The 56,251-nt window shown below is 71.4% G+C and carries 51 protein-coding genes and 1 tRNA gene (1 of these 52 only partly in view); 37 read left to right on the top strand and 15 right to left on the bottom strand.

The window, feature by feature from the left end; all coding sequences use genetic code 11:
- The 14 genes from QSK39_RS05630 to QSK39_RS05565 form a co-directional block, all read left to right on the top strand.
- Positions 1 to 155: the 3' portion of an FtsB family cell division protein gene (locus QSK39_RS05630; protein ID WP_285477938.1), read on the top strand. The gene continues 208 nt to the left of window position 1, outside the view; the window shows 155 of its 363 coding nt (coding positions 209-363); its start codon lies off the left edge, out of view; it ends in the stop codon at positions 153 to 155.
- Positions 156 to 182: 27 nt separating this feature from the next.
- Entirely contained in the window at positions 183 to 692 is a 510-nt protein-coding gene (locus QSK39_RS05625) for a DUF501 domain-containing protein (protein WP_155540935.1), read from the top strand.
- Positions 693 to 842: 150 nt separating this feature from the next.
- Positions 843 to 2,009, top strand: a complete 1,167-nt coding sequence (locus tag QSK39_RS05620) for a lytic transglycosylase domain-containing protein (RefSeq protein ID WP_285476578.1) — start codon at positions 843 to 845, stop codon at positions 2,007 to 2,009.
- Between the two features lie 27 nt (positions 2,010 to 2,036).
- On the top strand, positions 2,037 to 2,990 hold the full coding sequence (locus tag QSK39_RS05615; RefSeq protein WP_285476577.1) for a Ppx/GppA phosphatase family protein: 954 nt from the start codon (positions 2,037 to 2,039) through the stop codon (positions 2,988 to 2,990).
- A gap of 287 nt (positions 2,991 to 3,277) precedes the next feature.
- A complete protein-coding gene (locus QSK39_RS05610) occupies positions 3,278 to 4,903 on the top strand; it encodes a peptide ABC transporter substrate-binding protein (protein WP_285476576.1) in 1,626 nt (541 codons plus the stop codon).
- Positions 4,904 to 4,992: 89 nt separating this feature from the next.
- Positions 4,993 to 5,922 (top strand): ABC transporter permease, encoded by a 930-nt coding sequence (locus tag QSK39_RS05605; protein ID WP_285476575.1) that lies wholly within the window; start codon positions 4,993 to 4,995, stop codon positions 5,920 to 5,922.
- On the top strand, positions 5,915 to 6,868 hold the full coding sequence (locus QSK39_RS05600) for an ABC transporter permease (RefSeq protein ID WP_285476574.1): 954 nt from the start codon (positions 5,915 to 5,917) through the stop codon (positions 6,866 to 6,868). The genes QSK39_RS05605 and QSK39_RS05600 overlap by 8 nt, the downstream gene beginning before the upstream one ends.
- A gap of 6 nt (positions 6,869 to 6,874) precedes the next feature.
- On the top strand, positions 6,875 to 7,870 hold the full coding sequence (locus QSK39_RS05595) for an ABC transporter ATP-binding protein (RefSeq protein ID WP_285476573.1): 996 nt from the start codon (positions 6,875 to 6,877) through the stop codon (positions 7,868 to 7,870).
- Positions 7,863 to 8,861 carry an ABC transporter ATP-binding protein gene (locus QSK39_RS05590; RefSeq protein ID WP_285476572.1) on the top strand — a complete coding sequence of 333 codons (999 nt, stop codon included), beginning with the start codon at positions 7,863 to 7,865 and terminating at the stop codon, positions 8,859 to 8,861. Before QSK39_RS05595 ends, QSK39_RS05590 begins: the two co-directional genes overlap by 8 nt.
- A gap of 103 nt (positions 8,862 to 8,964) precedes the next feature.
- The gene (locus QSK39_RS05585; RefSeq protein WP_285477937.1) at positions 8,965 to 10,656 is read left to right on the top strand and encodes a S8 family serine peptidase; all 1,692 of its coding nucleotides are present in this window, start codon (positions 8,965 to 8,967) and stop codon (positions 10,654 to 10,656) included.
- 178 nt (positions 10,657 to 10,834) lie between these two features.
- A complete protein-coding gene (locus QSK39_RS05580; RefSeq protein WP_285476571.1) occupies positions 10,835 to 11,626 on the top strand; it encodes a hypothetical protein in 792 nt (263 codons plus the stop codon).
- A gap of 46 nt (positions 11,627 to 11,672) precedes the next feature.
- Positions 11,673 to 12,464, top strand: coding sequence for a hypothetical protein (locus tag QSK39_RS05575; RefSeq protein WP_285476570.1), 792 nt, complete (start codon positions 11,673 to 11,675; stop codon positions 12,462 to 12,464).
- The gene (locus tag QSK39_RS05570; RefSeq protein ID WP_285476569.1) at positions 12,461 to 13,240 is read left to right on the top strand and encodes a hypothetical protein; all 780 of its coding nucleotides are present in this window, start codon (positions 12,461 to 12,463) and stop codon (positions 13,238 to 13,240) included. The genes QSK39_RS05575 and QSK39_RS05570 overlap by 4 nt, the downstream gene beginning before the upstream one ends.
- Positions 13,241 to 13,257: 17 nt before the next feature.
- On the top strand, positions 13,258 to 13,512 hold the full coding sequence (locus tag QSK39_RS05565; RefSeq protein ID WP_285476568.1) for a hypothetical protein: 255 nt from the start codon (positions 13,258 to 13,260) through the stop codon (positions 13,510 to 13,512).
- A gap of 3 nt (positions 13,513 to 13,515) precedes the next feature.
- On the opposite strand, the gene QSK39_RS05560 is transcribed toward QSK39_RS05565, so the two are convergent.
- On the bottom strand, positions 13,516 to 15,009 hold the full coding sequence (locus QSK39_RS05560) for a S10 family peptidase (protein WP_285476567.1): 1,494 nt from the start codon (positions 15,007 to 15,009) through the stop codon (positions 13,516 to 13,518).
- Between the two features lie 31 nt (positions 15,010 to 15,040).
- Here QSK39_RS05560 and nfi point away from each other — a divergent pair, with 31 nt between their 5' ends.
- The 7 genes from nfi (at position 15,041) to QSK39_RS05525 (ending at position 22,228) form a co-directional block, all read left to right on the top strand.
- A complete protein-coding gene (gene nfi, locus QSK39_RS05555; RefSeq protein WP_285476566.1) occupies positions 15,041 to 15,700 on the top strand; it encodes a deoxyribonuclease V in 660 nt (219 codons plus the stop codon).
- Positions 15,697 to 16,380 (top strand): uracil-DNA glycosylase, encoded by a 684-nt coding sequence (locus tag QSK39_RS05550; RefSeq protein WP_285476565.1) that lies wholly within the window; start codon positions 15,697 to 15,699, stop codon positions 16,378 to 16,380. The genes nfi and QSK39_RS05550 overlap by 4 nt, the downstream gene beginning before the upstream one ends.
- A gap of 84 nt (positions 16,381 to 16,464) precedes the next feature.
- A complete protein-coding gene (locus tag QSK39_RS05545) occupies positions 16,465 to 17,799 on the top strand; it encodes an NAD(P)/FAD-dependent oxidoreductase (RefSeq protein WP_285476564.1) in 1,335 nt (444 codons plus the stop codon).
- A 203-nt stretch (positions 17,800 to 18,002) separates the two neighbouring features.
- Positions 18,003 to 19,337 (top strand): ricin-type beta-trefoil lectin domain protein, encoded by a 1,335-nt coding sequence (locus tag QSK39_RS05540; protein ID WP_285476563.1) that lies wholly within the window; start codon positions 18,003 to 18,005, stop codon positions 19,335 to 19,337.
- A 24-nt stretch (positions 19,338 to 19,361) separates the two neighbouring features.
- Positions 19,362 to 19,438, top strand: a tRNA-Leu gene (locus QSK39_RS05535).
- Between the two features lie 176 nt (positions 19,439 to 19,614).
- Positions 19,615 to 20,883: a hypothetical protein gene (locus tag QSK39_RS05530; protein ID WP_285476562.1), complete on the top strand. Its 1,269-nt coding sequence runs from the start codon at positions 19,615 to 19,617 to the stop codon at positions 20,881 to 20,883.
- A gap of 25 nt (positions 20,884 to 20,908) precedes the next feature.
- On the top strand, positions 20,909 to 22,228 hold the full coding sequence (locus tag QSK39_RS05525; RefSeq protein ID WP_285476561.1) for an SNIPE associated domain-containing protein: 1,320 nt from the start codon (positions 20,909 to 20,911) through the stop codon (positions 22,226 to 22,228).
- A 3-nt stretch (positions 22,229 to 22,231) separates the two neighbouring features.
- On the opposite strand, the gene QSK39_RS05520 is transcribed toward QSK39_RS05525, so the two are convergent.
- Positions 22,232 to 23,443: a cytochrome P450 gene (locus QSK39_RS05520; protein ID WP_285476560.1), complete on the bottom strand. Its 1,212-nt coding sequence runs from the start codon at positions 23,441 to 23,443 to the stop codon at positions 22,232 to 22,234.
- A 59-nt stretch (positions 23,444 to 23,502) separates the two neighbouring features.
- Here QSK39_RS05520 and QSK39_RS05515 point away from each other — a divergent pair, with 59 nt between their 5' ends.
- The 5 genes from QSK39_RS05515 (at position 23,503) to QSK39_RS05495 (ending at position 28,228) form a co-directional block, all read left to right on the top strand.
- Positions 23,503 to 24,123: a TetR/AcrR family transcriptional regulator gene (locus QSK39_RS05515; RefSeq protein ID WP_285476559.1), complete on the top strand. Its 621-nt coding sequence runs from the start codon at positions 23,503 to 23,505 to the stop codon at positions 24,121 to 24,123.
- Between the two features lie 213 nt (positions 24,124 to 24,336).
- Complete coding sequence (locus tag QSK39_RS05510; protein WP_285476558.1) at positions 24,337 to 25,479, top strand: thioester domain-containing protein; 1,143 nt, start codon at positions 24,337 to 24,339, stop codon at positions 25,477 to 25,479.
- A gap of 214 nt (positions 25,480 to 25,693) precedes the next feature.
- Positions 25,694 to 26,512, top strand: coding sequence for a helix-turn-helix transcriptional regulator (locus tag QSK39_RS05505; protein WP_285476557.1), 819 nt, complete (start codon positions 25,694 to 25,696; stop codon positions 26,510 to 26,512).
- A 78-nt stretch (positions 26,513 to 26,590) separates the two neighbouring features.
- Positions 26,591 to 27,415 carry a dioxygenase family protein gene (locus QSK39_RS05500; RefSeq protein WP_285476556.1) on the top strand — a complete coding sequence of 275 codons (825 nt, stop codon included), beginning with the start codon at positions 26,591 to 26,593 and terminating at the stop codon, positions 27,413 to 27,415.
- 54 nt (positions 27,416 to 27,469) lie between these two features.
- A complete protein-coding gene (locus QSK39_RS05495) occupies positions 27,470 to 28,228 on the top strand; it encodes a thioesterase II family protein (RefSeq protein ID WP_285476555.1) in 759 nt (252 codons plus the stop codon).
- Here QSK39_RS05495 and QSK39_RS05490 read toward each other — a convergent pair.
- From QSK39_RS05490 to QSK39_RS05480, 3 genes are all read right to left on the bottom strand, one after another.
- A complete protein-coding gene (locus tag QSK39_RS05490) occupies positions 28,219 to 29,238 on the bottom strand; it encodes a chitinase (RefSeq protein WP_285477936.1) in 1,020 nt (339 codons plus the stop codon). The genes QSK39_RS05495 and QSK39_RS05490 overlap by 10 nt on opposite strands.
- 301 nt (positions 29,239 to 29,539) lie before the next feature.
- On the bottom strand, positions 29,540 to 30,193 hold the full coding sequence (locus QSK39_RS05485) for a class I SAM-dependent methyltransferase (protein WP_285476554.1): 654 nt from the start codon (positions 30,191 to 30,193) through the stop codon (positions 29,540 to 29,542).
- A gap of 45 nt (positions 30,194 to 30,238) precedes the next feature.
- The gene (locus tag QSK39_RS05480; protein ID WP_285476553.1) at positions 30,239 to 30,415 is read right to left on the bottom strand and encodes a zf-HC2 domain-containing protein; all 177 of its coding nucleotides are present in this window, start codon (positions 30,413 to 30,415) and stop codon (positions 30,239 to 30,241) included.
- Between the two features lie 319 nt (positions 30,416 to 30,734).
- Here QSK39_RS05480 and QSK39_RS05475 point away from each other — a divergent pair, with 319 nt between their 5' ends.
- The gene (locus tag QSK39_RS05475; RefSeq protein WP_285476552.1) at positions 30,735 to 30,983 is read left to right on the top strand and encodes a hypothetical protein; all 249 of its coding nucleotides are present in this window, start codon (positions 30,735 to 30,737) and stop codon (positions 30,981 to 30,983) included.
- 50 nt (positions 30,984 to 31,033) lie between these two features.
- On the opposite strand, the gene QSK39_RS05470 is transcribed toward QSK39_RS05475, so the two are convergent.
- On the bottom strand, positions 31,034 to 31,981 hold the full coding sequence (locus tag QSK39_RS05470) for an Lrp/AsnC family transcriptional regulator (RefSeq protein WP_285476551.1): 948 nt from the start codon (positions 31,979 to 31,981) through the stop codon (positions 31,034 to 31,036).
- 110 nt (positions 31,982 to 32,091) lie between these two features.
- Between QSK39_RS05470 and QSK39_RS05465 the strand changes: the two genes are divergently transcribed.
- Complete coding sequence (locus tag QSK39_RS05465; protein ID WP_285476550.1) at positions 32,092 to 33,396, top strand: MFS transporter; 1,305 nt, start codon at positions 32,092 to 32,094, stop codon at positions 33,394 to 33,396.
- Here QSK39_RS05465 and QSK39_RS05460 read toward each other — a convergent pair.
- The 3 genes from QSK39_RS05460 to QSK39_RS05450 are packed head-to-tail and all read right to left on the bottom strand — an operon-like array spanning position 33,374 to position 35,881.
- Positions 33,374 to 33,781: a hypothetical protein gene (locus tag QSK39_RS05460; RefSeq protein WP_285476549.1), complete on the bottom strand. Its 408-nt coding sequence runs from the start codon at positions 33,779 to 33,781 to the stop codon at positions 33,374 to 33,376. The genes QSK39_RS05465 and QSK39_RS05460 overlap by 23 nt on opposite strands.
- Positions 33,781 to 34,650: an oxidoreductase gene (locus tag QSK39_RS05455; protein WP_285476548.1), complete on the bottom strand. Its 870-nt coding sequence runs from the start codon at positions 34,648 to 34,650 to the stop codon at positions 33,781 to 33,783. Before QSK39_RS05455 ends, QSK39_RS05460 begins: the two co-directional genes overlap by 1 nt.
- A 46-nt stretch (positions 34,651 to 34,696) precedes the next feature.
- The gene (locus tag QSK39_RS05450) at positions 34,697 to 35,881 is read right to left on the bottom strand and encodes a glycoside hydrolase family 3 N-terminal domain-containing protein (RefSeq protein WP_285476547.1); all 1,185 of its coding nucleotides are present in this window, start codon (positions 35,879 to 35,881) and stop codon (positions 34,697 to 34,699) included.
- A 149-nt stretch (positions 35,882 to 36,030) separates the two neighbouring features.
- Here QSK39_RS05450 and QSK39_RS05445 point away from each other — a divergent pair, with 149 nt between their 5' ends.
- Genes QSK39_RS05445 through QSK39_RS05425 form a run of 5 tightly spaced genes read left to right on the top strand, consistent with a single transcriptional unit; the run spans position 36,031 to position 40,971 of the window.
- Positions 36,031 to 36,609: a helix-turn-helix transcriptional regulator gene (locus QSK39_RS05445; RefSeq protein ID WP_285476546.1), complete on the top strand. Its 579-nt coding sequence runs from the start codon at positions 36,031 to 36,033 to the stop codon at positions 36,607 to 36,609.
- A 9-nt stretch (positions 36,610 to 36,618) separates the two neighbouring features.
- Positions 36,619 to 37,875: an ABC transporter substrate-binding protein gene (locus QSK39_RS05440; protein WP_285476545.1), complete on the top strand. Its 1,257-nt coding sequence runs from the start codon at positions 36,619 to 36,621 to the stop codon at positions 37,873 to 37,875.
- A 5-nt stretch (positions 37,876 to 37,880) separates the two neighbouring features.
- A complete protein-coding gene (locus tag QSK39_RS05435; protein ID WP_285476544.1) occupies positions 37,881 to 38,786 on the top strand; it encodes a carbohydrate ABC transporter permease in 906 nt (301 codons plus the stop codon).
- Entirely contained in the window at positions 38,783 to 39,598 is an 816-nt protein-coding gene (locus tag QSK39_RS05430) for a carbohydrate ABC transporter permease (protein WP_284749054.1), read from the top strand. Before QSK39_RS05435 ends, QSK39_RS05430 begins: the two co-directional genes overlap by 4 nt.
- On the top strand, positions 39,595 to 40,971 hold the full coding sequence (locus tag QSK39_RS05425; protein ID WP_285476543.1) for a GH1 family beta-glucosidase: 1,377 nt from the start codon (positions 39,595 to 39,597) through the stop codon (positions 40,969 to 40,971). Before QSK39_RS05430 ends, QSK39_RS05425 begins: the two co-directional genes overlap by 4 nt.
- Before the next feature lie 157 nt (positions 40,972 to 41,128).
- Here QSK39_RS05425 and QSK39_RS05420 read toward each other — a convergent pair whose 3' ends face one another.
- Together QSK39_RS05420 and QSK39_RS05415 are read right to left on the bottom strand one after the other, a co-directional pair.
- On the bottom strand, positions 41,129 to 44,752 hold the full coding sequence (locus tag QSK39_RS05420; RefSeq protein WP_285476542.1) for an ATP-binding protein: 3,624 nt from the start codon (positions 44,750 to 44,752) through the stop codon (positions 41,129 to 41,131).
- A gap of 530 nt (positions 44,753 to 45,282) precedes the next feature.
- Positions 45,283 to 48,531 (bottom strand): ATP-binding protein, encoded by a 3,249-nt coding sequence (locus QSK39_RS05415; protein ID WP_285476541.1) that lies wholly within the window; start codon positions 48,529 to 48,531, stop codon positions 45,283 to 45,285.
- A gap of 180 nt (positions 48,532 to 48,711) precedes the next feature.
- Here QSK39_RS05415 and QSK39_RS05410 point away from each other — a divergent pair, with 180 nt between their 5' ends.
- From QSK39_RS05410 to QSK39_RS05395, 4 genes are all read left to right on the top strand, one after another.
- Positions 48,712 to 48,969 carry a WXG100 family type VII secretion target gene (locus tag QSK39_RS05410; RefSeq protein ID WP_284749058.1) on the top strand — a complete coding sequence of 86 codons (258 nt, stop codon included), beginning with the start codon at positions 48,712 to 48,714 and terminating at the stop codon, positions 48,967 to 48,969.
- Positions 48,966 to 49,220: a WXG100 family type VII secretion target gene (locus tag QSK39_RS05405; RefSeq protein ID WP_285476540.1), complete on the top strand. Its 255-nt coding sequence runs from the start codon at positions 48,966 to 48,968 to the stop codon at positions 49,218 to 49,220. The genes QSK39_RS05410 and QSK39_RS05405 overlap by 4 nt, the downstream gene beginning before the upstream one ends.
- Positions 49,221 to 49,283: 63 nt before the next feature.
- Complete coding sequence (locus QSK39_RS05400; RefSeq protein ID WP_285476539.1) at positions 49,284 to 49,886, top strand: helix-turn-helix transcriptional regulator; 603 nt, start codon at positions 49,284 to 49,286, stop codon at positions 49,884 to 49,886.
- Positions 49,887 to 49,925: 39 nt separating this feature from the next.
- Positions 49,926 to 51,251 (top strand): amidase, encoded by a 1,326-nt coding sequence (locus tag QSK39_RS05395; RefSeq protein ID WP_285476538.1) that lies wholly within the window; start codon positions 49,926 to 49,928, stop codon positions 51,249 to 51,251.
- Between the two features lie 83 nt (positions 51,252 to 51,334).
- On the opposite strand, the gene QSK39_RS05390 is transcribed toward QSK39_RS05395, so the two are convergent.
- From QSK39_RS05390 to QSK39_RS05375, 4 genes are all read right to left on the bottom strand, one after another.
- On the bottom strand, positions 51,335 to 51,730 hold the full coding sequence (locus QSK39_RS05390) for a hypothetical protein (protein ID WP_285476537.1): 396 nt from the start codon (positions 51,728 to 51,730) through the stop codon (positions 51,335 to 51,337).
- Between the two features lie 278 nt (positions 51,731 to 52,008).
- Positions 52,009 to 53,139, bottom strand: coding sequence for a coiled-coil domain-containing protein (locus tag QSK39_RS05385; RefSeq protein ID WP_285476536.1), 1,131 nt, complete (start codon positions 53,137 to 53,139; stop codon positions 52,009 to 52,011).
- Between the two features lie 116 nt (positions 53,140 to 53,255).
- Positions 53,256 to 55,250 (bottom strand): SDR family oxidoreductase, encoded by a 1,995-nt coding sequence (locus QSK39_RS05380; protein WP_285476535.1) that lies wholly within the window; start codon positions 55,248 to 55,250, stop codon positions 53,256 to 53,258.
- Between the two features lie 100 nt (positions 55,251 to 55,350).
- Positions 55,351 to 56,016 (bottom strand): class F sortase, encoded by a 666-nt coding sequence (locus QSK39_RS05375; protein ID WP_285477935.1) that lies wholly within the window; start codon positions 56,014 to 56,016, stop codon positions 55,351 to 55,353.
- Positions 56,017 to 56,251 lie beyond the last annotated feature (235 nt).

Here is a 56,251-nt window from a genome sequence, read left to right as displayed (position 1 = left end):
GGCGCCGGCTGCGGTACGTCAAGCCGGGCGAGACGCCGTACATCGTCCAGCTGCCCGAGGACAAGGCCCCGGACGCGGCCCCGCAGCAGGGACAGCAGCAGATCCCGGACGGCTCCTGGTACGAGAACCTCTGGAACCAGGTCTCTGCGGGTTAGCCGGGCCGACGCTCTAACCTGGACCGCGTGAACAGCACGCAGCAGCACCGGTTCGAGCCCGTCACCGACGCCGACCGCGAGATCATCGCGGAGCAGCTCGGACGGCCGCCGCGGGCACTGCGGGCCGTGGCCGCGCGGTGCCCGAGCGGCCACCCGTCGGTGGTGCAGACCAGCCCGCGGCTGGAGAACGGCACGCCGTTCCCGACGCTCTACTACCTGACCTGCCCGAAGCTGAACTCGATGATCGGCACGATCGAGGCGTCCGGGATCATGAAGGAGATGACCGAGCGGCTCTCCACCGATCCCGAGCTGGCCGCGCACTACCAGCGCACCCACGAGACCTACCTCGCCGAGCGCGACGCGATCGAGCCGCTCGGCCACCAGGTCACCGCCGGCGGCATGCCCGGGCGCGTCAAGTGCCTGCACGTGCACGTCGCGCACTCGCTCGCGGTCGGTCCGGGTGTGAATCCGTTCGGTGACGAGACCCTGGAGCTGCTTAAGGCGAACGGGTGGCCCACGGGAGACTGTGCCGAGTAACGCTCGCGCGTCGTAAACAGATAACTGGGCTGGGTGAGCGAAAACCCCCGTCCGGCGAGATCCAGACTCCCGAAGGGGTGAAACCGCGCCCCGGGTACGGCAGGCTGTCACCCGAGGGTGGGACCGAACCGGCCAGGAGGGCTCAGAGCAATGCGCGTGCGGCGACTGCCTGACGCAGTCGGGAGCCACACCCGAAGATTCGGGCTCCGCCACCGCACGGCCTACCCCCTGATCACCGGCATCTTCGCGGTGATCCCGGCGTTGCTCGCCGGCGGCATCACCCTCGGCTGGCTCGGCGGGACCGGTGACCACACCCGCGACGCCGCACTCGGCCAGGGCTACGACCCCGGGCACGCCGCCATCCAGCAGATCGCCGTCGACGGCACCCTCCCCGGCGCACCCACCCCGCTGCCGCTCCCGGCGTACGAACTCCCCGACGGCCCCCTCGGCATCCCCGCCACCGCGCTCGCCGCGTACAAGAACGCCGCCGACATCCTCGGCCGCGAGCAGGCCGCGTGCCACATCGACTGGGCCCTGATCGCCAGCATCGGCCGGATCGAGTCCAACCATGCCCGCGGCGGGTACGTCGACGCGAACGGCACCACCCGCGAGCCGATCCTCGGCCCGGAGCTCAACGGCCAGGGCGCGTTCGCCGCGATCCCGGACACCGACCACGGCGAGCTCGACACGGACCCGGTGTGGGACCGCGCGGTCGGCCCGACCCAGTTCATCCCGGCGACCTGGCGCGGGTACGCCTCCGACGGCAACGGCGACGGCAAGTCCGACCCCAACAACATCTTCGACGCGGCACTGGCCACCGGCCGCTACCTCTGCTCCGGCGGCTTCGACCTGGCGAACCCGGACCAGCTGCGCGGCGCGATCTACCGCTACAACAACTCCGACACGTACGTGAACACCGTGATCCTGTGGGCCGAGGCCTACCGCAACGGGATCATGCAGGTGCCGGACAGCACGGTCCCGGTCGGCGCCCCGAACGCGGCGGCCGGTCCGCCCCCGCCGGCGATCCCGCCGCCCCCGGTCCCGACCACGACACCGAGCGCGCCGCCGACGACGGGCACGTCCCTGCCGCCGACGACGACGAAGTCGCCGGTGTGCGCCCCGCCGAAGACGATCGTGATCTCGACGACGATCACGAGCATGACCACGGTGACGAGCCCGTCGCCGACGACGACCCCGACGACGACCACCACCGATCCGACCACTACGCCGACGCCGACGCCGACGTGCGGGCAGACGGTCACCTCGGTCAGCACCTCGGCCGTCCCGTCCACGACCACCGTGCCGCCGCCGACCTGAGGAGTTCGCGCCGGTTAGGGTGATCGCATGCCTCGTGTTGCCGCGATCGACTGTGGGACCAACTCCATCCGCCTGCTCGTCGCCGAGCTGACGCCGCGCCACGACGGCACGGTCGACCTGCGCGACCTGCACCGCGAGATGCGGATCGTGCGGCTCGGCCAAGGCGTCGACGCCACCGGCGAGCTGGCTCCCGAGGCACTCGAACGCACCCGCGCCGCGCTCGCCGACTACACGGTCGCCGCGCGGCGCAAGGGCGTCGAGAAGGTGCGGATGGTCGCCACCTCCGCCACCCGCGACGCGAAGAACCGCGACGACTTCTTCCGCATGACGCGCGAGACCCTCGGCGTCGAGGCCGAGGTGATCACCGGCGACGAAGAGGCGCGGCTGTCCTTCACCGGCGCGGTCGGCGAGCAGGACCCGGACGACGGCCCGTTCGTCGTGGCCGACGTCGGCGGCGGCTCGACCGAGCTCGTCCTCGGCACCTGGGACGGCCGGCAGGCCGAGGTGAGCGCGGCGAAGTCGGTCGACATCGGCTGCGTCCGGATCACCGAGCGCGCGCTGAAGAGCGACCCGCCGACGGCAGAGGAGATCGCGGCCGCCCGCGACCTGGCGGGCAAGGTCCTGACCGAGGCGTTCGACGTCGTCGACGTCGCCCGCGCCCGCACGTGGATGGGTGTCGCGGGCACGGTGACCACGCTCTCGGCGATCGCGCTCGGGCTGACGGAGTACGACAGCGACCGCGTCCACCTGTCGAAGCTCGGCCCCGCGGACATCGACCGGCTCGCGACGAAGCTGCTGGCCGAGAACCACGCGACGCGAGCGGCGAACCCGGTGATCCACCCGGGCCGCGTCGACGTGATCGCCGGGGGCGCGGTGGTGGTCCAGACCCTCGCCGAGCAGCTCGCGGCCCGCGGCGGCCCGACCGGGCTGGTGGTCAGCGAGCACGACATCCTGGACGGCATCGCCCTCTCGCTCGCCTGAGTCCGGTTCCGGCCACAAAGGCCTCTTGACAAGCACTCCACCGACCCTTTCGGACATCCGAAAGAGCTTGCGCCGCAACGAGAATCCAAAACGAACCGAACGTGAGCGCGCGATGACCACGTGTCCGCGCTACTCCGTCCGGAGTACCCGAATTCCTACGTTGGTTGTGCTCCAACCAGGTGGTCCTGACGACCGTCACTGATTTGCAACACCGCAGTCCTGTGATCACCTTCACCGCCCCCGCTAGCGTGCGTCTCACCTTTCGGACAGACGGAGATGGAGGGGACATGCGTCGTTCGCGCAGGCTCTGGGGACCCACGGTGGTGATGACCTCGCTGGCGCTCGCGCTCGCCGCGTGCGGCGGCGGTTCGGGCAGCTCCGCGGGAGCCGGCGAGACGGACCCGGACGGCACCGTCAGCGTCTACGGCACCGAACCGCAGAACGCGCTGGTCCCGACCAACATCAACGACCTCGGCGGCACCAAGGCGATCCAGGTCATGTTCGCGACGCTGGTCGGCTTCAAGGGTGCGGACGCCAAGCCGTTCAACCTGGTGGCCGACTCGATCACGACGACCGACTCCAAGGTCTACGACATCAAGATCAAGCAGGGCTGGAAGTTCCACGACGGCACCGAGGTGAAGGCGCACAACTTCATCGACGCCTGGAACTACGGCGCCTACGCCCCGAACGGGCAGCTCAACACCGACTTCTACTCGAACATCCAGGGGTACAAGGACGTCCACCCCGCGGACGAGAACGCCAAGCCGACCACCGACAAGATGTCCGGCCTGGTGCAGAAGAGTGACTACGAGTTCCAGGTGACGCTGGACGCGCCGTTCTCGGTGTTCGACATCAAGGTCGGCTACCAGGCGTTCGCGCCGCTGCCCGACTCGTTCTTCAAGGACCCCAAGGCCTTCGAGCAGCACCCGATCGGCAACGGCCCGATGAAGTTCGTCTCGCGGACGCCGAACCAGGACATCAAGCTCACCCGCAACGACGACTACAAGGGTGACGACAAGGTCCACTTCAAGGACCTGGACATCAAGATCTACTCCAGCCAGGAGACCGCCTACCAGGACCTGCTGAGCGGGCGGCTCGACTTCATGGAGGCGCTGCCGCCGTCGGCGGTCGCGGGCGGCAAGTACAAAGCCGACCTCGGTGACCGGCTCGTCACCGGCTCGCTGCTCGGCGTCAGCACCATCGCCGTGCCGTACTACGTGCCGGGCTACGACAACCTCGAACTGCGCAAGGCCATCTCGATGGCGATCGACCGCGCGCAGATCACCAAGACCGTCATGAACGACACCTACGTCCCGCTGGACGGGTACGTCGCCCAGGGCATCACCGGTGCCCGCTCCGGCGTCTGCCAGTTCTGCAAGTTCGACCCGGCGGCGGCCAAGGAGGCCTTCGCGAAGTCCGGCTTCAAGGGCAAGCTGACCATCGCGTCCAACGCGGACGGCGGCCGCAAGGAACCGCTGACCGCGGCGTGCAACAGCATCAAGAACACCCTCGGCGTCGAGTGCGACTTCGTGCCGGCCACCGACTTCGGCCAGTGGCGCAGCATCGTGACCGGCAAGAAGCTGACCGGCATGGGCCGGTCCGACTGGTCGGCGGACTACCCGTCCATCGAGGACTTCCTCAACCCGATCTACAAGACCGGCGGGTCCTCGAACGACTCCAGCTACTCGAACCCGCAGGTCGACGCGATCCTCGCGCAGGCCGACGCCACCGCCGACAAGGACGCGGCGGTCAAGCTGTACCAGCAGGCCGAGGACCTGGTCGCGAAGGACCTGCCGTCGATCCCGGTGTGGGACGAGAAGGGCGTCGCGGCGAAGTCGAAGAACCTCAAGTCGGCGGCCCTGGACTTCCGGCGCATGCCGGACTACCCGTCCATCGAGGTCCTGAAGAAGTAGTGCCGCGCTGATCCGCCGCAACCACCACCACGCCGTCGTGAGCGGGAGCCTTCTCCCGCTCACGACGGCCGGCGCGCACTAGGAACGTCATGACCCGTTATGTCCTGCGACGGCTGCTCCAGCTGATCCCGGTGTTCTTCGGCACCACCTTCCTCATCTACGTCCTGGTCTGGGCGGTGCCCGGCGACCCGTTCTCCGGCAAGTGCGGCCAGGCCGCCTGCCCGTCGGCCTACATCGCCCAGATGACCGAGAAGTTCCACCTGGACGACAACATCTTCGTGCAGTACTTCAAGTACCTCGGGAGCCTGTTCACCGGCGACTGGGGCGAGACCTTCAACGGCACCTCGGTCGGCGAGCTGATCGCCACGTCGTACCCGATCACGCTGCGCCTGGCCGTGATCGCCGTGGTCATCGAGGCCCTCATCGGGCTCACCGCCGGCGTGCTGACCGGCCTGCGCGGCAAGGGTTTCCTCGACAACCTCGTGCTGGTTTCGACGACGTTCCTGATCTCGCTGCCGGTGTTCGTCACGGCGATCGTGCTGCAGCTGGCGCTGGGCAGCAACGGCCTCGGCCTGATCGAGGCCAGTGTGTCCGACAACCCCAGCGTGGGCGAGCTGATCGTGCCCGGCATCGCGCTCGGCAGCCTGTCCATGGCCTACGTGGCCCGGCTGGCGAGAACGAGCATCGCCGAAAACCGCCGCGCCGACTACGTGCGGACGGCGATCGCGAAGGGCCAGCCGAACAGCCGCGTCGTCGGCGTCCACCTGCTGCGCAACTCGGTGATCCCGGTGCTCACCTTCCTCGGCACCGACCTGGGCGCCCTGATGGGCGGCGCGATCGTCACCGAAGGCGTGTTCAACATCAACGGCCTGGGCGGGCTCATCTTCCGCGGCATCCAGAACCGGGAGAGCGCGACCGTCGTCGGCGTGGTCGTCCTGCTGGTGCTGGTCTACCTGCTGATGAGCCTCATCGTCGACCTGCTGTACGCCGTTCTCGACCCGAGGATCCGCTATGACTGACCCGAACCTGGTGGGCGGCGGCGGTGCCGACGCGGCCGAGCTGTCCCGCATCGACGACTCCGGCACCGGGCCGCAGAAGCCCCGCAGCCTGTGGAGCGACGCGTGGCGCCAGCTGCGGCGCAAGCCGGCGTTCGTCATCTCGGCCGTGATCATCCTGCTGATCGTGCTGATCGCCATCGCACCCGGCCTGTTCAGCTCGCGGGAAGCGGGCTTCAGCGACCTGACGCACGCCAACGAAGGCCCGTCCGCGGACGCCTGGTTCGGCTACGACAACCAGGGCTACGACGTCTACGCCCGCACCATCTACGGCGCCCGCGCGTCCCTGCTGGTCGGGGTGTTCTCGACCCTGCTGACCGTCCTCTTCGGATCACTCGTCGGCATCTTCGCCGGCTACTACGGGCGGTTCGTCGACAGCGTCCTGTCGCGCTTCGGCGACATCTTCGCGGGCCTGCCGTTCGTGCTCGGCGCGATCGTCATCCTCACGACGTTCAACGCGCCCGGCTCGAACCCCGGCGCGGTCACGATCATCGTCCAGGTGGTCTGCTCCATCGCCGTGCTGAGCTGGCCGGTGGCGATGCGCATCATGCGCTCGGCGACGCTGGTGGCCAAGCAGCTCGACTACGTCAAGGCCGCGCGCGGCCTCGGCGCGAGCACCCCGCGGATCATCTTCCGGCACCTGCTGCCGAACACGCTCGCGCCGGTGCTGGTGTACGCCACCATCGCGCTCGGCGCGTTCATCGGCGCCGAGGCGACGCTGGCCTACCTCGGCATCGGCGTGCGCCCGCCGGTGATCTCGTGGGGCGTGATGATCAGCGACTCGCGGGACTACTTCCGGGTGGACCCGCACATGCTGCTGTTCCCCGGTGCCTTCGTCACCCTGACCGTGCTGGCCTTCGTGATGCTGGGTGACGGCATCCGCGACGCGCTCGATCCGAAGTCGAGGTAGATCCCCTTGTCCGACAACGAACTCCTGCTCGAAGTAGAGGATCTGCACGTCGAGTTCCGGACCTCCGACGGCGTGGCGAACGTGCTCAACGGCGTCGGGTACTCCGTGCACTCCGGGGAGACGCTGGCGGTGCTCGGCGAGTCCGGCTCCGGCAAGAGCGTCACGGCGCAGACGGTGATGGGCATCCTCGACATGCCACCCGGCGTGATCACCGGCGGCGCGGTGCGCTGGCGCGGCGAGGACCTGCTGACCGCGTCCGAGGACCGCCGCCGCGAGGTGCGCGGCAGCGAGATCGCGATGATCTTCCAGGACGCGCTTTCCGCGTTGAACCCCGTGTTCACCGTGGGCTTCCAGATCGAGGAACAGCTGACGGTCCGGCTCGGGATGTCCAAGAAGGACGCCCGCAAGCGCGCGATCGAGCTGCTCGACACCGTCCGCATCCCGGCCGCGGAGCGGCGGATCAAGGACTACCCGCACCAGTTCTCCGGCGGCATGCGCCAGCGCGCGATGATCGCGATGTCCCTGGCGCTCGACCCGGACCTGCTCATCGCCGACGAGCCGACCACCGCGCTCGACGTCACCGTCCAGGCCCAGATCATGGACCTCCTGGGGGAGATCCAGGCCGAACGCAAGATGGGCCTGGTGCTGATCACCCACGACCTCGGGGTGGTCGCGGAGGTCGCCGACCGGATCGCGGTGATGTACGCGGGCCGGATCGTCGAGCAGGCCGACGTCGTCGAGCTGTTCCGCGCGCCGGCCCACCCGTACACCGCCGCGCTGATGGACTCCCTGCCCCGGCTCGACCTCAAAGGACAGACGCTGGAAACCATCAAGGGCCTGCCGCCGAGCCTGCTCGACATCCCGCCGGGCTGCCCGTTCCACCCGCGCTGCAAGCGGGCCGAGGACCGCTGTTCCGCGGAAGTCCCGGCGCCCCGCGGGATCGGCTTCGGCCGGACCAGCGCGTGCCACTTCGCCGAAGAGGTGGTGAACTCCCGTGCCTGAGCCCATTCTCTCGGTCGTCGACCTGAAGAAGTACTTCCCGGTCCGCACCGGCGTCCTGTTCAAGCGCACGATCGGCCAGGTCAAGGCCGTCGACGGCGTCTCGTTCGACCTGATGCCCGGCGAGACGCTCGGCGTCGTCGGCGAGTCCGGTTGCGGCAAGTCCACCCTGGCCCAGGTGCTGATGCGGCTGGAGGAACCGACGGGCGGCACCGCGAAGTTCGAAGGCCGTGACATGTTCTCGTTGCGCGGCAACGAACTGCGCAAGCTGCGGCGTGAGATCCAGATCGTGCTGCAGGACCCGTACACCTCGCTCAACCCGCGGATGACCGTCGGCGACATCGTCGGCGAGCCGTTCGAGATCCACTCCGACGTCGCGCCCAAGGGCTCGCGTGCGAAGAAGGTGCAGGAGCTGCTGGAGGTCGTCGGGCTCAACCCCGAGCACCTCAACCGCTACCCGCACCAGTTCTCCGGCGGGCAGCGCCAGCGCATCGGCATCGCGCGGGCGCTCGCGCTGCGGCCCAAGGTGATCATCTGCGACGAGCCGGTGTCCGCCTTGGACGTCTCGATCCAGGCGCAGGTGATGAACCTGCTCGGCGACCTGCAGGACGAGTTCGGCCTGTCGTACGTCTTCATCGCCCACGACCTTTCCGTGGTGCGGCACCTGTCCAACCGGGTCGCCGTGATGTACCTCGGCAAGATCGTCGAAATCGGGACGGACGAGGAGATCTACGAGCGACCGTCCCACCCGTACACCCAGGCGCTGCTGTCGGCGGTGCCGGTGGCGGACCCGGCCGTGCGCGGGCAGCGGCAGATCATCCGGCTCGAAGGCGACGTCCCGAGTCCCCTGGATCCCCCGTCCGGCTGCCGGTTCCGCACGCGCTGCTGGAAAGCGCAGGACCGGTGCGCCACCGAGGTGCCGGAGCTCGTCCCGCGCACGGACGGTCACTTGTCAGCATGTCACTTCGCGGAGCAGAAGTCGGTTGTTCCATAACGTACGTTTGGCCGTTGTACGCGCATTGTCCGGTCTATACGGTGCAGGAACCGCTTTCCCGAGGAGGAGAAACGTGAAAAGACCCAGGCTTCTCGCCGCGGCCATGGCCGTCCCGCTGTTCGGGGCGATCTCGGCCGTCGCGGTCCCGGTCGCGTCGGCGCAGCCCGCGCTGGCCGGCCCGGCGACCGAGTTCACCGTGCTCGCCAAGGACACGCAGAGCATCGGCACCGTCCAGCAGGCGATCCGCGCCGCGGGCGGCACCGTGCTGGAGACCAACACCGCCGTCGGCCTCATCAAGGCCAGCGCCCCGGCCACCGGGTTCACCGAGCGCGTCTCGGCGAACCGGGCCGTGTACGGCGCGGCCAAGGCCCAGGTCATCGGCTCGCTGCCGAAGAACGGCAAGAAGGCCAAGAACGACAACGCCGAGAAGGAAGGCCGCGGCGCCGCTTCCAAGAAGGCCGCCGCGACCAAGGCCGTCGGGATGGACCCGCTGGACGACCAGCTCTGGGGCCTCAAGTCCGTCCGCTCGGACCTCTCGCGCACCAAGCAGGCGGGCAGCAAGCAGGTCAAGGTCGGCGTCATCGACACCGGCATCGACGGCACGCACCCGGACATCGCGCCGAACTTCGACGCGGCCGACTCGCGCAACTTCACCAAGGACATCCCGTTCGACGTCAACGGCGTCGAGGTCGACGGCCCGTGTGAGTTCCGCGGCTGCGTCGACCCGGTCAACCACGACGACGGCGGCCACGGCACGCACGTCGCCGGCACCATCGCCGCCGCGGCCAACGGCTTCGGCGTCTCCGGCGTGGCGCCGAACGTGACGTTGGTGAACATCCGCGCCGGCCAGGACTCGGGCTACTTCTTCCTGCAGCCGACCGTCGACGCGCTGACCTACGCCGGCGACGCGGGCATCGACGTCGTCAACATGAGCTTCTACACGGATCCTTGGCTGTACAACTGCCAGGCGAACCCGGCCGACTCCGCCGCGGAGCAGGCCGAGCAGCGCACGATCATCGAGGCGACCCAGCGCGCGCTGAACTACGCGCACAAGAAGGGCGTCACGATGGTGGTCGCGCTGGGCAACCAGCACACCGACCTCGGCGCGCCGCAGCCGGACACGACGAGCCCGGACTACCCGGCCAACTCGACGCACCCGCGTCAGGTCGACAACAGCTCCTGCCTGAACCTCCCGGTCGAGGGCAACCACACGATCGGCGTCGGCGCGTTCGGGCCGTCGCAGGCGAAGGCGGACTACTCGAACTACGGCACCGAGCAGATCTCGGTTTCCGCGCCGGGCGGGTACTTCCGCGACGGTTTCGGCACGCCGTGGTTCCGCACGGTCGAGAACGAGATCCTCTCGACGTACCCGAAGAACGTGGGTGTTGCCGAGGGCAACATCGACGCCGCGGGCAACGTGACCCCGGCCGGCGTGGCCCTGGGCGTCCAGAAGGCGACGGCGGCCGACGGCCGGGTCGGCTACTACCAGTGGCTCCAGGGCACGTCGATGGCGACGCCGCACGCGGCGGGCGTCTCGGCGCTGATCGTGTCGCAGTACGGCAAGAAGTCGGGCGCCGGCTTCGGGCTGGACCCGGACAAGGTCCAGCGCGTCCTCGAGGGCACGGCGTCGAAGATCGCCTGCCCGGTCCCGCGGACGGTGGACTACGTGGACGAGGGCCGCGGCCCCGAGTTCACGGCGACGTGCGCGGGTGACCCGTCGTTCAACGGCTTCTACGGCCACGGCGCCGTCGACGCCTACTCGGCGGTGACCCACGGGTCGCAGTACCTGAAGTAGGGTTCGCGAAAACGGCCCACCTCTCACCGGAGGTGGGCCGTTTTCGTGCGGGGGATCGCCGAGGACCGGCGCCACGGGAAGCCCGGGCGATTACTTCGGGCGGCCGAAGTAATCGCCCCGAAGAGCCAACCTCGCCCCGGTGTCCCGCGTGTACAACGGGACAAGGGGGAGGTTCCGGGTGGACGTGCGTGAACCGGCGTTGCCGGTCGATCCGTGGTTGCCGGGCGAGCCGACGGCCGGGGAGGTGGCGGCCGCCCGGGCGTGGCTGGCCCGGCGGGGCGTCCGCGTGTGGCTGCCGACCCGGCTGCTCTCGCTCCGGCTCGGCTCCCGGGAGTGGGCCGCCCGGACGGTGCCGTGGTACGCCGTCGGCTTCGGCGTGGCGACCGCGGCGAGCCACTCGTTCGCGGACGTGCCCGGCCGGTTCGGGCTGATCTTCGTCGTCCTCGCCGTCTTCGTGGTGGTCCGCTCGCGGGAGATCCGCCGCCGCGACGAGGTCGCCGAGCGCTGGGTGGGCACCGGCTCTCCGCCCGCCCTGCGGGAAGCCGCGCGGCAGGTGGGCCGGTGGTACCTGGCCACCACCACGATCACGTTCGGCGGGGGAGCGGCGCTGTGCGCGGCCACGATCGTGGTCGCGCCGTCCTTCGACGCCTTCGCGCAGACGTTCGCGCTGGCGGTGGGCGCCGGATCCACCGCGGCGGTTCTCGGCCGGATCCTGCGTGCCCCGGTCGTCGCGGAGGATCGCACGTCGCTGGCGGTCGACGGCCTGCTCCGGGCCCAGGACGCCCACCGGTACGCGCCGTCGGCGATGTTCGCCTTCGCGGCGACGCCCGTGGCAGTGCTCAACGAGCTCTCGCCCGGCTGGCTGAGCTGGCTCGCGCTCGCCTACCTGGTCGTCGCGATCGGGACCGAGGTGATCGGCGGGCTGGTGACGCGCCACCGGAAGCTGCCGCCGGGTTTCTACGGCCGCTAAACCCGTCCGGCACTTCGGGCGTGTACGGCCGACAGGGGGAGACGCGATGATCGTGTTGTCGAAGGACGAGCAGGCGGCGGTGAAGTGGCTCGCCGGCCGCGGCGTCCGGGTGGCCGAGCCGACCACGCTGCTGACCACGCGGCTGAGCGTCCGCCGCGGGCGGCCGGCGCCGGAGGCCTTCACGGCCGTCTTCGTCATGGGTGCGGTGGCGTTCACCGGGATGTCCGGTTACCCGCTGCTGCGGCTCCTGCCCGGTGTGGACCGCAGCAGCGACCTGCCGGCCGGCGGGTACTGGTCCTTGTTCGCCGCGTGGGCGTCGCTGCGGACGTGGCTCCACGCCCGCGCCGCCGATCGGCGGGCGGCGGAGCAGCTGGGGGACCGCCGCCTGGACCGGCCGCGGCCGCCGTGGCGGGACGTCGTGACCGGCTGGCACCTGGCGACGCTGCTGATCACCTTCGGCGGGGGCGCCGTGCTCGGGATCGTCCTGGCGGCGGCCGGCTCGGTCTGGGCGCTCTTCTGGCTCGGCACCCTCGTGCTGGGCGCCGTCGTCGACGCGGTGATCCTGACCAGCGTGCTCCGGCGGCCCGTCCTCGCGGAGGACGAAGGTTCACTGGCCGTCGACTTCGTGGCGCGGCTGCAGGACGTCCAGGTCGTCCTGCCGTCGTTCCTCGCGGTGCTGGTGGTGGTTCCGGACCTCGCGTTCGGCGACGCGCCGGCCTGGCCGTGGCTGACCGGCTACGTCGGGCTCGCGGTGGGCGCGCACGTCGTCGCGGCGGTCACCCAGCGGCGCCGGACGCCGGCGCTGGCCGCGGACGGCTGCTACGGGGAGGCGGCATGAGCACGAAGTCCGAGCACGAGTCGGGCCTGCGCTGGCTGGCGAGCCGCGGCCGGCCGGTGTGGACACCCACGCCGTACATCGACGAGCTGCTGGCCACGCGCAACGCCGCCCTCGCCCGCAGCCTGCCCTGGCTCCTGCTGTTCACCGTGCTCGCGTTCGCCGGCGCGCTCGGCCACCTGCTGCTCTTCGGCGAAGCCATGAGCACGCCCGCGTACTTCGTCTGCTTCGTCGTCCAGCTGACTTCGTGGCGGACCATCCGGTCCCGGCAGCGTCAGCTGGCGGCGCGGACCCGCCCGTGGCCCGGCGCGAAGGGCGGGCGGCCCGGCGGCTGGTTCGTCGCGGCCAGTGCGCTGGCCTACGGCGGCGGCGTGGCCCTCGCGCTGTCGATGCTGTCGACGGCGCCGGCCTACGCCGCAGGCTGGCTGACCCTGCTCGGCGTCAGCGCGCTCTGCTCGGCCGTGATCCTGACCAGTTTCCTGCGAAGCCCGGTGCTCGCCGAGGACGAGGCCTCGTTCGCGGTGTACCGGCAGCTGCTGGCGGAGAACCTCCACGCGGCGTCGCCCGCACTGGCGGCGGTGCCGCCGATCCTGGACACCGTCACCGGCCACCGGCTGCCGGCGGGGTACGGGCCGCTGCTGTTCGCGTACGCCGGGCTCGTCGCGGCCGCCGAGCTGACCGCCTACCTCCGGGGCCGCCGTCCGCTGCCGCCAGGCCACTACGGCGCCTCGCTGCCGGCGCGGACCGAGGTCGACTGGTCGCCCCCGGAGGCCCGCTGACGAGGCAAACTGGGGCAGTGATCGACGACAGCGCCCTCGAAGCCGCCAAGCTGCGCCTGGCTGACGGCGTCCCGCTCGACGCCGTGCTCGCCGACCTGCGCGAGGGCGGGGCTTCGCCGGTGGACAGCATCCGCGCGGTCCGCGTCCTGACCGCCGCTTCCCTGGCCGAGGCCAAGGAGATCGTGCACGTCAGCCCGGCCTGGGCGGACACGCGCGAGCGCCACGACGAGCTCCACCGGTCCCTGGAGCAAGACCTCTCCAGGGACCGGTGACGCTCAGCGGTTCGAGGCCTTCTTGACGAACTTCGCGAGGTCCTTCGCCTGCTGCACCCGGGTCGGCTCGTGGACGTACATCATGTGCCCGGCCGGGTAGTACGCCGTGTCGATGTTGTCGCGCAGCTCCTCCGGGATCTGCAGGTGGGCCAGCACGTGCTCGGCCGCGAAGTAGGCCGTCGCGCCGTCGTAGTGCCCGAACGCCACGTGGACCTGCAGGTGCGGGTTCGCGCGCATCGCCGCGCTCACCGAGTCGGCCACCGACACCGAGCGGCCCTCGAAGTCCGCGTACGACCACGCCTTGAACGTGTCCTCGTGGATGAGCTCGTACGGCAGGTCGTTCTCGTACCCGAGCTCGGCCCGCACGTAGTGGTTGAACGCCGCCGCGTACGCGCCGATCACGCGGGAGATCGACGGGTCGTCGCTCATGTGCTCGCGGCCGCCGTCCGGCTCCCACGTCGTGAACCGGCCGTCCATCCGGCCGACCGTCAGGCCGCGGTCGCGCAGCAGCTCGGTGAAGAACCGGACGTGCTCGATCCGCAGGTTCACCCGGTCCACATAGGACTCGGTGAGCCCGGTCAGCGACGCCAGCGTGGCGACCGCCTCCGCGCGGTCCTGCGTGGACAGCCGCGCGCCGCGCGAAAGCACGTACGGCAGGTCCTTCGCCGCGAAGTCCTCGGCGTCGGCCAGGACGTCGTCGAGCGGCCGGTCGCCGTGCAGGCCGTGGTAGTGCGCGATCGCCGCGTACGTCGGCACGTACAGCGAGTACGGCAGGTCGTTGCCCTCGGTGAACCGCAGCGTGCCGAGGTCGAGCACCGACGAGATCAGCAGCAGGCCGTTGAGGTAGAGCCCGTGCCGCTCCTGCAGGTGCGCGGCCAGCCCGGCGGCGCGCAGCGTGCCGTACGACTCGCCGGCCAGGAACTTCGGCGACAGCCAGCGCTGGTGGCGCGACACCCACAGCCGGATGATCTCGCCGACCGACTCGATGTCGCCCTTGAAGCCGTGGAAGTCCTTGGTCTCGCCGCCCTCGGACGCACGCGAGTAGCCGGTCGACACCGGGTCGATGAACACGAGGTCGCTCTGCGCCAGCAGCGTCTCGGGGTTGTCGGCCAGCCCGTACGGCGGCGGCACGAGGTCGTCGACGTCGCCCGAGAGCACCCGGCGCGGGCCCAGCAGGCCCATGTGCAGCCAGATGCTCGACGAGCCGGGGCCGCCGTTGAAGGCGAACGTCACCGGCCGCGAGCCCGGATCGGCGTCGTCGAGGGTGTAGGAGGTGAGGAACACCTCCGCCTTCGCCTTGTGCCCCTCCGACTTGCCGTCCTTGACGATCTCCTTGCGGAGCACGATCCGGCCCGCCTTCGCCGTGTACGAAAGCTTCTTCCGCTTCACGGTGATCGTGTGCTGGGTCGTGACGATGTCGTCGGTCGGCTCGGCCGGGATCTCCGTCGTCTCCGGAGCCTTCTTCTCGGGGGCCTCTTCGGGGGTCGTGTCCGCCATGGACCCAACCTAGTTGTGGCAGGGTGACTTGGTGCACACCGGGGACTGGCCGACGACTGTCGAGGACGCGCTCGCCGTGCAGGAACGGCTGCGCGACCAGGTCGACCGCACCGACGACCTCCCGGAGCTGCCGCCGACGGTGACCGGTCTCGACGTCGCCTACGACGACACCGGCGTGATCGCCGCGGCCGTCGTCACCCTCGAGACGGCCGGGCTGACCGTCGTGGAGGAGCGGACGCACCGCGCGCGGGCCGTCTTCCCGTACGAGCCGGGCCTGTTCGCCTTCCGCGAGCTGCCGCCGCTGCTGGCGGCGCTCGAACAGCTGGACCACGAGCCGGACGTCCTGGTCTGCGACGGCCACGGCCTCGCCCACCCGCGGCGCTTCGGCCTCGCGTGCCACCTCGGCGTGCTGACCGGGCTGCCCGCCTTCGGCGTCGGCAAGACGCGGTTCGTCGGCACGCACACTTCGCCGGCGGCGGCTCGGGGCTCGTCGGAGCCGCTGGTGGACGCCGGGGAGGAGGTCGGCGCGGTGCTGCGGACCCAGGACGGCGTCAAGCCGGTGTACGTCTCGGCTGGGCACCGGATCGACCTGGCGCACGCCTGCCGGCTGACCCTGGCGCTGAGCCCGCGCTACCGGCTGCCCGAGACGACGCGGCGGGCCGACCGGCTGTCCCGGGTGGCGCTGGGATGAGGTCACTGGCCGAGCTGGACGCCGCCGTGGCCGGGTGCCGCGCCTGCCCGCGGCTGGTGACCTGGCGCGAAGGCGTCGCGGGCACCAAGGCGGCGTTCCGCGGCGAGGAGTACTGGGCTCGGCCGGTGCCGGGCTTCGGGCCGCCGGACGCGTCGATCGCCGTGGTCGGGCTCGCGCCCTCGGCGCATGGAGCGAACCGCACCGGCCGGATGTTCACCGGCGACCCTTCGGGTGACTTCCTCTTCCGGGTGCTGCACGAGGTGGGGCTCGCGTCGCAGCCGACGTCGGAACGCCTGGGCGACGGCCTGGAGCTGTACCGCACGCGGCTCGTCTCGCCGGTGCGCTGTGCCCCGCCGGACAACAAGCCGACGCCGGCGGAGCGCGACACGTGCCGTCCGTGGCTCGCGGAGGAACTGGCGCTGTTACGTCCGACACTGCGCGCGATCGTCGTGCTCGGCGCGTTCGGGTGGCAGGCGTTACTGCCCGTGCTCGCCGACGCCGGCTGGCCGGTGCCGCGGCCGCGTCCGGCCTTCGCGCACGGATCGGTCGTGGAACTGGACGACCTGCGTCTTTTCGGCTGTTATCACGTGTCGCCGCGGAATGTCCAGACCCGGCTCGTGACCCACGCCATGGTGGCCGGCGTGTTCCGCGCCGCGGCCTCGGTGACAGGGCCGGACTGAATCGTTACGGAAACCGCAGCGACGCTGGTCACAGCCGGATGGGGTCCCCGAGCGAGGCGCCCGCGAAGGTGTCACCATGAGGACATGGCTGCTGCGAAGTCGAAGTCGGAACCGACTCGGATCCTCGTCCTCGGTGGTGGGTACGTCGGGCTCTACACGGCGTACGGCCTCCAGAAGATGCTCCGGGCCAACGAGGCCTCCGTGACCGTCGTTGACCCGCAGCCCCACATGACCTACGCGCCGTTCCTCCCGGAGGCCGCGGCCGGCGCGATCGAGCCCCGGCACGTGGTCGTGCCGCTGCGCCGCGTGCTCAAGCGCTGCCACGTGCTGACCGCGCGCGTCACCAAGATCGAGAACGAGAAGAAGTCCGTCACGGTCGAGGCGGCCGACGGCCACATCGAGCAGCTCGGCTACGACATCCTGGTCGTCGCGCTCGGCGCCGTCGCCCGGATCCTGCCGATCCCGGGCCTGGTCGAGCAGGGCATCGCCTTCAAGACCATCGGCGAGGCGATCTACCTCCGCAACCACATCATGACCAAGCTCGACGAGGCCGCCAGCACGCTGGACCCCGAGCTGCGCAAGCGCCTGCTGACGTTCACCGTCGTCGGCGGCGGGTTCGCCGGCATCGAGGCGCTGGCCGAGCTCGAGGACATGACCCGGTTCGCGGTCGAGAACTACTACCCGAACATCCAGCAGGCCGACGTCCGCTGGGTGCTCGTCGAGGCCGCCGGGCGCATCCTGCCCGAGGTCCGCGAGACCCTGGGCGTGTACACGGTCGAGCAGCTGGAGAAGCGCGGCATCGAGGTGTACCTGTCGACGGCGGCGAAGTCGTTCGAGAACGGCCACGTCGTGCTCTCGGACGGCACGGAGTTCGACACCGACACGCTCATCTGGACGGCCGGCGTGAAGGCCAACCCGGTGCTGGCGAACTCGGACCTCCCGCTCGACAAGCGCGGCCGCCTCGAGGCAACGGCCGCCATGCAGGTCGTCGGTCACCCGGACGTGTGGACCGCGGGCGACAACGCGGCGATCCCGGACCTCTCGCGCACCGAAGAGGACCCGACGGCGACGTGCCCGCCGAACGCGCAGCACGCGGTCCGCCAGGCGACGCTGCTGGCGAAGAACATCATCAAGGTGATCCGCGGCGGCAAGCCGAAGGACTACTTCCACAAGAACCTCGGCGCGGTGGCGAGCCTCGGCCTGCACAAGGGCGTGGCGGACGCGCTGAACCTGAAGATCAAGGGCTTCCCGGCGTGGCTCTTCCACCGCGCGTACCACCTCAAGGCGATGCCGACGTGGAACCGCAAGATCCGCATCCTGTTCGACTGGATCCTCGGCGGCCTGTTCCGGCGTGAGGTGATCTCGCTCGGGCAGATCAACAACCCGAAGGACGAGTTCGCGCGCGTCTCGAAGTCCTGACTGTCGGTTTCCCGAAGGCCTCCCGCACTCGTGCGGGAGGCCTTTTTGGTGTTTTTCGCCGTTTTGGCAGGGAAAATCCGGCTGTGTGCCGGTGAGCGACATGGTCTGGACAACTGGGCCGCTGAGCGGGTAAACCCTTTCTTCACAACGCGGAATAAGTCCGCTCCGGCTCCTCTCCCCACGGTCCCCCTTGGAGCTCTGCCATGCCCTTTTCCCGTACCAAAGCGGCACTCGTCGCGGCCTTGCCGGTCGTCGCCGCGCTCGCTCTGACCCCGTCCACCGCCGAGGCGGCCGGTGGCGCCTTCCCCGCCCACTACGCGGCGCCGTACCTGCAGATCAGCGACGGCGACGCCGGTCAGATGGCCGCCGACATGAACGCGACCGGTACGAAGTTCTTCACGCTGGCGTTCCTGACCCCGCAGTCCGGCTGCACGCCGGTGTGGGAGGCGAACGGCACCGGCGTCGGCTCGTTCAAGTCGCAGATCAGCGCCCTGCAGGCGGCCGGCGGCAACGTGATCCCGTCGTTCGGCGGCGCGGAAGGCGGTGAGCTGGCCCAGACCTGCACGAACACCGCGAGCCTGACGTCGGCGTACGCGAACGTCGTCAACACGTACGGCACCCCGCGCCTGGACTTCGACATCGAGGGCGGCGTCCTGAACGACACCGCGTCGAACCAGCGCCGCAACTCGGCGCTGGCCGCGCTGCAGCAGCAGAACGGCGCGGTCCAGGTCGACTACACGCTGGCGGTCGACCCGACGGGCATCCCGGGCAACGAGCTCGACCTCCTGCGCGACGCGAAGAACAAGGGCGTCAAGGTCAGCGTGGTCAACCTGATGGTGATGGACTTCTACGACGGCCAGCCGGTCCTGGGTGACGCCCTCTCGGCGGCCCGGGCATCGGCGTCCCAGCTGGCGAGCCTGTACGGGATTTCGACGTCGGCGGCGTACGCGATGATGGGCTTGACACCGATCGCGGGCCGCAACGACGACGGCGCGCAGTTCAGCCAGTCGGACGCCCAGCAACTGGAGACGTTCGCGGCCCAGAACGGCGTCGCGGAGCTGTCGTTCTGGGAGCTCCAGGACTACGACCGCGCGACGGGCTACGCGTACTCGCGCATCTTCAACGCGATCACGGGCGGCGGCACGACGACCCCACCGCCCGCCGGCGGTGGCACGATCACCGGCTACGGCGGCAAGTGCGTGGACGTGGCGGGCGCGTCGTCGGCCAACGGAACGGTGGTCGACCTGTACACGTGCAACGGAACGAACGCCCAGCAGTGGACGTCGACCGCGGGCACGTTGCGGGCGTTGGGCAAGTGCCTGGACGTCAACGCGGCGGGAACGGCGAACGGGTCGAAGGTCCAGCTGTACGACTGCAACGGGACAGGAGCCCAGCAGTGGACGGCCTCGGGCACCCAGCTGGTGAACCCGGCCTCGGGCAAGTGCCTGGACGCGACAGGCCCGAGCTCAGCGGACGGAACGCCGTTGCAGATCTGGACGTGCACGGGAGCGGCGAACCAGTCGTGGACGCTGCACTGACGGCCATCACCTAGAGTGTGCGGTGCCCCCGTAGCCCAACTGGCAGAGGCAGTCGACTTAAAATCGACAAAGTGCGGGTTCGAACCCCGTCGGGGGCACCACTCACCTTGGTCGGCCGCGCACGCCTCGAGGTGCGACAAACTGGACTCGGCTTCGGTGGAAAACCAACGATCACGGTTGGGTTTCCGATTGTCCGGATGATCGCCCGGGTGTGAAACATCCAGTCCGGCACAGCGATATCTACAGAACTGGGATCGCTGAGGTCGGAGGCATATCGATGGGGCGTCGGCGCGGGTTCTTCGCCGAGATGCAGTACCAAGCGGCGAAGGCACAGAAAGAGCGGGCACGGCAGGCCGCCGCGGCGGAGCGCGAACGGGTGCGCCTCGAGCGGGAAATGCACCGTGCCCAAGCCGCTGCCGCGGTGGCGCGCGAACGCATGACGCGTGCCTCCGCGCAAGCGGCGGCGCAGGCGGAGCGGGAAGCGAAACGGCTTCACGTCGAGGCCCAGCAAACCAAGGTGGAATCGCTCAACGCCGACCTGCGCGAAGAGCTCGCCGCGATCGACACCGTGCTCGAGTCGACTTTGGCCGTCGACGACTATGTCGACTTGGAAAAGCTCCGCCGCGTGGCCCAGCATCCGCCGTTCCAGTCCGCGCACCTCGCCCCGACACCGCCGCCGCCACCGATTGTCGTCCCTCCGGAGCCCTTTTTCCGGCCGCCGGCGGCTCCGGAAGGCTTCTCGGCCGTCTTCGCCAAGAAGAAGCACGCCGCGGCGGTGGCCGCGGCCCAAACCCAGTTCCAGCAAGCTCACGCGGCTTGGCGCACCGTCGCGTCGCAGATTGCCCAGCAGCAGCAGTTCGCCGCCGCGCAGCACCAAGCGGCGGAGGGTGAACGGCTGCGAAAGCTGGCCGGTGACCGAAAGCAGTATGACGCCGAGTGTGACGAACGCCAGCGAGTCGTGGACGAAGAGAACCAGCGGCTCGACGACCTGATCGCGCACCTTGCCGCCGGGGAGTCCGAGGCGGTCGACGAATACATCGGCATCGTCTTCGGCAACTCCATCTACCCGGAGGTGATCGCCGCCCACAGCGACGTCGACTTCTCCTACGACGCCGAGCTCCGGGAGCTGTCCATCACGCTGGTGTTCCCTCCGCCCGACGTCATCCCGGCGACCAAGGCCTTCCGTTACGTGCGCGCCGGCGACGAGATCGCGGAAACCAAGCTGCCGCAGCGGGATACCAGTGTCCGGTACGCCGAGCTGGTCAACAACATGACACTGCGGACCGTGCACGAGGTGTGGGAGTCGGACCGAGCCGGCCACATCGACAGCATCTCCCTGGTCGGCGGGGTCAACCACGTCGACCCGGCGGTCGGCAAGGACGTGTTCGTCCGGCTCATCGCGTTGGCGGTCAGCCGCGAGGACTTCGCGGAGATCGACCTCGCCAGGATCACTCCGTCGGAGACGTTGAAGCATCTTCGTGCCGTGGTGTCGAAGGCGCCGCACCGCATGACGCCGATCGACGACAAGAAGGGCGTTCGCGGATGATCGCCGTCACCAGGAGGAGTTTCCGGTGAACGGCTTGCGATTCGCTCCGCCGCCGGGATGGCCGTTGCCCGAACCGGGGTGGGTGCCGCCGCAAGGTTGGCAGCCTCCTCCGGCGTGGCCGCCCGCCCCCTTCGGCTGGCAGTTCTGGGTGCTCGACGAACCGGCGGCGGCGGTCACTGAAGAGCGCGCGGCACCGGCAGGCCTTTCCGAGGATGAGGCGCTCCGAGCATCGGCTCAGCAGGAGTTGCAGGAACTCCGTCAGCGAATAGCGCGGGCGCGGAGCGAGCTGGTCGAGCTCGATGACGCAGTTCTGCTGCAGCAGGTCGGGATCTACGAGTACCACCACCCCCTCGAGAGCGCCCTCCAGTACAAGGAAGCCCTTGCCTCGATCCGTCAGGACGTCAGGGACTTCGTGAAGGATGGCAACGCCATCCTCGCGGCCGAACGATTCGCCTACAACAACTCGTTGGCCCAAGGGCGGAAGATGACCGCGGATTTCTCGAAGCTGATGCTCCGCACGTACAACGCCGAGGCCGACAACTGTGTCCGATCGGTGCGCGCCGGAACCGTCGCTTCGGCGAAACAGCGTCTCGACAGATCGGTCGAGGCGATCGCGAAGCTCGGCAAGATGATGGAGATGCGAGTCTCGCCCGAGTACCACGACCTCCGTCTGCGTGAGATCGAGCTGACTGGTGATTACCAGTTCAAAGTGCAGGAGGAACGAGAAGCGGCGAGGGCCGAACGCGAGCGTCTGCGCGAGGAGAAACGAGCCGAAGCGGAGTTGCAGGCCGAACGCGATCGGCTCGAGAAGGAACGTGATCACTACGCCAACGCCCTGGCGAAACTCGCGGAACAGGGCAAAGACGAGGAAGCCGGAGACCTTCGAGACCGGCTGTCGGCGATCGACCGTGCGATCGCTCAGAACGACTACCGGATCGCGAACATCCGCGCGGGGTACGTGTACGTCATCAGCAACATCGGTGCATTCGGTGACAAGGTGGTCAAGATCGGGATGACCCGGCGGCTCGAACCGAGGGACCGCATCCTCGAACTCGGCGACGCTTCGGTGCCGTTCCCCTTCGACACCCACCTCCTGCACTTCTCGGAGGACGCGGTGGCTCTCGAGAACGAGCTGCACGACATCTTCGCCGACCGACGGCTGAACCGGGTGAACCTGCGGCGTGAATTCTTCTTCATCACGCCGCAGGAGGTCCGCGCCGTCCTGGCGGAGAAGCTCGGGACCATCCTCGAGTTCAACGACAGCCCCGAAGCTTCCCAGTACTTCCAAAGCCGGTCGGGGTGGCCCGCGCCGGACCAGGTCACCGCGGCGCCGACAGCGGGCTGAAGGTCAGCCGGCGTTCACCGTGACCGGGAACTTCGCCGGTCCGCGCAGGTTGATCCGGCCGTTCCACTCCAGCTCGCCCGCGAAACCCAGCTCCGGGAACCGCTGCACCAGCCGGCTGACGGCTACCTGGCCTTCGAGGCGGGCCAGTGCCGCCCCCAGACAATGGTGGGGGCCCGCGCCGAACGACACCTGGTTGCGGGCGTTCGGGCGGTCCAGGCGCAGCTCGGCAGCGTCCGGGCCGAAGAAACGCTCGTCGCGGTTCGCTGATCCCAAGCACGCCAGCACGAATGTTCCCGGCGGGATGATGCGCCCCGCCACCTCGTACGGGGACGTCGTGACGCGACGGGTCTGCTGGACCGGGGAGTCGTAGCGCAAGAACTCCTCCACCGCGTTCGCCGCGAGATCCGGCTGGGCTCGCAGCAAGGCCAGTTGCGCGGGGGCGCGCAGCAGCGCGTTGACGCCGTTCGCGATCAGGTTGACCGTCGTCTCGTGGCCGGCGACGTACAGCAGGACCACCTGGGCGACCAGCTCGTCGCCGTCGAGGACCTGGCCGTCGTGCTCGGCTTGGATCAGGGCCGTGAGCAGGTCGTCCGCCGGGTGGTCGCGCTTCCACGCGATCACCTCGCGGGTGATCGCGCTCAGCTCGGCGTCGGCCGCCATGATCGCGCGGGCCGTCTCCTCGTCGGCGACGATCTCCAGCGAGCGCACCAGGGTTCCGCTCAGCTCGCGGATCCGCGAGTGGTCGGTCGGCGGCATGCCGAGCATCTCGGAGATCACCGCGAACGGGAGCGGGAACGCCAGCTCCTCGACCAGGTCCGAGTCGCCCTTCTCGGCCATGCGGTCCAGGGACGCGTCCACGAGGCCGACGATCTTTGGCTCCAGAGCCGCGATCGCGCGGCGGGTGAAGACCTTCGTGACCAGCGAACGCAGCCGCGTGTGGTCGGGCGGGTCGCGGTCGAGCATCGAGAGGTTCAGCGCGCCCGGGTCCTCGTCCGCGGCGAAGTACTCGAACGGCGACTCGGCCAGGTTCCCGACCTCCACCGAGAGCCCGGCCTTAAGCAGCGTCGAGACGTCTTCGTAGCGCGAGACGAACCAGAACCCCAGCGGGTGCTCCTGCACCGGGTCCTCGTCACGCAGCATCTTGTACTGCTCGTACGGGTTCTCGAAGAAGCCGGGCGCGAACGGGTTGAACAGGAGCTCGTTGACGTCGGTCATGGCAACCCCCACATGCACTGTGTCGGTGACATGCACAGTGTATGTCCTATGCTTTGCGCATGTCGACCAAGAGCCGGCGGGAGCAGTACTCCGAGGCCACCCGGGCCGCCCTGCTGACGGCGGCGACCCGCCGGTTCGCCGAGCACGGCTTCACCGGCGCGGCGCTGGAGGACATCGCCGCCGACATCCAGGCCACGCGCGGCGCGATCTACCACCACTTCGCGAACAAGACGGCATTGTTCGAGGCGGTTTTCGCCCAGCTCGAGACCGAGGCGATGGAACTGTCGGCGACGGCGGCGGCCCGGGCGGCCGACCCGTGGTCGGCGGCTTTCGCGGCGCTCGACGTGTTCCTCGACCGCTGCTGCGACCCGGTGTACGGCAAGCTCGTCTGGCAGGAGGCGCCGCTCGCCCTCGGCTGGCTGCGCTGGCAGGCGGCCGAGGAGCAGTACGCCTACGGGCTCGTCGAGCAGCTGATCAAGGCCCTGGTGGAGGGCGGCGACATCGACGACCAGCCCCTGGAAACCACGACGCGCCTGGTGTTCGGCATGCTCGGCACGGCCGGGATGGCACTGGCCGAGGCGTCCGAAGTGGACAAGCCCCGGCTCAAGGCGGAGTACGCCGCCGTCATCGGGAAGATGGCGTCGGGGCTGCGTCCGGCGGTAGGCCAAGTGGGTGCCTGAGGGCCCCGGATTAATCGCAACTTGCACCTTTCTTTCCGACCGTTTTATGCGGTTCCACGGCCCATTCGAGTTAATGGGGACACCGCGCGTAGCGCTTGTTGGGTCCGTGTAAGCTCCGGTCTCGCTTGACCGGGTGATCGCTCACCCGAATCGGTGGCCGTCGGCGGGGGCGTGCGGTCCCTCTGTCGTGGTTCGGGCTCGGATAGGAGATTTATGCAGGTCAGGTCCACTCTCGTGCGTGGCGGGATCGCGGCTCTCGCCGCGGCCGCTGCCGTGATGATCAGCTCGCCGGCCGCTCTCGCCGACGATGGTGCCGCTCGCGGCCGTGTCGACGAGCACGGTGGCACGGTCGGGTACCGGCTCAACCTCGGCAAGGGCGGCGACTACATCGCCGAACTGTTCGAGATGAAGCTCTCCAACGGCAGCACGCTGAAGCTCTACTGCGTGCAGATCACCGTCGGCCTGCGCACCGACGTCGACATGGTCGAGCGGCCGTGGAACAAGTACCCCGCCGAAGGCCCGTTCAAGGCCAACAGCGCGAAGATCAACTGGGTGCTGCACAACGGCTACCCGGGCACCGGCCTCGACGCGCTGGGCAAGGCGCTGAAGAAGGCCGGCGTCGAGGTCCACGACGGCGTCTCCGAGCGCGAGGCCATCGCCGCGACGCAGGCCGCCGTGTGGCACTTCAGCGACGGCGTGAACCTGGACGCCACCAAGCCGCTGGCCGAGGAGAACTCGGCCGACGCGAACGCCGACGTCGCCGCGCTCTACGCGTACTTCACCGGTGACCAGAACAAGGGCATCGGCGAGCAGCCGAAGCCGACGCTGAACATCGCCGCGGACAAGACCGAGGGCACGGCCGGTGGCAAGATCGGCCCGTACAGCGTCGCCACCAGCGGGGACGTCACCTCGCTGACCAGCCAGCTGCCCGAGGGCGTCAAGATCACCGACGCCGACGGCAAGGAGCTGAAGGGCTCGGACGTCAAGGACGGCAGCAAGCTGTTCGTCGACGTCCCGGCGGGCACCACGCCGGGCAAGGGCGCCTTCACCCTCAAGGCCACCGGCGAGCTGGACACCGGCCGCCTGTTCGTCGCCGACAACTACGCGAAGAAGCCGGCGCAGTCGCTGATCGTCGCCGACTCGGAGAAGACCGAGGTGACCGCGAACGCGGCCGCCAGCTGGACCGAGGCCGGTGCCCCGAGCACCGCGCCGAGCACCCCGGCCGGTTCGAACGGCGGTGGCGGCGACCTCGCCAACACCGGTGTCGACGCCGCGGTTCCGTTCACCGTCGGCGGCCTGCTGCTCGGCGGCGGCGCGCTGATGCTGCTGCTGAACCGGCGTCGCAGCCGCGCGTAAGCGCCAGTAAGCACCCGGGAACGGGGCCGGTCCACAGTGGACCGGCCCCGTTTTCGCGTCCGACCATCGGATTGCGACCATCGGGGCAAACCCGGCGAACCGCACGCACATTGGTCTAGACTTTTCGCCCGGACGGCGAAGGGACGAGACCATGCGCGGTACGACCGTTCCGCCCGGAACGCCCTGCGAACGGCCTCGGGCGGGGGAGCTGCCGATGCACCGGCTGGAGGTGCCGGCCCCGCACGCACCGCCGTTCGCGGTCGGCACGTTCGCCGAGATCGGGCCGCTCTCACGCGCGGAGTTCCCGCACCGGCACACCTTCCACGAGCTCGTCCACATCACCGGCGGCACCGGCGCGCACGTCCTCGACCTGACGCGCCGGCCGCTGCGGCCGCCGCAGCTCGCCGTCATCGCGCCGGGGCAGGTGCACCAGTGGGCCGGCGTGCGCGGCCTGACCGGCCACGTCGTCCTGTTCACCGACGACTTCCTCCTCGACCACCCGGCCGACCGCGAACTGCTGCGGCGGCTGAGCGAACAGCCGTGGCTCCGGCTGGACGCGCGCGCCGACGCGGCCGTCACGCGGGTGATCGCCGACCTCGAAGAGGAACACCGCCACGGCGAAGAGTCCGTGCTGCGGGCCCTGGTGCACGTCCTGGTCGTGCGCGCCGGACGGCTGCTGGGGACGCCGCCGCCCGCGCCCGCCGGAGCGGTGGCGGCGGAGTTCGCCCGGCTCGCCGGCCGCCCGGACCTCGGGCTGTGGTCGGTGTCCGCGCACGCCCGGCGCATCGGCGTCACGCCGGGGCACCTCACCGAGGCCGTGAAGGCCGCGACCGGCCGCACCGCCGCGCAGTTGCTGCGCGAGGCGCGCACCCGGGAGGCCCAGCGGTTCCTGCTGCGGACGGACCTCACCGTGCGCCAGGTCGCGACCCGCGTCGGGTTCGCCGACCCGGCCTACTTCTGCCGGTTCTTCCGCCGCGAAACCGGGCTGAGCCCCGGCGACTTCCGCCGCGGCGGGGAGAATCACCACGACTGACCGAGCCAGTCCATCGTCGCGGACCCGGTGCGCTGCCTACGTTCGAGGGGATTCCCGACGCCCCCGCGAGGAGCAGGCATGGACGAGGACACCAAGCTCAGCCGCAAGACGGTGCTGCGCGCCGCGCTGGCCGCCGGCGTCGCCGCGCCGGTCGCCCTGATCGGCGGGCCGGCGCTCGCCCGCACGACCGTCGCCGGCGGCCAGGCCCCGGAACTGACCCCGGCGTGCCACGACGGTGACGAGCCGACGATCGAGCAGACCGAAGGGCCCTACTTCAAGCCGAACTCGCCGGAACGGACCGACCTGGTCACTCCCGGCACCCAAGGCACGCGCCTGACGGTGTCCGGCTACGTCTTCGGGCGCGCCTGCCTGCCGGTGAACCGCGCGCTGCTGGACTTCTGGCAGGCGGACGTCAACGGCGCCTACGACAGCGCCGGCTACACCTTCCGCGGCCACCAGTACACCGACGCACAGGGCGCGTTCCGGCTCTCCACGATCGTGCCCGGCCTCTACCCCGGCCGCACCCGGCACATCCACGTCAAGGTCCAGGCGCCCGGCCGGCCGATCCTCACGACCCAGCTCTACTTCCCGAACGAGCCGCGGAACAACACCGACACGATCTTCGACGCGCGGCTGCTGATGACCGTGCGGGACAACGGCACCGCGAAGGAAGCCGCGTTCGACTTCGTGCTGAACGTCCCGCAGACCCCGACGTCGACCCCGCCTGCGTCCACGCCGCCGACCTCGACCCCGCCCGGGGGCAGTACCTGGGCGGCGGGCACGAGCTACGCGGCGGGCGCCCGGGTCACCTACGGCGGCCAGGGCTATGTCTGCCTGCAGGGGCACACCGCCCAGCCGGGCTGGGAGCCTCCGGCCGTCCCGGCGCTGTGGCGGGTGGGGTGAGTTCCGCACGATAGGCGTCGCCCCGGCGCGGGGCGGCCTGGGAGATTCGGGGGCATGACGGATTCCCGAACGCGGTGGCTCAAGCGCTTCCACCCGGCCGCGCCCGGCGCGCCGCGGCTCGTGTGCTTCCCGCACGCCGGGGGCGCGGCGAGCGCGTTCCACCCGCTTTCGGCCGTGCTGGCCCCGGCGGTCGACGTGCTGGCCGTGCAATACCCGGGGCGGCAGGAGCGGCACGCCGAACCGCTGGTGGACGACCTGTTCGTGCTCGCCGACCGGCTGGCGGACGTGCTGGCCGCCGAGGTCTCCGGGCCGGTGGTGTTCTTCGGGCACAGCATGGGCGCCAGCCTGGCGTTCGAGGTCGCGCGACGGCTCGGGCCGGCCGGCTTGGTCGTGTCCGGGCGCCGTGCCCCGTCGTCGTTCCCCGGCGGGCCGGTCCCCGAGCGGAGTGACGACGAGCTGCTCGCGGACGTCCGGCGGATCGGCGGGACCGACCCCCGGGTGCTCGCGCACCCCGAGCTCCTGCGCGTGGTGCTACCGGTGCTGCGCAACGACTACCGGGCCGCGGAGAGCTACCACCACCGGCCGGGACCCGATGTGGAGTGCCCGGTGCTCGCGCTGTTCGGCGACAGCGACCCGCGGGTCACGGAGGCCGAGGCGCGGCGGTGGGGGGAGCACACGTCCGGGCCCTTCGAGCTGAAGGCGTTCCCGGGCGGTCACTTCTACCTGAACGACAACCTCGAGGAGGTGGGCGGGCTGATCGGCGAGCGGCTCACCCAGTGGACGAGTGAGCCGCTCGCGTCGGATCAGCAGTAGAGGTTGGCGCCGGGGTCGACGCCGAGGATGGACGTGATCTGGCGGTACTTGTCGACGCGGCTCTGGACCTGGGCCGGGTTGCCGCCGTTGCACTCGATCGAGCCGTTGATGCTGCGGATGGTCTCGCCGAAGCCGCGGCCGTTGACGATCGCGTTGTGCGGGGTCATCGTGCCGGGGCCGCTCTGGGTGTTCCAGTACCAGAGGCCGGTCTTCCAGGCGACGGCCGCGTTCTGCTCGACCTGCCAGGGGTTGCCGAGCAGATCGATGCCGAGGGCGTCACCCGCGGCCTTGTAGTTGAAGTTCCAGCTGAGCTGGATCGGGCCGCGGCCGTAGTACGCCGACTGGCCGGCCGGGCAGCCGTAGGACTGGCTCCAGTCGCAGTAGTGCGGGTAGTTGGCCGTGTTCTGCTCGACGATGTAGACGAGGCCGCCGGTTTCGTGGTTGACGTTCGCGAGGAACGCGGCGGCTTCCTGCTTCTTCACCGTGTCGCTGCCGGTGGTGGCGAAGCCGGGGTAAGCCGACAGGGCCGCGGTCAGGCCGCTGTAGGTGTAGAAGCCGTTGCGGCCGGGGAAGATCTGGTTGAACTGGGCTTCGCTGATGACGAACGAGCCCGGGTTGCCCGGGTCGGTGCCGCCGCCGCAGCTGTAGGGCTCCCAGTACCAGGTGCTGATGATGGGGTCGTAGCCCGGGTTGGCGTTCTTGGCGCGGTAGTAGCCGCCGTTGGTGTACTTCACGATGGCGCCGACGTCGTACCACTGGCCCGCGACCCAGTTGGGCGCGTTGCAGGTGGTGCCGCCGCCCCCGCCGTCACAGCTGTAGGGCTCCCAGTACCAGGTGCTGATGATGGGGTCGTAGCCCGGGTTGGCGTTCTTGGCGCGGTAATAGCTGCCGTTGGTGTACTTGACGACCGCGCCCACGTCGTACCACTGGCCGGCGACCCAGTTCGGCCCGCTGCAGGCGGCGGCCGCGGCCTGCGGGACCTGACCGGTGGCGGCGGGCACGCCGAGCACGAGTGCGGCGGCGGCGGCGAATGCTGACAGGACCGCGACAAGACGTCTTCTCAAGACTTGCTCACTCCTTCGGCCACGACGGAGTCCGGACGCGGGGGCGCCCGGTGTCGGAGGGGGTGTGCTCGACCGGCCGGAACGAGGGTGACACCGGTCACTAGAGCAGATTGGTCTAGTCCAGTCAAGGAAGCTGGTGAAGCGGGCACAGGGTCTGCGCGAACGACTCCCGCGTTGAACCGCCCGGGGGAGCGGGTTTCGGCGCGGCTGGGGGCCGCCGCGCTCGCGTGATCCTTCGGCTTCGGGCTCAATCGGCCACGGACTCTCCGGCGGGCTTCCGGGCCAGCACCCGCCCCTGCGGCACTCGCGCCGCCGGGTCTCGCAGGACCTGTGTCACGACTTCGAACCCGGCGTCGGTCACCAGCTCGCACACCCGCTCCACCGGCTGCCGGTAGGCGTCCAGCGAAAGCCCGTCGTGGCCGTGCCATTCGGTCAGGTGCTGCCGCTGGTCGCCGACCTGGAACGCCAGCTGCAGGTGGCCTCCCGGGCGCAGCACCCGGAACAGCTCCGCGCCCACCTCCGGCAGCCGGGCCGGCGGTGTGTGGATGATCGAGTACCACGCCACCGCGCCCGCGAGGCCGCCGTCCGGCAGGTCCAGCCCGAGCAGCGACCCCTCGGAAAACCGCAGCTCCGGGTGGTCGCGGCGGGCGACGGCGAGCATTTCCGGCGTCAGGTCGATGCCCGTGACGTCGAGCCCCGCCGAGGCCAGGAACGCCGTCACCCGGCCGGTGCCGCAGCCGAGGTCGGCGACCGGGCCGCCGCCGTCCGCGCGGACGAGGTCGGCGAACGCCGTGAGCAGCGCGCGGTCCTGGACGTCCTCGGCGATGGGGGCGGAGCGCCGGGCGTAGGTCTCGGCGACGATCGAGTAGGAGTGGCGGGTCGTGGTCAGGAAGTCGGTCACGGCGCGGAGGCTACCGGCGGGCACCGACAGTTTCCGTGATCAGTCCTATGTGGACTCAAGGCGGCCGAGGTGGTCCAGCATCGAGCGGACGGCCTCGAACTCCCGGACCTCCTGGCGGCAGTCCGGGCACGCCGAAAGGTGCCGCTCCACCCGGGCCGAGTCGGCGGCGTCGAGCAACCCCAGGCTGTACGCCCCGAGGTCGGTCCGGTCGTACCGGGCCATGGATCGCGTCTCCGTTCCGCGTCCCGCACGGGAACGCCCGCACTACCGGACGTCTCCAGAGTCCTGACGCACACGCGCTCCCGGCACTGTTCTCCCGTTTTCCACCCGATCGGCCGACAACTTGGGGCGGCGAACAGCCCATGTGAGTGAACCGGGTTCGTCACGGTACTCACCGGTCCGGACACGGAAAGCTTTTCTGCCCCGAATTTCGGCGATTCGGCGTCATGGGTCGCGGGCGGGCTCGTCGGACCTGCGTCAGACCGGAATTTTCCGGCCTCGACCTGGGCGAAGGCGATCCGAAGCGAGGAGAGCGAGAACGATGACCGTACGAAGCCACCGGGCGGACCACGTCGTCGAAGAAGTCGGTGTGTGGCTGGCGGGGGAGTTCGTGGGGCGGCTCCCCGCCGCGGAGATCGACCGCGTCGTCAAGGTGACGCGACTCGACCTCGAAAGCAGCATCGCGCCGGAGGAGCTCGGGGAGATGCTCCACCGGCTGGGCCGGGCCCGGCTGCAGCGGATCGCGCAGCTGGCCCCGGCCGCGCGCGTGCGGATCCCGCAGGCGCGGTGATCGCGTTCCCGGGAAAGCGCGGATCCCCCGCTTTCCCGGGAAACGGCGCTTCAGCGGGACGCGGCCGCCTTGAGCGTCCGGAGGACCGGCGCCGTCTCCAGGGTGTGGACGGCCTCGAGCGCCCCGAGTCGCCGGGTCAGGTAGTGGTGCAGCGCCGCCGCGTCCGGGCAGAGCGCGTGCGCGACCAGGTTGGCCGTCCCGGTCGTCGCCGCCACCAGCGCCAGTTCCGGGTGGGTGGCCAGCTCGTGGGCGACCTCGTCGAGGTGGGCCGGGGCGACCGACATCCAGAGCAGCGCGTGCGTCGTCGCGCCGAGCGGGGCCGGGTCGACCTCCAGGTCGAAGAACACCGTGCCGCCGGCCTGCAGGTCGGCCAGCCGGCGCGCGACGGTCGCGGTGGACCAGCCGGTGGCCGTCGCCAGCTCGGCCAGGCTCGCCCGGCCGTCGCGCTGCAACGCGGCCATCAGCGCGGCGTCGTCGCCGGTCAGCGGCTTGCCCTCGCCGGAGAACACCGGCGTCAGCGCCGCGACCTGCGCCGCGTCGAGTGCCTGGGCCCGGCCGAGCCACGCCGTCGGGCCGCCGAAGTAGCGGTGCAGCAGCTGGTGCGCCGACACCGCCGTGATGCTCGCCGAGCGCGGGATGTCCCGCAGCAGCAGCGAATGGTCGCTCGCGGCCGGCGTCGACACGTTGACGCAGATCTCGGTGCCGCCCGACACGAGCTTGACCCACGCCGTGTCGGCGCGCCGCGCCAGCGCGAGCGCGACGTCGCGCGCGGTGTTCGGGGTCGCCGTCAGCCGGACCATCCACTCCGCCTGCCCGGTGCGTTGCGGGTCCGGCAAACCGACGACGCGAAGCGAGGCTTCGGCGCGTAGCCGGCGATAGCGCCGCGCCACCGTCTGCGTCGAGACGCCGAGAACGTCTCCGATCTTCGTGAACGGCGCCCGGCCGTCGAGATGCAGCGCGTGGATCAGCGCGCGATCGACGTCATCCAGGATGGTCATATCTTTCATCAAAGCGCACGGCGTGGAAGAAATCATCCAGAGGACCGCGATGAGTGGAATCCGCGACGGCGCGCAGGTCAAGGTCGGTGCCGAACGAAAGGGGGCACCTCTTGCCGACCACGACCCGCTACCGGCACCGCTGGGCCGCACTGGCCGTGCTGCTCACCGCCGAAGCGATGATCCTGCTCGACGCCACGATCGTCCAGGTCGCCGGCCCGGTGATCCACGACGGCCTGCCCGGACCGGCCGCCGACATCCCGTGGTTCAGCGCGGCCTACACGCTGCCGTTCGCGGCCTTCCTGATCACCGGCGGCCGGCTCGGCGACATCTTCGGCCGGGCGAGGACATTCAAGATCGGCGTCACGGCCTTCGTGCTCGCGTCGACGGCCTGCGCGGCGGCGCCGGACGCGGGCCTGCTGATCGGCGCCCGCGCGGTGCAGGGCGCGGCGGCGGCGCTGATCATCCCGCAGACGATCGGCCTCATCCGCGCGCTCTTCGACGGCGGCGAACTCGCGAAGGCACTCGGCAGCATCGGCCCGGTGATGGGCCTGTCCGCGGTCACCGGGCCGCTGCTCGGCGGCCTGCTGACGCAGGCGCTGTCGTGGCGGGCGGTGTTCCTGGTGAACGTCCCGCTCGGCCTGGCGGTCCTGCTCGCCGCGCGGTTCCTGCGCGAGGACAAAGCCGCTACGCGTCCGAGGCTCGACCTGGCCGGCACCGCGCTCGTGGTCGCCGGGGCCGGCCTGCTCGTCTACCCGCTCATCAGCCCCGGCGGGACGTCGTGGCCGCTGCTCGCGGCCGGGGCCGCGCTGCTCGTCGCGTTCGGGTTCCAGCAGCGCCGCACGGCCGCGCCGCTGGTCGAGCCGAGCCTGTTCGCCCACCGCGGGTTCCCGGCCGCGCTCGCCGGGTCGCTGCTGTACTTCGCGGTGATGACCGGGCTGATGCTCCTCGTCCCGATGCGGCTGCAGCTCGGCGACGGCGCCGACGTCCGCACCGCGAGCCTGACGCTGCTGCCGCTCTCGGCCGGGCTCGCGGTGTCGTCGTGGTTCGCCGGGTCCCGGCTGGTGCCGAAGTTCGGCGCGCGCGTGATGTTCGCCGGACTGGGCTTGCTGCTGGCCGGGATCCTCGGCGTGGCCGCCGGGGTGCCACCGGCGCTCGCCGTGTGCGGCCTCGGGATGGGCACGTTCACGGTCCCGTTCTTCACCGCCGCCCTGCACCGGGTCCGGCCGCACGAGACCGGCTCGGCCGCCGGGCTGCTCAACGCGGTTCAGCAGCTCGGCGGCACGCTGGGAGTCGCTCTCCTCGGCGGCCTCTACCTGAGCAGCGGGTCGGCGACCACGGCGCTCGGCGTCGCCGCCGGGCTGACCGTGGCCGCCGCCGTCGCGGTCGTCCCGCTCAGTAGTCGTCGCGCCCGGTGAACTGCTGCTCCAGCAGCTCGGCCGCCCCCGCCACCAGCTCGAGCGGGTCGATGAACTCGTTGATGTCCAGGTTGATCAGTGGCAGCGAATGGCGCAGCACGAGGTGGTCGCCCATCACCGCGAGCCCGCCGACGACCGTCGAGTTGCCGACCTCGGTCAGCACGTCGAGGAGGTCGACCTCGTCGTGGCGGGCGAACGGCGTCGCGATCTGGACCCAGTCCTCCTGCTGGTCGAGGACTTCGCGCGCGATCACCATGATCTGGGCCCGCTGCTCGGTGTCGGGCTCGTCGCCGAAGATCAGCCGGATGCGGATCTCGTCGGGGTCGTCCCGCACGACCCGGTATTCCTGCCTGATGTAAGCGACCAGATCGCCCCACTCGGCCATCAGGCGGCTCCGATCCGGTCGAGGTCGGCCTGGACGTCGGCCGGCAGTGCGAGCGAAGCCGCGGCGAGGTTCTCGCGCAGGTGCTCGAGCGACGACGTCCCGGGGATGAGCAGCATCGACGGCGACCGGTGCAGCAGCCACGCGAGCGCGACCTGCAGCGGCGTCGCGCCGACCCGGGCGGCGCAGTCGTCGAGGATGCCCGATTGCAGCGGGCTGAAGCCGCCGAGCGGGAAGTACGGCACGAAGGCGATGCCGTCGGCGGCGCACTTGTCGACGAGGTCGTCGTTTTCGCGGTGCGCCAGGTTGTACTGGTTCTGCACGCAGACGACGGGCGCGATCGCCTTGGCCTCGTCGAGCTGCTCCGCGGTGACGTGGCTGACGCCGAGGTGCTTGATCAGGCCCTGCTGCCGCAGTTCGGCGAGCACGCCGAAGGGCTCGGCCAGCGACATCTGCACGGGGTAGTCGCCGGCGGCGTTGCCCAGGCGCAGGTTCACCACGTCGATGGCGTCGACGCCGAGGTTCCGGAGGTTGTCGTGCACGGCCTGGGTCAGCTCGCCGGCGGACAACGCGGGCGGCCACGCCTTGTCGGGCGTCCGGCGCGCGCCGACCTTCGTCACGATCGTCAGCGACTCCGGGTACGGGTGCAGGGCCTCCTTGATCACCGCGTTCACGGTGTGCGGCCCGTAGTAGTCGCTGGTGTCGATGTGGGTGACGCCGCTTTCGACGGCTTCGCGCAGCACGGCGACCGCGGTGTCGTGGTCACGCGGTGGTCCCCAGACACCGGGGCCGGCCAGCTGCATGGCCCCGTACCCCATCCGGGTCACGGGGACTTCCCCGCCGAGGCTGAAAGTGCCGCCCAGGTTTGCCATTCCGCTCCTCAGGTAGGTGGCGTTCCGCCGAGGAGTCTAGGGAGGATCAGCCGCACGCGCCCTTGCCGCGCAGCACCCGCGTCACCGACTCCTGCACGCGCGTCTTCGGCAGCTCGCCGGACTGGACGGCCTGCACCAGCCGGTTCAGCACCTCGTCGACGCGGCCCCCGGACGACCACAACGCCTCGTCCGCCCCGGCCTGCAACGCCTTCAGCACGGCGTCCGGCAGCGAGTACTGCGCCGTGATCGCCTTCATCGCGCCGAGGTCGTCGGTCACGACCGGGCCGGTGAACTTGAACTCGGTGCGCAGCAGCTGGTACGCGGCCGGCGAGATCGACGCCGGGACACCGCCGGTCAGGTCGGGCACGTCGAGGTGGCCGACCATCACCGAAACCGGGCCGTAGTCCGCGAGGTTCCGGTACGGCACCAGGTCCAGCGTCCGCAGCTGCGCGAGCGGCGGCGTCACGACGGTGCCCTTGTGCGAGTCGCCCGAGCCGTGGCCGTGGCCGGGGAAGTGCTTCAGCACCGGCTGGACACCGCCGTCGCGCAGGCCCGCCGCGAACGCCGCGGCGTACGTCTTCACGCGGTTCGGGTCGGGGCTGAAGGAGCGGTCGCCGATGACGTCGTCGTCCGGGGCGTCGGTGACGTCGGTGTCCGGCGCGAAGTCGACCGTCACGCCGCGGGCGCGCAGCTGGCGGCCGCGGTCGGCGGCCAGCGCCCGGACCTGGGCCGGCGACTTCGTCGCGGCCATCACGCGGGCCGACGGGATTTCGCCGTCGAGGTCGTCGATGCGCTGGACGCGGCCGCCCTCTTCGTCGACCGACACGGCCACCGGCAGCTTGGCCGCGGCCTGCACGGCGTCCAGGGAACGATCTTTCAACAACGCTGTTGCGTTACCGCCGATGAAGATCCCGCCGACCTGGTTGTCACGCACCATCGACACCGTGGCGCCCGGGTTGTCGCCGGACACCCCCACGACGACCAGCTGCGCGACCTGGGCGCGGACGTCCAGGCCGGTGACCAGCGACGCGCAGTCACCGGGCCGCTTCAGAGTCGACGTCGGAGCCGGGGTGGCCGGGGTGGCGGTCCGTGCTGAAGACGGCGGCGGCGGAAGCGGCGACCGGGGGATCGCCAGCCCGGACACGGGGTCCGATTGACAGCCCGTGACCAGGGAACTCACGACAGCGATGCAGAGCGCCACCCCCAAGGCGGCCGGACGTCGGTGGTTCATCGGTCCCTTCACTCGTCGGTGTGCCCCACGACGGTAGTCGACGGCCCGCTTCACGATGTGAAGAAGGCCTGCACGTCCGTTAGAGATTTCGTGAAGGCGACCTCAGCAGACTGGCACCACCAGAACACGGACAGTGGGGAGGGGCCTCGATGGACCAGGTGCGAGTGGCGGCGTGGGCGTCGGACCCGATCGCGCTCACGGGGTTGACCAACCACCTGAAGACCCGGCCGGAGCTGCTGGTCGTGCCGCGTGCCCGGCGGGGCGAGGCGGCGGTGCTCGTGTTCGCCGTCGGGCAGGTCGACCGCGAGGTGATCGCCGCGCTGCGGGCCGCCTCCGCGGAGTCGCCCGCTGCGATCGTGCTGGTCGCCGGGCACGTCGACCCCGGGCACCTGAGCCTGCTCGCGGACTGCCACGTCTCGGCCGTGCTGCCGCGGACCGCGCTCGACCGGCTCACCGACAGCGTGCTGGCCGCCGCACGGGGGCGCACGACGTCGCTGCGCGACCAGGTCGAGGCCCTGGCCCACGAGGGTTCGCCGGCGGCACTGACGCCGCGCGAGGTGGATGTGCTTCGCCTGATGGCCGAAGGCTGGGACACTGCGGAGATCGCGGGCAAGCTCTGCTACTCGGAGCGGACCGTGAAGAACGTCATCTACGCCATGACCAACCGGCTCAACCTGCGCAACCGGCCGCACGCGGTCGCCTACGCCGTGCGGGCCGGTGTGATCTGAGGAAGCCCGTTGCGCACGATCGTCCGCCGGACCGCCGTCGCGGTCGCCGCGTTGATCCCGCTCGCCGCCTGCAGTCCGAGTGACGCCGGCGGCCCGACGAAGCTCACCATCGCCACTTTCGGCGAGTTCGGCTACGCGCCGCTGATCGCCGAGTACCAGAAGCTGCACCCGGACATCACGGTGCAGAACCGCGTCACCGACTTCGACACCCACCACAAGGGCCTCGCGACGCAGCTCGCCACCGGTCACGGTGCCGCCGACGTCGTCGCGATCGAAGAGCAGTACATCCCGCAGTACCGGAAGGCGAAGGACAAGTTCGTCGACCTCGCCTCCTACGGCGCGGGAGAGCTCGAAAAGCAGTGGGCGCCCTGGAAGTGGGCGCAGGGCACCGACGGCGCGTTCGTCCTCGGCCTCGGTACCGACATGGGCAGCCTCGCCCTCTGCTACCGGCGCGACCTGTTCCAGGCCGCGGGCCTGCCGACCGACCGCGACGAGGTCGCGAAGCTGATGCCGGACTGGGACGCCTACGCCGCGGCCGCCGAGCGGTTCACCGAGAAGACGCCGAACGTGAAGTTCGCGGACTCGGCCGGGACCGTCTACACGGCGATGCTCAACCAGTCGCCCGAGAACTACTTCTCGGCGAAGGACGACTCCTTCATCGGTGACCGCAACCCCAGCGTCCACAACGCTTTCACCCTCGCCGGCGGCATCGCGGCGAAGGGGCAGACGGCGGCCGCGACGACGTTCACGCAGGCCTGGAACGTCGCGATCAAGCAGGGTTCCTTCGCGACCGTCGCCTGCCCGGCGTGGATGCTCAGCCAGATCAAGGAAGCCGGCGGCGACGCGGCCAAGGGCAAGTGGGACGTCACGACCGTGCCCGGCAAGAGCGGCAACCAGGGCGGCTCGTTCTTGACCGTGCCGAAGCAGAGCGAGCACCCGAAGGAGGCCTACGAGCTCGCCAAGTGGCTGACCGCGCCGGAGCAGCAGAAGAAGCTCTTCCTCTCCGACGGCATTCTGCCCAGCGAGCCGTCGGTCTACGCCGACCCGCAGGTCGTCGCGCACACCGACCCGTACTTCGGGGACGCGCCGATCGGCCGGATCTTCGCCGCGTCCGCCGACCAGCTGCGGCCCAACTACCGCGGCCTGCGCGACGCCGACGTCCGCCCCGAGTTCGGCCGTGCCCTCGGCCGGATCGAGGACAAGACCGACGGCGTCGACCCGGCCTGGGCGGAAGCCGTCCAGCAGGCGCAAGCCGCCCTGAAGTAGCGCACGTGCACCACCGGCTCGCCCGTTTCGACCGCAAGGCCACGCCGCTGCTGTTCGTCGCGCCCTTCTTCGGCCTGTTCGTCGTCTTCGGCGCCTTCCCGCTGCTCTACACGGCGTGGGTGTCGCTGCACGACTGGAACCTGCTGGAGGGCGACCAGGGCTACCTCGGCCTGGCGAACTACGGCGAGCTGCTCGCGGACCCGAACTTCTACAACGCGCTGGCCAACACGGTCGGCATCTTCGTGCTCGCCGCGGTCCCGGAGTTCCTGCTGGCGCTGGGCATCGCGGCGCTGCTCGACCGCCCGCTGCGGGGCGCGACCTGGTGGCGCACCGGGATCCTGCTGCCGAACGTCGTGTCCGTCGTCGCGATCGGGCTCGTGTTCGGGCAGCTGTTCAGCCGGGACTACGGCGTGGTCAACGAGGTCCTGGGCTGGTTCGGCGTCGCGCCGGTGAACTGGCAGGCGTCGAGCTGGACGTCGCACTTCGCGGTGGCGTCGATGGTGCTCTGGCGCTGGACCGGCTACAACGCGCTGATCTACCTGGCCGCGATGCAGGCCGTCCCCGGCGACCTCTACGAAGCCGCCGCGATCGACGGCGCCTCGCGCTGGCGGACGTTCTGGTCGATCACCGTGCCGGGCATCCGGCCCGCGCTGGCCTTCACCGCCATCGCCGGCACAGTCAACGGGCTGCAGCTGTTCGCCGAGCCGCAGCTGTTCGACGCCGGCGGGTCGGGCGGGACCGGCGGCAACGACCGCCAGTTCCAGACGCTCGTGATGTACCTGTACGAGAAGGGGTTCACGCACTTCGACGCCGGGTACGCGGCCGCGCTCACCTGGGTGATGTTCGTGGTCTGCGCGGTGTTCGCGCTGGTCAACTACCGGCTGGTGCGCCGGTTCGTGAGGTCGGCGTGAGACGCCCCGCCGGCTGGGTCTACGCGGTGCTGACCGGCGTGCTCGGCGCGTCGATCTTCCCGCTGTACTGGTCGTTCGTCGTCTCCACGCGCGACAACTCGGCGATCGGGGAGACGTCTCCACTGCTGCTGCCGGGCGGGCACCTCGTCGAGAACGTGCGGCGCGTCTTCGACACCGTCGACTTCTGGCTGGCGCTGGGCAACTCGCTGATCGTCGCGAGCACCGTCATGGTGTCCAACGTCGTGCTGGCGAGCCTGGCCGGGTTCGCCTTCGCGCGGCTGCGGTTCCGCGGCCGCAACACGCTGTTCCTGCTGGTCGTCGGCTCGGCGATGGTGCCGGCGCAGCTCGGCGTCATCCCGCTCTACCTGGTGGTCGGCGAGCTCGGCTGGTACGGGCGGCTCGAAGCGGTGATCGTGCCGGGGCTGCTCAGCGCGTTCAGCGTGTTCTGGATGCGCCAGGCGTGCGAGAACGCGATCAGCGCCGAGCTCGTCGACGCGGCGACCGTCGACGGCTGTTCGATCCTGCGCACCTACTGGCACGTGGCGGTGCCCGCGCTGCGCCCGGCGGCCGCGGTGCTGGCGATGCTGACGTTCATGGCCGCGTGGAACGACTACTTCTGGCCGCTGGTGGTACTCGACCCCAACGAGACGCCGACCGTGCAGGTCGCCCTGTCCCAGCTGGCCAGCGGCTACTACACCGACTACGCGCTCATGCTCACCGGCGCGACCGTGGGCGTCCTGCCCGTGATCGCGCTGTTCCTGCTGCTGGGCCGCCACATCGTCCGGGGAATCCTGAAAGGGGCGCCAGTATGACCGGTCTTTCCTTCCCGCCCGGTTTCCTGTGGGGCGCGGCGACCGCGTCCTACCAGGTCGAAGGCGGGGTTTCCGAGGGCGGCCGCGGACCGTCCATCTGGGACACTTTCGCGGCCCGCCCGGGTGCCGTCCTCGGCGGCGCGTCCGGCGAGGTCGCGTGCGACCACTACCACCGGTACGCCGAGGACATCGGGCTGCTGGCCGATCTGGGCCTGGGTGCCTACCGGTTTTCGGTGGCGTGGCCGCGGGTCATGCCGGACGGGCGGACGCCGTCGGCTCCGGGCCTGGCGTTCTACGACCGGCTGGTGGACGAGCTGCTGCGCCGCGACGTCGTGCCGGTGGTGACGCTCTACCACTGGGACCTGCCGCAGGCCCTCGAAGACGCGGGCGGCTGGCCGGCGCGTGACACGGCCCACCGGTTCGCCGAGTACGCCGCGGTGGTCCACGACGCGCTGGGCGACCGCGTCGACCAGTGGACGACGGTCAACGAGCCGTTCTGCGCGGCGTTCCTGGGGTACGGCAGCGGGGTGCACGCGCCGGGCGTCCAGGACTACGACACGGCGCTGGTCGCGGCGCACCACCTGCTGCTGGGCCACGGGCTGGCGACGCGGGCGCTGACCGAGCAGGCCCGGCCGGGGCACGAGTTCTCGCTGGCGTTGAACTTCGCGCCCGCGATCCCGGACGGTTCGACGCCGGACCACCTCGAGGCGGCGCGGAAGTTCGACGGGATCCACAACCGGTTCTTCCTCGACCCGGTGCTGGGCCGCGGCTACCCGGAGGACGTGCTGTCCGACGTGGCTCACCACGGCGGCCGGTTCGCGGCGTCGATCCGCGACGGCGACACGGACACCATCGCGGCGGCGATCGACTGGCTGGGCGTGAACTACTACGCGCCCGCGCGGGTGACGCCGTCGGCGGATCCGCTGGTGCACGGCAACTGCCCGCTGCCGGGGTTGCGGGGCGTGGACGTGCTGCCGGCTCCGCCGCCGCTGACGGCATTCGGGTGGGAGCAGGCGCCTTCCGTGCTCACTTCGCTGCTCGGACGGCTTTCCGAGCGGTCGGGCGGGCTGCCCATGGTGGTGGCGGAGAACGGCGCGTCCTTCGCGGACAAGGTGACGTCCGGCCGGGTGCACGACGCGGCCCGGGTGAACTACTTCATGGAGCACGTCCGCGCGGTGCACGACGCGATCCGGCAGGGTGCCGACGTGCGCGGGTACATCGCGTGGTCCCTGCTGGACAACTTCGAGTGGGCGATGGGGTATTCGCAACGCTTCGGCCTGGTCCACGTCGACTTCGAGACGCAGGAGCGGACGGTCAAGGACTCGGGCCGGTTCCTCGGCCGGGTCGCCAAGGCGAACGCGCTGACGGACTAGCCGTGTCGACCCCTCAATCACGCGTGTCGACCTCCTGATCACGCGTGTCGACCCTTCCGTCACGTGAGCCCCGCGGCCGGTCGCCGGACGCGCGTGATTGGAGCGCCGACTCGCGTGATCAGAGGGTCGACACGCGTGATTGAAGGGTCGACACGGGTCAGGGGCGCTGGCGGAAGGCGTCGGCGACGCCCGAGCGTGACGGGGTCTCCAGCTTCCCCAGCAACCTCGTGACGTGGGCCTGCACCGTGCGCCGCGGCAGGGACAGCTCCGCCGCGATGTCCGGGTTCGAGCGGCCGTCCGCGACCAGGCTCGCGATCCGGACCTCGATCGGCGTCAGCGACTCCCAGCCGTGGCCCGGGCGGACCGCCGAGAACAACGCCCCGCGCCGGACGCCCAGCCGCCGCAGCCGCGTCTCCGCCCGGCGCAGGTCCCAGCGCGCCCCCAGCGCCGTGTAGATCTCCGCCGCCTCCTCGAACGCCGCGTGCGCCGCGTCGAGGCGGCCCGCGCGGGCCAGCAGCTCCGCCGCGTCTTCGAGCACGGACGCCAGCTCCGGACGGCGGCCGACCGCGCGGAAGTGCTCCGCCGTCGCGAGCACCGCCGCCGGGTCGCCCTCGATCAGGCCCCGGCACCACGACACCGCCGCGTGCGCCCGCGCCGGCCGTCGCTCCTTCGCCGCCTCCTCCTCGCAGACCTCCAGCGCCCGGCGCGCGCGGACGACGTCGTCCTGCTCCACCGCCAGCCGCACGAACGTCGGAAGCCACTGGTGGCGCAGCATCATCTGTGCGTACGTCGGGTTCAGGATCGGCTCGAGGATGGCCATCGCGCGGGCCCGGTCGCCGCGCTGCTCGGCCGCGAGGGCGTCCGCGACCAGCAGGAAGTCGAAGCTCTCGCGCTCGGCGCCGGTCGCCGGGGCGTACTCCTCCGCCGCGTCGAGGTGGGCCGCGGCCTGCGCGCGGTCGTCGCGGCGGCCGGCGATCAGCGCCGCGACGCCGTGCAGCAGCAGCGCGGCCGGGCCGGGCTCACGCAGGCCGTAGAACGTGATCGCCGGGCCGTCCTCGGTGACCGTGTCCAGCTCGACCAGTGCCTCGTCCCAGCGGCCTTCCCAGTACCGGTGCACCGCGACCGACACCTGCAGCCCCACCGGCATCGAGTGCCGGGCCGCGACGTCGCCTGCCGCGCGCAACGCCGCGTCCGCCTCGGCGAGCCGGTCGAGGTTCTGGAGCGTGAACACGCGGTTGTCGAGCAGGTCGAGGTGCAGGTCGGCCAGTTCGTGTTCGTCGCCGACGGCCTCGATCGCCGCGTCGATGTGCGTGAGTGCGGAGTCGTGCTCGCGCCGGACGGAATCCACCAGCCACAACGACTGCAGCGCGTGCGCGGTCAGGTAGCGGTCGCCGCCGGCGAACGACTTGGTCTCGTACGCGGCCTTCTCCGCCGTGTCCAAATCGGACAGATCGCCGCGGCGGAAGTTCGCCAGCAGCTGCCGGTGCTTGACCCGCCAGAGCTCCGGAACGGCCGGGTCGTCGGCCGACGCGGCGAGGATCGCGACCGCGCCTTCGGTGTCGCCTCGGCGGTGCTTGAGCGCCGCGAGGACGTGCCGCATCTCTTCGGTGGACTCCGGGTCGGTGGAGACGTCGAGTGCTTGCTGCGCCAGGGATTCCGGGTTGCGCTCCAGCCGGAACAACACCTTGACCAGTGCGACGAGCAGGACTTCGCGCCGCTCACCGGCGCCCGCGGCGAGCGCGCGTTCCAGCAGCTCCACGGCGATCAGCGGCGCCCGGTTGGACACGGCCGCGTGGTGCGCGGCGAGCCAGTCCAGCACCCATTCGTCCACAGTGGCCGGTGCGGCCACCAGCTGCTCGGCGACGCGCTTGACGGGGGCGCCGATCCCGGCGAGCGCTTCCGCGGCCTGCCGGTGCAGCGCCGCGCGCGTCCCGGCGAGCAGCCGGTCGTAAAGCGCCTGGCGCAGCAGGGGATGCCGGAACGCGAGCTGGGTCCCGGTGTCGATCAGGACGTTCGCGGCGACGGCTTCTTCCAGCGGTTCCAGCAGGTCCGACGGCCGCGTGCCGAGCACCGCGGCGATGTCCCCGACGGCGAACTCCATGCCCAGCAGCGCGCCCCAGCGCAGCACTTCCTGCGTCCGGGCGGGGAGGAAGTCGAGCCGCCGGTCGACCGCGGCGACCAGCGAACGCGGCGCCTCGAACTCCGCCGGGTCGTCGACATTGGCCAGGCCGCCGCTCACCTCGACCGCACCGGCCCGCAACAGGACGTCGACCATTTCCTTGACGTACAACGGGTTCCCGGCACCACGAGCCGCCAGCTCACGCAGCCCGGGCCCGGGGGCGGCGCCGATCTGGTCCTCGATCAGCCGTCCGACGTCTTCGCCGGTCAACGGCGCGAGGTCGAGCACCACACCGTCGCGCGCCTGGACACCGCGACGCAGCTGGGCGAGCTCGGTGCGATCCGGCGCCGGGCGGGTCGCGGCCACCAGCAGCAGCGGCAGCTGCCGGGTCGCCGCACAGAGGCGGTGCCAGACCAGCACGGACGCCTCGTCCGCCCACTGCAGGTCGTCGACCACCAGCACCTGCGGCGAGCGCGCGCACAGCTCGTCGACCAGGGCCAGGAGCCGGTCGACGGCGCCGAGCACCGGGTCGGCGGGCCCGAGGCCGCGCCGCACCGGGCCTTCGCCGGCGAGCTCGTTCGCGACCTTCGCGCGCCGCGGGTCGGCCGAATGCGCGTCGATCGCCAGGCACTCGAGCATCACCTGCAGCGGGAAGCGGGTGCTCAGCTCGTCGGCGGCGGCCCAGAGCCGCTGGAAGCCCGGGCCGTCCGGCAGGGTGCTGGTGAGCAGCTCGGACTTGCCGATGCCGGCTTCGCCCTCGATCCACACGGCCCGGCCGCGCCCGGCCCGGACGTCGGCGACGAGCTCGGCGAGCCTCGTCGTCTCGGCTTCCCGGCCGAAGAGCCGGTGCCCGGTGGCTTCGACCGGTGCCATGGGCGCGTCGAGGCCCGGGTCCTGGGCGAGGATCTGCTGGTGGAGGCGTTGCAGCGCCGGTCCGGGCTCGACCCCGAGCTCGGCGACGAGGGTGGCGCGGGCGTCGCGGAAGACGTCGAGGGCGTCGGCGTGCCGTCCGCTGCGGTAGAGGGCGAGCATGAGCGACTCGCGCAGGGACTCCCGCAGCGGGTGCTCGCCGGCCAGCACGGCCAGCTCCGGCGCGAGGTCGAGGTGCCCGCCGAGGGCCAGCAGCGCCTGGGCGCGCCGGTCGAGGGTGTTCAGCCGCAGCTCGGCGAGGTATTCGCGGTGCCGCTCGGCGAACCCGCCGGGCACGCCGGAGAGCGCTTCCCCCTGCCAGAGCGCGAGGGCGGCGTCGAGCTCGGTGACGGCCGCCCGCGGATCACCGCGGTCGAGGTGCTGCTGCGCGCGTTCGCGGTGGCGCTCGAAGACGGCGGCGTCGAGCGCGTCCTCGTCGAGCAGCAGCGAGTACCCGGCGGGGTCCGACACGAGGACGCTGGCGGCCGACCAGCGCGACCGGTCGGGTTCGAGCGCCCGCCGCAGCCCGGAGACGTAGGTGTGGACGCTGCCTTCGACGCTCGCGGGCGCGGAGTCGCCCCAGACCCCGGCGATCAGTTCGGCGCGCGGGACCGGGCGCCCGGCGTTGACCGCGAGCATGGCGAAGATCGCGCGCTGGCGAGCGGGACCCAGGCCGATCTCGGCCGTCCCGCGCCAGGCCCGTACGGGGCCCAGCAAGCCCACTCGCAGACCGGTGTCCGCTTCCCCTCGCATGTCCCTGCCGTTCCCTCGGGGGACGAACCCGCCGGGGGCGGGCCCCCAGGACCCCGGCGGACATCTTCGGTGCCGATTACTCCGGCGAGCTTACTGACGTGGCAAGCCCGGATCGGGTTGCCCGGTCACGGGACGGGTTACGACTTTGGGAGGGGGTGGTATCGATCGCCCGACCGGTATGGGCTGAGCGCGCCGGTGCCGGGGCGGGTGGGCAGGGAAGCTCACCCGCTCCGCGTGCGAATGCCGGGAGTCGCACCGAGCCCGCGCGCCGGCCCTGGGCTCGCCCGGCGGCGGCCCGGGCCGCGCGGCTTTGGGAGCCTGCTTCCCTCGGCGGCGGCGGCCCGGCGCGGCCTTGGGGAGCGTGCTTCGCTCGGCGGCGGCCCGGGGCCGTGCGGCCCCGGGAGCCTGCTTCCCTCGGCGGCGGCGGCGGCCCGGCGCGGGCCTTGGGGAGCGTGCTTCGCTCGGCGACGGCCTGGGGAGCTCGCCTCACTCGTCGGCGACCGCCCGGAACCGCCGGCGCCGCCCGCGGCTCACTCGCCGGCGACGGCCCGGGACCGTGCCGAACCCGCGCGCCGGATCCCGAACGGCTGCATCCGGCTCTCGGCGCGCCGCACGTCCCACACCGCGCCCATCGTCGTGTACTTCGTCAACGCCGCGCGGAACGCGATGCGGGCGTCGTCCAGGCGGCCCGACTCCGCCAGCAGGATCGCCGCGTCCTCGGTCGCCTTGGCCTGCTTCAGCACCCGGCCCGCGATCCGGTAGTGCGAAACCGCCGTCAGCACCGGTTCCGGGTCGCCGGTGACCAGCCCGCGGCAGTGCGCGGCCGCCGCCGCGTGGGCCGGCGGGACCTCGCCCTCCGGGGTCAGCAAGCGCACCGCCTGCTGGGCGAGGTCGGACTTGCCGAGCTGCAGGGCGAGCCGCACCAGGTCGGGCAGCCACTGGTGGCGGGCCGCGGGCGGGTAGTGCTCCTCCAGCAGCGGCAGCAACGCGGCCAGCGCCGCCTCGGGCCGGCCGTCCTGCTCGGCCAGCAGGGCGCGGGCCGCCAGCAGGAAGTCGCCGCCGTCGGGTTCGAGCCCCGGGGGCCACTGCTGCCGGCCCGCCGCGTCGAGGTGCGTTCCGGCCAGCGCCGGCCGGCCGCGGTGCCCGGCGATCAGCGCGCCGACGCCGTGCACCAGCAACGCCGAACCGGGGCTGCGCAGGACGTACGACGCCGTTTCCGCGCCGTCGCGGATCACCGCGTCCAGCTCGGACAGGGCCTCGGGCCAGCGGCCCAGCCAGTAGTAGTGCACCGCGCCGGCCAGGTGCATCTCGCCCGGCACCGCGCGCGTCGCGGCGATGCGCCGGGCGGCTTCGAGGGGTTCGGCGGCCTCGTCGAGGCTGTCGAGGGTCGGCACGGACAGCGCCGCGTCGTCCAGCGGGTGCAGCCCGGCCGGCGCGAGGGCTGTTTCGTCGCCGAGCCGCTCCAGCGTGGCCAGCAGCGCCTCGTGGCGCCCGCGCCACATCTCCGGGACGTCGGCGTCGTCGAGCGTCCGCTTCAGCTCGGCCGTCGCCTCGGCGAAGTCGCCGCGGCGGTAGTAGACGTAGGCCAGGATCCAGCGCATCTCGGCCGCGCGCCTGCTGTCGGACGTCCGCGCGACGACCGAGCGCGCCTCCGCCTCGGGCTCGCGGCCGAGCCAGAACAGCAGCCGCGCGAGTGTCGCGGTCAGCGTCTCCCGCGCGTCCGGCGGCAGCGTCCCCTGCGTGACGGCGTGGCGCAGCAGGTCGACCGCGACGCGCGGGGTCTCGGTGGCGACCGCGCCGATGTTGTCCAGCAGCCACGTCGTCACCCACGGGTCGACCTGCGCGGGCGCGGCCGCGAGCTGCTCGGCGACGCGGTCGGCGGGGGCGCGCGCGGCGGCGAACGCCTCGGCCAGCTGCCGGTGCAGCGCCACCCGCATCGCCGCCGGGGTCTTTTCGTAGAGCACCCGGCGCAGCAGCGAGTGCCGGAACGCCAGCCGGTCGCCCGATTCGACGAGCACCCCGGACGTGATCGCCTCGTCGACCGCGCCGACCAGCGCCGTCGGCGGCCGCTCGGTCGCGACGGCGATGTCCGACAGCGAGAACTCGCGGCCCAGCAGCGCGGCCCAGCGCAGCGTGTCGCGGGTGCCGCTGGAGAGGAAGCTCAGGTACAGCGTGATCCGCGAGCCCAGCGGCGCCGGGATGGTCTGGCACGAGTTGCCGTCGAGATGCGCGTGGACGCCGTCGAGCACGATCATCGACTGCGCCAGCAGCGTCTCGACGATTTCCTTGACGTAGCGCGGGTTTCCGGACCCGTAGGACACCAGCGTCCGCAGCCCCGGCCCGGGTGGCGCGCCCGCCAATGCGGCGGCCAGCTCGTGCGTCTCCGCCTCGGCCAGCGGCGGTAGCGCGAACACGGTTGTGACATCGTTGTCGAGTTCGGCTCGCAGTTCGTCGAGCGCGGCCGGTCGTGGCACCGGCCGGCTCGCGCCGACCAGCAGCAGCGGCAGCTCCCGCGTCTCCCGGCTCAGGTACCGCCAGACGCGCAGCGTGGTGTCGTCGGCCCAGTGCAGGTCGTCGACCACGAGCACCAGCGGCGCCTCCGCGCACAGCTCGCGGACCAGCCCCAGCAGGCTGTCGACCGGGTCCTCGCCGGACCGCTCGGCGAGCCGGGCGGCCAGGTTCGCGCGGCGCTCGTCGGTGGCCCGCGGGTGCACGCCCAGCGCGTCGAGCAGCGGCCGCAGCGCGAACCGCTGGTCCAGCGCGTCCGCCGCGGCGAAGGCCGGCCGGAAGTCCTGGGTCATCGCGAGCAGCTCGGCCAGCAGCGCCGTGCGGCCGCTGCCCGGTTCTCCTTCGAGCCACAGCGAATGCCCGGTGCCCGCGCCGAGCTCGTCGACGGCTTCGCGCAGCCGGGCCAGCTCGGCTTCCCGGCCGACGAAGACGTCCGCGCGGTCCGGCATCGACGTGACGGGCGAGCGCGGCACGCGCACGGTCGGCGGCGGTTTCGGCGCCGGCTTGTCCCGCAGCTCGTCGTGCAGCCGCCGCAGCGCGGGGCCCGGCTCGGTGCCCGAGGACTCGACGAGCCTGTCCCGGACGTCGGCGTAGACCGCGATCGCCTCGGTCCGCCGGTCGGAGCGGGCCAGCGCGCGCATGAGCAGGCCGCGCAGCGTCTCGCGGAAGGGGTGTTCGCGGGTCAGCGCGGTCAGCTCGGCGATGAGCTCGGCGTGCCCGCCCGATTCCAGCACGATCTCGGCGCGCCGTTCGATCGTCGCCAGCCGCACCTCGGCCAGTCGCGCGCGCTGGGCGGCGGCGAACGGCCCGGGCAGCCCCGACAGCGGGACCCCGTGCCAGAGGTCGAGGGCCTCGTCGAGGACTTCGCGCGCGCCGCGCGAGTCGCCGGCCGACTGCTTGCGCTGGGCCAGTTCGCGCAGGGTTTCGAACCGGTGGACGTCGATCGCAGCGGCGTCCAGGCGCAGCGAGTAGCCGGACCCGATCGACGCGAGCAGCTGCGGGCCCTCGCCCTTCGCGCGGCCGGGTTCGAGTGCGCGGCGCAAGCCGGAGACGTAGGTGTAGATGGAGCCCTGGGCGCTCTGCGGCGGCGCCTCGCCCCAGACGGCGTCGATCAGCTCCTCACGCGAAACCGTGCGGTTCGGGTTCATCGCCAGTACGGCGAGGACCGTCCGCCGGTGCGCGGAGCCGAGGTCGAGCTCCGTTTCCCCGTGCCAGGCCTTGACCGGGCCGAGGAGCTGGAGTCTCGGTGCGGAGCCGTCCGCAGCCGACATCGGTCTCCCTTCGTGCGCTGACGAACCGTCACGCGCCGGATGCCTGACGTGAGCATACGCGGCCACCGTGAACCGCCAGGCAAGGATGGCGGACATTCGGGCAACGGCGGACGAGCGGGGTTCCGCCGGGGCGGCGGCGTGCGCGACCCTCGGTCGGCCGAGACCTCGAGGGAGCCCGAAATGGCCGCAGCCGAGCCGACGGAGGACATGAAGCGTGCCGCCGCCCGCTTCGCGTACGCCATCGAGGCGGCCGGTGCGCACTTCCGCGACGTCAACAGCGAGATGGCGATGGTGCAGGCGTCGTGGCGCGGGGAGGCGTCGGTGCGGTTCGGCCAGGCGATGAGCGACTGGGAGCAGGAGTTCGACGTGATCCTCTCGCGGCTGGTCCGGCTGTACGAGCTGACCGGCGGCGGCGTGCCGAGGCAGCGGCGGTCATGACGCGCCGCGACCTCGACTTCCGCTTCGCCGATCTGGTGCTGGACCGGATGGGGGAGATCACCGGCGAGCTGGGCGACCTGCTGGCCGAGCTGGAGTCCACTGTGGAGCCGGAGCTGGCCGGCTGGACCGCCGAGGCGCGGGACGAGTACCTGCGCGCGAAGCGCGACTGGGGCCGGGCGGCCGAGCGGATGCCGGCGTGCCTGGAGCGGACGCGCGAGGCGTTCGGCGAGCTGACCCGCGGGGGCCGGTGACTTCTTCACGCGCGTGAAGACGGAATAGGGAAGGCGTGAAGACCGGCCGTCCACACTGCTGCCATGAAGCCCGTCGAAGTGACCGTCCTCGCCTCGGACCCGATCACGCACGCCGGCGCGGTGACCCTGCTGGAGGCCCATCCCGACGTCCGGATCACCGATCTGGTGCCCGACGTGCTGCTGGTGATGGAGGAGCACGTCACCGAGGCGGTGCTGGGCGAGGTGCGGGCGGCGAAGGCGTCGCACGTCGTGCTGGTGGTCGAGCACTTCCGCGAGAGCGACCTGATGTCGGTGCTGGAGAGCGGCGTCGTGGCGATCCTGCCGCGCCGCGAGACGGGCGGCGCCGAGCTGGTGACGGCGGTGCTCGCCGCGGGTGACGGCACGGCGAACCTGCCGCCGCGGCTGCAGGGGGCGCTCCTTTCGCAGGTCCAGCGGATGCGCAAGGACGTCCTGGAGCCGAACGGGCTGACGCTGTCGGGGCTCGCCGCCCGCGAGTGCGACGTGCTGCGGCTGGTCGCCGAGGGGTTCGGGACCGAGGAGATCGCCGCGAAGCTGTGCTACTCGGAGCGGACGGTGAAGAACGTCCTCTACGGCCTGATGACGCGCTGCGGCCTCAACAACCGCGCCCACGCCGTCGCCTACGCGCTGCGAGCGGGCGCAATCTGAGCCGGTTTCTCCGCACGCCGGTGGGCTAGGGTCTCGATCATGGTGGCGACGGCAGCAGAGATCGCGGCTTCGGTGCGGGCCGGGACCCTCGATCCGGTGCAGGTGACCAAGGAAGCCCTCGACCGGATCGCCGCGGCGGACGGCGTCGTCGGCGCGTTCCGCCGGGTGCGGGCGGAAGAGGCGCTCGCGGAGGCCGCGGCGGTGGCCGCACGGCCCGACCTCGCTTCGCTGCCGCTGGCCGGGGTGCCCGTCGCGGTCAAGGACATCACGGAGATCGCGGGCGAGTACGCGTCGCACGGTTCGCTGGCCGGGCCGTCTGCTCAGGCGGCCGAGGACGGGGTCATCGCGGAGCGGCTGCGGGCGGCCGGCGCGGTGCTCGTCGGGCTGACGCGGGTGCCGGAGCTGTGCGTCTGGCCGATGAGCGACACCCCGGACGGCATCGCCCGCAACCCCTGGGACCCGACGTATGCCTCGGGCGGTTCGTCCGGCGGCAGCGCGGCGGCGGTGGCGGCCGGGCTGGTCCCGCTGGCGCACGGCACGGACGGCATGGGCTCGGTCCGGCTGCCGGCGGCGATGTGCGGGCTGGTCGGGCTGAAGCCGGGGTCGGACCTGCTCGCCGAAGGGGGCTGGTTCGGCATGTCGGTGCACGGCCCGCTGGCCACGACGGTCGCCGACGCGGCATTGCTGGTCTCGGTGCTGGCCGATGCTCCTTCGTTGGGTGAGGTTTCGCCGCCGTCGACGTCGCGGATCGGGATGTCGACGACGGTGCCGCTGCTGCGCACGCCGGTGCCCCGCGAGCTGGTCGCGGCGGTTGCGCAGGCGGCCGAGCTGCTTTCGTCGGCCGGTCACGCGGTCTCCCCGGCCGCCCCGCGCTACCCGGCCACGATGGTCCTGGGCATGACGGCCCGCTGGTGCGCGGGCCCGGCGCGGCAGGCCGCGGACTTCGACTTCGGGCGGTTCCAGCGGCGAACGCGCACGCACGTGCGGGTGGGCCGCGCCATCGAGCGAGCGGGCCTGATCCGCTCGGGCACGCGCGACCGGTGGGTCTCGCGGGCCGCGGAGTTCTTCACGAGCCACGACGTCTTGATGACGCCGACGCTGTCGCACTGGCCGGTGAAGGCGGGCCGCTGGCACGAGCGCCGGTGGCTGGCGAACGTCCTGCCGTCGACGCGCCTGGCGGGTTTCACGGGCCAGTGGAACTTCGCGGGCTACCCGGCGATCACGGTCCCGATCGGCCGGTCGGCCCGCTCGGGGCTGCCGACATCGGTCCAGCTGGTGGCCAAGCCGGGCGGCGAGTCGTTGCTGCTGGGGCTGGCGGCCCAGCTCGAGGCGGCGAACCCGTGGCCGCGGACTGCCCGCGGCTGACGCTGTCCACGCTCAGGAAGGTTCCGCGGCTTCCCGGGCGATGCGGCGTTCGAACTCGGAGAACGCCATGCTTTGTTCCGGGGTCAGACGGCGGTCGAGACTCCGCACCCACTCGGCTCGGCGGGCGTGCATCGCTTGTGAGTAACGCCTGCTCTTGCCTTGGCGAGGTGCTTTGGCGAAGCGTTCCCAAGCCGCTTGGCGGCTAACGCCCAGCGCTTCGCGACCAGGCGTTCCGCGCTGGCGGCGAGTTCACTGACTTCCAGCAGCCACGGGGTGAAGTCGTTCTCCGCGGTGAGTGCTGGCTTTTCCCGGGCGACCGCGTCCGCGGCCGAGCGATGCCGCCGAGCCAGGTCCGAATACGCGCGAGCCACCGCGGCCAGGTGCTCGGCGTGTGAGCGCAAGCTGGCCTTGACGAACTTTTTAAAGTTTACCTTGACAAAACGAGCGCTGTATTCGTTGGCCGACAAGGCGCTCGCCATTGCTCTTGATCCTGATCTGTCAAGGCTGCTTTGACAGATCAGTGCGCAGACGCGCGGCCTGGGGGCCAACTGGCGTTCGACGGTGGTCCGTCCCCGCCGGAAGCTGGAAAGTCCCTTGGTGTATCGACTGCGCACACCTCGGGAGTCTCTACCCGCATCTCTGCCGGTACCTCGAAACCCGGCTCAACCTGAGAGCCGCGAAGCGAAAGCGGCGAAAGCGCCCCTGAACGCCGAAAAGGCCGCCCCGATCACTCGAGGCGGCCTTCATCGGAAGAGCGTCAGGAACCCGGCTTGCTCGCCGTCGGCGAGAGCGGCTTCACGCCGTTCCCGTTCCCGTTCGCCGGCTTGGTCGCCGGGCCGTTCTGCTTCGGGGCGTTGGCCGGCTTCGCGGCCTGAACCGGCTTGGGTGCCGCGGCCTTCACCGCCTGCTTCGCCGAAGCCGGGATCGAGGGCTGGACTACCGGCACCACCGGGGCGGCCGGCGTCGTCGGGGAGTCCACCGCCGTGTCGCCGCCCACCAGCTTGGACGCCTGGGGGATCACCGCCTCCTCCGGCAGCGTTGCCAGCTGCGTCTCGCTGCGGTTGAGGATGTCCTCCGCCGCCGCCAGGCTCTTGCGGGCCTGCTCGCGGATCTCCGCCAGCCGCTCGACCTTGCGGTTGGCCGCCGTCGTGCGCTGGGCCGCCTGGGTCGTCGCCTCGTCGAGCCGGCGCTTGGCCTCCGCCGTCGCCTCCGCGAGCCGGCGCTCGGCCTGGTTCTTGCTCGCCGTGCGCTGGTCGGCGACGTGCTTCTCCAGCGCCGCCTTCTGGGCCGCCTGGGACGACTCGAACTCGCGCTCGAGCTTCCGCCGCTTCCGCTCGGCCTCGTTGTCCAGCAGCTCGCGCCGCTGTGCCGCCTCGACGGTCAGCCGCTGCACCTCCGCGCGCGTCTCGGCAAGCGCGTTTTCGTGCTCCGAGTGCAGCAGGTCGGCCTGCTTGTCCAGCTCCGCGACGAGCTTCGTGTACCGCTCGCGCAGCTTCGTCGACGCCTCGGTCGAGCCCGCCCACGTCTTCTCCGCGGCGGCCTCGGCGCGCTTGATGATCTCGTCCGCGCGGGCCTGCGCGAGCGTGACCGTCCGCTGCATCCGCTCGTCGAGGTCCTCGAGCCGCTCCGGCGGCTTCTTCAGCTCCTCGATGCGCGCTTCCAGCGAAGCCACCTGCGAACGGATCGACTCGGCCTCGCGGGTCGCGGCGGCGGCCTGCGCCACGGCGGCGTCGCGGTCGCTGAGGACGCGGCGCAGCTGGGCCTCGACGTGGTCGAGGTACTGCCGGACTTCGTTGCGGTCGAAGCCGTGCCAGGCCTGCGTGTATTCACGACGAAGGGGGAGAAGGCCGTTGAGGGCGGTTGCGGCGGGGTCGCGCTCAGGAACCATGCGCCCGACCGTACCCGGGCACGGTGCGCTTACGCCGGTCGGCTTAACAAATCACCAACACGTGTCGCGGTCCTGGCGGCGCGTCGCCGGAATGGCGGCACCCCCGAAACGCAGCGTTACCAGTGGAACCCACGGGAAAGCCGGGCCAACGCCATCGCGGCGCGGGAAAGGTGAATCTCGCCACGCCCGATCTTGAGCCGGCCCGAACCGCCCGCCGCGGTCGAATCCGGGAAGATCCGGAAACCCTGGTACGCGACGGCGTCGGTGAGCCCCGGCGTGAGCGTGTAGGCCAGCCCGATCGCCTGCCCGGCGGGCGTGCCGATGTGCTTCGGCCGCTCGACGAGCGCCTTCATCACCATGTCCGCGGCCTGTTCCGGCGACTTCGTCGGGAACGCGTCGTAGATCTTCGTCGGCCGGATCATCGGCGTGCGCACGAGCGGCATGTGGATGGTGGTGAACGTGATCCCGTCACCGTGCGTCTCGGTCGCCGCGATCCGCGAGAAGTAGTCCAGCGCCGCTTTCGACGCCGCGTACGCCGAGAAGCGCGGCGCGATGCCCTGGACGCCGATCGACGACACGTTCACGATGTGCCCGAACTTCCGCTCCGACATGTGCGGCAGCACCGCGAGGATCAGCCGGACCGCGCCGAAGTAGTTGATCGCCATCGCGCGCTCGTAGTCGTGCATCCGGTCGTAGGACAGCTTGATCGACCGGCGGATCGACCGGCCGGCGTTGTTGACCAGCATGTCGATCCGGCCGTGCTCGGCCAGCATCGCGTCGACGGCCTTGTGCACCGAGTCCTCGTCGGTGAGGTCGGCCGGGTACACCGACGCCGTGCCGCCGGCGGCGACGATCTCGTCGCGGACCTCTTCGAGCTCGTGCTGCCGGCGGGCGACGAGCAGCGGGACGCCGCCCGCGGCCGCGACCTTGAGCGCCGTCGCGCGGCCGATGCCCGAGGACGCGCCGGTGATGATCACGCGGCGGCCGTCCAGCTCACCGCGCGGGCCGTGCTTGCGCGCGCGGAACGGGTCGAGGTGCTCGCGCCAGTAGCGCCACAGCGTCGGCGCGTACTCCTCCAGCCGGGGGACCTCGACGTTGCCGGCCAGCGCCTTGCGCGTCTCGGCCGAGGAGAACACCGACGGGAACGCCATGGTCTCCAGCAGCACCGGCGGGATGCCGAACCGCTCCATGACGGCGTCGCGGGCGATGGTGACGCCGGGGATGTGCTCGGTCAGCTTGACCAGCCCGACGATCCGCTTGGAGAGGCCTTCGCCGAGCTGCACGCTGATCGTCGGCGCGCCCGCGGCCTTCGCGAAGGCGTTGTACACGGACACGACCGGCTGCGGCTCGGGGTTGACCAGGTGGAAGGCGCGGCCGTCGAGGCCGGGCTTGACGACCAGCTCCAGCAGCGCCTTGGCGACGTAGTCGACCGGCACGATGTTGGTGTCGCCGAGGTCGGGGCCGACGATCGGCAGGACGTCCGGCAGGCCGGCGAGCCGGTTGATCGCGGGGAAGAGGTAGTACGGGCCGTCGATCTTGTCCATCTCGCCGGTCTCGGAGTGCCCGACGACGACCGCGGGCCGGTACACCCGCCACGGCACCTCGTCCTGCTCGCGGACGATCTTCTCGGCCTCGAACTTGGTCCGGTGGTACGGCGTGACCAGCCGCTGCCCGGCGTCGAACATCTCCTCGGTGAAGACGCCTTCGTGGTCGCCCGCGACGGCCACCGAAGACACGTGGTGCAGGCACCCGGCGCGCAGGTCCGCGGCGAGGTCCACGACGGCGCGCGTGCCGTCCACATTGGCCTTGACGCTTTCTTCGTCGTCGGCGGTGAGGTCGTAGAGCGCGGCCAGGTGCACGACGTGGTCGACGTGCCCGCGCAGCTCCTCGCGGTCCGCTTCGGACACGCCGAGCAGCGGCTCGCCGAGGTCGCCGGTGACCAGCGTGACGCGGTCGGAGTGCGGCCACTGGTCGACCAGCGCGGCCAGCTTCGGCTTGCTCGACGCGCGCACGACGAGCGCGACGCGGTCGTCGTCGGGGCGGGAGAGCAGCAAGCGGGTGAACTGGCGCCCGATCAGTCCGGTCGCCCCGGTCACCAAGAACGTCGCCATCGTCTTCACACCTCTCGCCCGCATCCCTGACCCTGGGCATTCTGCTGCATGCGGGCGTCACTGACCACCGTGGCGGGACGTGATGTTACCCACGAGTAACTTAGGCGGGGTCCGCGACGACGACGCGGTTCTCCTCGTAGCCGTCCGAACCGCCGACCCAGCGGCCCCCGCAGGTGACCAGCACGACGCGGTGCGGGCCGGACTGGCCGAAGAGGTCGTCGGCGCGGGCGGGCAGGTCGTCCTTGTGCACCGTGACCAGCTGGGAGATCCGGTAGTGCCAGGTCTTGCCCGCACTGTCCACAATGGTCACGGCGGCGCCGATCTCGGCGTTCCAGAGCTCGGCGAACGGCCCGGTGGCGCCCCGCCAGTTCACGTGCCCGGCGAAGACGCTCGCCCCACCGGCGGCATCGAGGGCGGCGCCCCACCAGGTCGCCTGGCCGAGGTCGTTCGGGATCGGCAGCTCGCCGCCGGGGCCGAGGTCCTTGCGCACCAGCGCGGCGGTGCCGCCGGCGGGCAGCCGGACGGTCCCGGGTTGTTGCGGTGGCGGAGGTGGCGGCGGCGCGGTCGAGGTCCGCGCGGCCGGCGCGGCACTCGTCGTGACCGGCGGCGGTGGCGCGGGAGCGGACGGCCGGGCGGCCGGAGCGGCGGCCCCGGCGGCAGGCAGCGCGGTCCCGGCCACGACGGCAACCGGCGGCGAGGTGACGACGGTGGAGCCGAACTGGACCGCGAGCACCGTGGCCGCCCCGAGCGCGAAGCCGGCAATCAAGCGGGTGCGGCCGGCTTTCGGCGCGGCTCGAGTGCGGTGGCCGCGTTGCCAGGGGTCGGGCTCGGTGTCGCGTTGCCAGGCGTCGCCGGTTTGCCAGTCGGCGCTCGGCGGCCACTCGCTGCTCGGTCGGCTGCCGCTCGCCGGTCGGCCGGCGGCTTGCCGGTGATCGGCGGCCTGCCAGTCGGTGCTCTGCCCGCCGTCGCCGGTTTGCCAGGCGTCACCGCTCTGCCGGTCG

Origin of the sequence: Amycolatopsis sp. NBRC 101858 (assembly GCF_030269325.1) — a bacterium.
GTDB classification, from domain to species: Bacteria; Actinomycetota; Actinomycetes; order Mycobacteriales; family Pseudonocardiaceae; genus Amycolatopsis; species Amycolatopsis ponsaeliensis.
The sequence above is the reverse complement of the archived record's forward strand: the minus strand, read 5'-3'. Positions and strand labels throughout refer to the sequence as shown.

Excerpts from the sequence above, each read along its gene's own strand:
- QSK39_RS05425 (WP_285476543.1), top strand. The coding sequence starts at position 39,595 with ATGACCGGTCTTTCCTTCCCGCCCGGTTTCCTGTGGGGCGCGGCGACC.
- QSK39_RS05560 (WP_285476567.1), bottom strand. The coding sequence starts at position 15,009 with ATGGCGGACACGACCCCCGAAGAGGCCCCCGAGAAGAAGGCTCCGGAG.
- QSK39_RS05615 (WP_285476577.1), top strand. The coding sequence starts at position 2,037 with ATGCCTCGTGTTGCCGCGATCGACTGTGGGACCAACTCCATCCGCCTG.
- QSK39_RS05570 (WP_285476569.1), top strand. The coding sequence starts at position 12,461 with ATGAGCACGAAGTCCGAGCACGAGTCGGGCCTGCGCTGGCTGGCGAGC.
- QSK39_RS05500 (WP_285476556.1), top strand. The coding sequence starts at position 26,591 with ATGGACGAGGACACCAAGCTCAGCCGCAAGACGGTGCTGCGCGCCGCG.
- QSK39_RS05610 (WP_285476576.1), top strand. The coding sequence starts at position 3,278 with ATGCGTCGTTCGCGCAGGCTCTGGGGACCCACGGTGGTGATGACCTCG.
- QSK39_RS05380 (WP_285476535.1), bottom strand. The coding sequence starts at position 55,250 with ATGGCGACGTTCTTGGTGACCGGGGCGACCGGACTGATCGGGCGCCAG.
- QSK39_RS05395 (WP_285476538.1), top strand. The coding sequence starts at position 49,926 with ATGGTGGCGACGGCAGCAGAGATCGCGGCTTCGGTGCGGGCCGGGACC.
- QSK39_RS05455 (WP_285476548.1), bottom strand. The coding sequence starts at position 34,650 with ATGGCAAACCTGGGCGGCACTTTCAGCCTCGGCGGGGAAGTCCCCGTG.
- QSK39_RS05480 (WP_285476553.1), bottom strand. The coding sequence starts at position 30,415 with ATGGCCCGGTACGACCGGACCGACCTCGGGGCGTACAGCCTGGGGTTG.
- QSK39_RS05420 (WP_285476542.1), bottom strand. The coding sequence starts at position 44,752 with ATGCGAGGGGAAGCGGACACCGGTCTGCGAGTGGGCTTGCTGGGCCCC.
- QSK39_RS05460 (WP_285476549.1), bottom strand. The coding sequence starts at position 33,781 with ATGGCCGAGTGGGGCGATCTGGTCGCTTACATCAGGCAGGAATACCGG.
- QSK39_RS05620 (WP_285476578.1), top strand. The coding sequence starts at position 843 with ATGCGCGTGCGGCGACTGCCTGACGCAGTCGGGAGCCACACCCGAAGA.
- QSK39_RS05515 (WP_285476559.1), top strand. The coding sequence starts at position 23,503 with ATGTCGACCAAGAGCCGGCGGGAGCAGTACTCCGAGGCCACCCGGGCC.
- QSK39_RS05450 (WP_285476547.1), bottom strand. The coding sequence starts at position 35,881 with ATGAACCACCGACGTCCGGCCGCCTTGGGGGTGGCGCTCTGCATCGCT.
- QSK39_RS05520 (WP_285476560.1), bottom strand. The coding sequence starts at position 23,443 with ATGACCGACGTCAACGAGCTCCTGTTCAACCCGTTCGCGCCCGGCTTC.
- QSK39_RS05545 (WP_285476564.1), top strand. The coding sequence starts at position 16,465 with ATGGCTGCTGCGAAGTCGAAGTCGGAACCGACTCGGATCCTCGTCCTC.
- QSK39_RS05495 (WP_285476555.1), top strand. The coding sequence starts at position 27,470 with ATGACGGATTCCCGAACGCGGTGGCTCAAGCGCTTCCACCCGGCCGCG.
- QSK39_RS05585 (WP_285477937.1), top strand. The coding sequence starts at position 8,965 with ATGGCCGTCCCGCTGTTCGGGGCGATCTCGGCCGTCGCGGTCCCGGTC.
- QSK39_RS05470 (WP_285476551.1), bottom strand. The coding sequence starts at position 31,981 with ATGACCATCCTGGATGACGTCGATCGCGCGCTGATCCACGCGCTGCAT.
- QSK39_RS05530 (WP_285476562.1), top strand. The coding sequence starts at position 19,615 with ATGGGGCGTCGGCGCGGGTTCTTCGCCGAGATGCAGTACCAAGCGGCG.
- QSK39_RS05415 (WP_285476541.1), bottom strand. The coding sequence starts at position 48,531 with ATGTCGGCTGCGGACGGCTCCGCACCGAGACTCCAGCTCCTCGGCCCG.
- QSK39_RS05505 (WP_285476557.1), top strand. The coding sequence starts at position 25,694 with ATGCACCGGCTGGAGGTGCCGGCCCCGCACGCACCGCCGTTCGCGGTC.
- QSK39_RS05400 (WP_285476539.1), top strand. The coding sequence starts at position 49,284 with ATGAAGCCCGTCGAAGTGACCGTCCTCGCCTCGGACCCGATCACGCAC.
- QSK39_RS05510 (WP_285476558.1), top strand. The coding sequence starts at position 24,337 with ATGCAGGTCAGGTCCACTCTCGTGCGTGGCGGGATCGCGGCTCTCGCC.
- QSK39_RS05540 (WP_285476563.1), top strand. The coding sequence starts at position 18,003 with ATGCCCTTTTCCCGTACCAAAGCGGCACTCGTCGCGGCCTTGCCGGTC.
- QSK39_RS05600 (WP_285476574.1), top strand. The coding sequence starts at position 5,915 with ATGACTGACCCGAACCTGGTGGGCGGCGGCGGTGCCGACGCGGCCGAG.
- QSK39_RS05605 (WP_285476575.1), top strand. The coding sequence starts at position 4,993 with ATGACCCGTTATGTCCTGCGACGGCTGCTCCAGCTGATCCCGGTGTTC.
- QSK39_RS05410 (WP_284749058.1), top strand. The coding sequence starts at position 48,712 with ATGGCCGCAGCCGAGCCGACGGAGGACATGAAGCGTGCCGCCGCCCGC.
- QSK39_RS05550 (WP_285476565.1), top strand. The coding sequence starts at position 15,697 with ATGAGGTCACTGGCCGAGCTGGACGCCGCCGTGGCCGGGTGCCGCGCC.
- QSK39_RS05575 (WP_285476570.1), top strand. The coding sequence starts at position 11,673 with ATGATCGTGTTGTCGAAGGACGAGCAGGCGGCGGTGAAGTGGCTCGCC.
- QSK39_RS05390 (WP_285476537.1), bottom strand. The coding sequence starts at position 51,730 with ATGGCGAGCGCCTTGTCGGCCAACGAATACAGCGCTCGTTTTGTCAAG.
- QSK39_RS05385 (WP_285476536.1), bottom strand. The coding sequence starts at position 53,139 with ATGGTTCCTGAGCGCGACCCCGCCGCAACCGCCCTCAACGGCCTTCTC.
- QSK39_RS05475 (WP_285476552.1), top strand. The coding sequence starts at position 30,735 with ATGACCGTACGAAGCCACCGGGCGGACCACGTCGTCGAAGAAGTCGGT.
- QSK39_RS05405 (WP_285476540.1), top strand. The coding sequence starts at position 48,966 with ATGACGCGCCGCGACCTCGACTTCCGCTTCGCCGATCTGGTGCTGGAC.
- QSK39_RS05445 (WP_285476546.1), top strand. The coding sequence starts at position 36,031 with ATGGACCAGGTGCGAGTGGCGGCGTGGGCGTCGGACCCGATCGCGCTC.